This window comes from Oceanobacillus sp. M60 (assembly GCF_053839645.1).
The window spans coordinates 288,128-345,798 of record NZ_JBSSNH010000002.1 but is presented as its reverse complement, the minus strand read 5'-3'; the positions used below and the strand labels follow the sequence as shown (position 1 = coordinate 345,798).

At 40.2% G+C, this 57,671-nt stretch carries 49 protein-coding genes, 1 other RNA gene and 2 other annotated features (2 of these 52 running past the window's edge); of the genes, 43 read left to right on the top strand and 7 right to left on the bottom strand.

The window, feature by feature from the left end:
• Both ACW0TQ_RS05895 and ACW0TQ_RS05890 read right to left on the bottom strand, forming a co-directional pair.
• On the bottom strand, positions 1 to 1,324 hold the 5' portion of the coding sequence (locus tag ACW0TQ_RS05895; protein WP_042534374.1) for a BCCT family transporter. Its footprint begins 299 nt before the window's first position; 1,324 of the gene's 1,623 nt are visible here — the first part of the coding sequence; its start codon is at positions 1,322 to 1,324; the stop codon falls past the left edge of the window.
• A 572-nt stretch (positions 1,325 to 1,896) separates the two neighbouring features.
• The gene (locus ACW0TQ_RS05890) at positions 1,897 to 3,519 is read right to left on the bottom strand and encodes a BCCT family transporter (RefSeq protein WP_368901237.1); all 1,623 of its coding nucleotides are present in this window, start codon (positions 3,517 to 3,519) and stop codon (positions 1,897 to 1,899) included.
• 474 nt (positions 3,520 to 3,993) lie between these two features.
• On the opposite strand from ACW0TQ_RS05890, the gene safA reads away from it, so the two are divergent.
• The 9 genes from safA to yajC all read left to right on the top strand — a co-directional run bounded on the left by safA (position 3,994) and on the right by yajC (position 11,171).
• Positions 3,994 to 5,223: a SafA/ExsA family spore coat assembly protein gene (gene safA / locus ACW0TQ_RS05885; protein ID WP_368901236.1), complete on the top strand. Its 1,230-nt coding sequence runs from the start codon at positions 3,994 to 3,996 to the stop codon at positions 5,221 to 5,223.
• A 69-nt stretch (positions 5,224 to 5,292) separates the two neighbouring features.
• The gene (locus ACW0TQ_RS05880) at positions 5,293 to 5,793 is read left to right on the top strand and encodes a YhcN/YlaJ family sporulation lipoprotein (RefSeq protein ID WP_042534371.1); all 501 of its coding nucleotides are present in this window, start codon (positions 5,293 to 5,295) and stop codon (positions 5,791 to 5,793) included.
• A gap of 84 nt (positions 5,794 to 5,877) precedes the next feature.
• On the top strand, positions 5,878 to 6,609 hold the full coding sequence (locus tag ACW0TQ_RS05875; protein WP_042534369.1) for a YebC/PmpR family DNA-binding transcriptional regulator: 732 nt from the start codon (positions 5,878 to 5,880) through the stop codon (positions 6,607 to 6,609).
• A 192-nt stretch (positions 6,610 to 6,801) separates the two neighbouring features.
• The gene (ruvA, locus tag ACW0TQ_RS05870; RefSeq protein ID WP_042534367.1) at positions 6,802 to 7,413 is read left to right on the top strand and encodes a Holliday junction branch migration protein RuvA; all 612 of its coding nucleotides are present in this window, start codon (positions 6,802 to 6,804) and stop codon (positions 7,411 to 7,413) included.
• An 18-nt stretch (positions 7,414 to 7,431) separates the two neighbouring features.
• A complete protein-coding gene (gene ruvB, locus ACW0TQ_RS05865; protein WP_042534365.1) occupies positions 7,432 to 8,439 on the top strand; it encodes a Holliday junction branch migration DNA helicase RuvB in 1,008 nt (335 codons plus the stop codon).
• Positions 8,439 to 8,630 carry a DUF2905 domain-containing protein gene (locus tag ACW0TQ_RS05860; RefSeq protein WP_042534363.1) on the top strand — a complete coding sequence of 64 codons (192 nt, stop codon included), beginning with the start codon at positions 8,439 to 8,441 and terminating at the stop codon, positions 8,628 to 8,630. Before ruvB ends, ACW0TQ_RS05860 begins: the two co-directional genes overlap by 1 nt.
• A gap of 33 nt (positions 8,631 to 8,663) precedes the next feature.
• A complete protein-coding gene (gene queA, locus ACW0TQ_RS05855) occupies positions 8,664 to 9,692 on the top strand; it encodes a tRNA preQ1(34) S-adenosylmethionine ribosyltransferase-isomerase QueA (protein WP_276540067.1) in 1,029 nt (342 codons plus the stop codon).
• Between the two features lie 59 nt (positions 9,693 to 9,751).
• The gene (gene tgt / locus ACW0TQ_RS05850) at positions 9,752 to 10,891 is read left to right on the top strand and encodes a tRNA guanosine(34) transglycosylase Tgt (RefSeq protein ID WP_455725473.1); all 1,140 of its coding nucleotides are present in this window, start codon (positions 9,752 to 9,754) and stop codon (positions 10,889 to 10,891) included.
• 16 nt (positions 10,892 to 10,907) lie between these two features.
• Positions 10,908 to 11,171, top strand: coding sequence for a preprotein translocase subunit YajC (gene yajC / locus ACW0TQ_RS05845; protein WP_042534357.1), 264 nt, complete (start codon positions 10,908 to 10,910; stop codon positions 11,169 to 11,171).
• Between the two features lie 66 nt (positions 11,172 to 11,237).
• Here the strand turns inward: yajC and ACW0TQ_RS05840 are convergent, their stop codons facing one another.
• Positions 11,238 to 11,621, bottom strand: a complete 384-nt coding sequence (locus tag ACW0TQ_RS05840; protein ID WP_042534355.1) for a TIGR04086 family membrane protein — start codon at positions 11,619 to 11,621, stop codon at positions 11,238 to 11,240.
• Between the two features lie 100 nt (positions 11,622 to 11,721).
• Entirely contained in the window at positions 11,722 to 13,272 is a 1,551-nt protein-coding gene (gene spoVB, locus ACW0TQ_RS05835) for a stage V sporulation protein B (protein WP_455725413.1), read from the bottom strand.
• 130 nt (positions 13,273 to 13,402) lie between these two features.
• Here spoVB and ACW0TQ_RS05830 point away from each other — a divergent pair, with 130 nt between their 5' ends.
• The 12 genes from ACW0TQ_RS05830 to ssrS all read left to right on the top strand — a co-directional run bounded on the left by ACW0TQ_RS05830 (position 13,403) and on the right by ssrS (position 28,165).
• On the top strand, positions 13,403 to 13,726 hold the full coding sequence (locus ACW0TQ_RS05830; RefSeq protein WP_226894692.1) for a post-transcriptional regulator: 324 nt from the start codon (positions 13,403 to 13,405) through the stop codon (positions 13,724 to 13,726).
• A gap of 58 nt (positions 13,727 to 13,784) precedes the next feature.
• Positions 13,785 to 16,037 carry a protein translocase subunit SecDF gene (gene secDF / locus ACW0TQ_RS05825; RefSeq protein ID WP_042534351.1) on the top strand — a complete coding sequence of 751 codons (2,253 nt, stop codon included), beginning with the start codon at positions 13,785 to 13,787 and terminating at the stop codon, positions 16,035 to 16,037.
• 284 nt (positions 16,038 to 16,321) lie between these two features.
• Complete coding sequence (locus ACW0TQ_RS05820) at positions 16,322 to 16,702, top strand: LapA family protein (RefSeq protein ID WP_042534349.1); 381 nt, start codon at positions 16,322 to 16,324, stop codon at positions 16,700 to 16,702.
• An 89-nt stretch (positions 16,703 to 16,791) separates the two neighbouring features.
• On the top strand, positions 16,792 to 19,101 hold the full coding sequence (gene recJ, locus ACW0TQ_RS05815; RefSeq protein WP_212928146.1) for a single-stranded-DNA-specific exonuclease RecJ: 2,310 nt from the start codon (positions 16,792 to 16,794) through the stop codon (positions 19,099 to 19,101).
• A complete protein-coding gene (locus ACW0TQ_RS05810; protein ID WP_042534345.1) occupies positions 19,091 to 19,603 on the top strand; it encodes an adenine phosphoribosyltransferase in 513 nt (170 codons plus the stop codon). Before recJ ends, ACW0TQ_RS05810 begins: the two co-directional genes overlap by 11 nt.
• 264 nt (positions 19,604 to 19,867) lie before the next feature.
• On the top strand, positions 19,868 to 22,063 hold the full coding sequence (locus ACW0TQ_RS05805; RefSeq protein ID WP_042534343.1) for a RelA/SpoT family protein: 2,196 nt from the start codon (positions 19,868 to 19,870) through the stop codon (positions 22,061 to 22,063).
• 16 nt (positions 22,064 to 22,079) lie between these two features.
• Entirely contained in the window at positions 22,080 to 22,526 is a 447-nt protein-coding gene (dtd, locus tag ACW0TQ_RS05800) for a D-aminoacyl-tRNA deacylase (protein ID WP_042534341.1), read from the top strand.
• Positions 22,527 to 22,608: 82 nt separating this feature from the next.
• Complete coding sequence (locus ACW0TQ_RS05795) at positions 22,609 to 22,782, top strand: hypothetical protein (protein ID WP_256704747.1); 174 nt, start codon at positions 22,609 to 22,611, stop codon at positions 22,780 to 22,782.
• Positions 22,783 to 22,934: 152 nt separating this feature from the next.
• Positions 22,935 to 23,156, top strand: a binding site (T-box leader).
• Between the two features lie 136 nt (positions 23,157 to 23,292).
• Positions 23,293 to 24,573: a histidine--tRNA ligase gene (gene hisS, locus ACW0TQ_RS05790; RefSeq protein WP_042534339.1), complete on the top strand. Its 1,281-nt coding sequence runs from the start codon at positions 23,293 to 23,295 to the stop codon at positions 24,571 to 24,573.
• Positions 24,574 to 24,576: 3 nt separating this feature from the next.
• Positions 24,577 to 26,352 (top strand): aspartate--tRNA ligase, encoded by a 1,776-nt coding sequence (gene aspS / locus ACW0TQ_RS05785; protein ID WP_256704746.1) that lies wholly within the window; start codon positions 24,577 to 24,579, stop codon positions 26,350 to 26,352.
• Positions 26,353 to 26,528: 176 nt separating this feature from the next.
• Positions 26,529 to 27,911, top strand: coding sequence for an NADP-specific glutamate dehydrogenase (gene gdhA, locus ACW0TQ_RS05780; RefSeq protein WP_084612980.1), 1,383 nt, complete (start codon positions 26,529 to 26,531; stop codon positions 27,909 to 27,911).
• A gap of 71 nt (positions 27,912 to 27,982) precedes the next feature.
• A non-coding RNA gene (gene ssrS / locus ACW0TQ_RS05775) (6S RNA) lies at positions 27,983 to 28,165 on the top strand.
• Positions 28,166 to 28,260: 95 nt separating this feature from the next.
• On the opposite strand, the gene ACW0TQ_RS05770 is transcribed toward ssrS, so the two are convergent.
• Both ACW0TQ_RS05770 and ACW0TQ_RS05765 read right to left on the bottom strand, forming a co-directional pair.
• Entirely contained in the window at positions 28,261 to 28,935 is a 675-nt protein-coding gene (locus ACW0TQ_RS05770) for an RsfA family transcriptional regulator (RefSeq protein ID WP_042534335.1), read from the bottom strand.
• A gap of 307 nt (positions 28,936 to 29,242) precedes the next feature.
• On the bottom strand, positions 29,243 to 30,511 hold the full coding sequence (locus ACW0TQ_RS05765) for a replication-associated recombination protein A (RefSeq protein ID WP_455725412.1): 1,269 nt from the start codon (positions 30,509 to 30,511) through the stop codon (positions 29,243 to 29,245).
• A gap of 419 nt (positions 30,512 to 30,930) precedes the next feature.
• Here ACW0TQ_RS05765 and cymR point away from each other — a divergent pair, with 419 nt between their 5' ends.
• The 17 genes from cymR (at position 30,931) to mtnN (ending at position 47,726) form a co-directional block, all read left to right on the top strand.
• Positions 30,931 to 31,356, top strand: a complete 426-nt coding sequence (gene cymR / locus ACW0TQ_RS05760) for a cysteine metabolism transcriptional regulator CymR (protein WP_042534331.1) — start codon at positions 30,931 to 30,933, stop codon at positions 31,354 to 31,356.
• Between the two features lie 22 nt (positions 31,357 to 31,378).
• Positions 31,379 to 32,521: a cysteine desulfurase family protein gene (locus ACW0TQ_RS05755; RefSeq protein WP_256704744.1), complete on the top strand. Its 1,143-nt coding sequence runs from the start codon at positions 31,379 to 31,381 to the stop codon at positions 32,519 to 32,521.
• A gap of 13 nt (positions 32,522 to 32,534) precedes the next feature.
• Complete coding sequence (gene mnmA / locus ACW0TQ_RS05750) at positions 32,535 to 33,647, top strand: tRNA 2-thiouridine(34) synthase MnmA (RefSeq protein ID WP_042534327.1); 1,113 nt, start codon at positions 32,535 to 32,537, stop codon at positions 33,645 to 33,647.
• A gap of 16 nt (positions 33,648 to 33,663) precedes the next feature.
• A complete protein-coding gene (locus ACW0TQ_RS05745; protein ID WP_042534326.1) occupies positions 33,664 to 34,335 on the top strand; it encodes a tetratricopeptide repeat protein in 672 nt (223 codons plus the stop codon).
• A gap of 12 nt (positions 34,336 to 34,347) precedes the next feature.
• Positions 34,348 to 36,684 (top strand): SF1B family DNA helicase RecD2, encoded by a 2,337-nt coding sequence (gene recD2 / locus ACW0TQ_RS05740; RefSeq protein WP_042534325.1) that lies wholly within the window; start codon positions 34,348 to 34,350, stop codon positions 36,682 to 36,684.
• Between the two features lie 65 nt (positions 36,685 to 36,749).
• A complete protein-coding gene (locus ACW0TQ_RS05735) occupies positions 36,750 to 36,938 on the top strand; it encodes a hypothetical protein (protein WP_084612979.1) in 189 nt (62 codons plus the stop codon).
• Positions 36,939 to 37,121: 183 nt separating this feature from the next.
• A complete protein-coding gene (locus ACW0TQ_RS05730) occupies positions 37,122 to 38,186 on the top strand; it encodes an AI-2E family transporter (protein ID WP_052485078.1) in 1,065 nt (354 codons plus the stop codon).
• Between the two features lie 130 nt (positions 38,187 to 38,316).
• Positions 38,317 to 38,520 (top strand) — a binding site (T-box leader).
• Between the two features lie 52 nt (positions 38,521 to 38,572).
• Positions 38,573 to 41,215 carry an alanine--tRNA ligase gene (gene alaS / locus ACW0TQ_RS05725; RefSeq protein WP_042534323.1) on the top strand — a complete coding sequence of 881 codons (2,643 nt, stop codon included), beginning with the start codon at positions 38,573 to 38,575 and terminating at the stop codon, positions 41,213 to 41,215.
• A 94-nt stretch (positions 41,216 to 41,309) separates the two neighbouring features.
• Entirely contained in the window at positions 41,310 to 41,579 is a 270-nt protein-coding gene (locus ACW0TQ_RS05720) for an IreB family regulatory phosphoprotein (protein WP_042534321.1), read from the top strand.
• Positions 41,576 to 42,001, top strand: coding sequence for a Holliday junction resolvase RuvX (gene ruvX, locus ACW0TQ_RS05715; protein ID WP_042534319.1), 426 nt, complete (start codon positions 41,576 to 41,578; stop codon positions 41,999 to 42,001). The genes ACW0TQ_RS05720 and ruvX overlap by 4 nt, the downstream gene beginning before the upstream one ends.
• Positions 42,001 to 42,276, top strand: a complete 276-nt coding sequence (locus ACW0TQ_RS05710) for a DUF1292 domain-containing protein (RefSeq protein WP_042534317.1) — start codon at positions 42,001 to 42,003, stop codon at positions 42,274 to 42,276. The genes ruvX and ACW0TQ_RS05710 overlap by 1 nt, the downstream gene beginning before the upstream one ends.
• Positions 42,277 to 42,506: 230 nt before the next feature.
• Entirely contained in the window at positions 42,507 to 43,625 is a 1,119-nt protein-coding gene (gene mltG, locus ACW0TQ_RS05705) for an endolytic transglycosylase MltG (RefSeq protein WP_042534316.1), read from the top strand.
• A 232-nt stretch (positions 43,626 to 43,857) separates the two neighbouring features.
• Positions 43,858 to 44,496, top strand: a complete 639-nt coding sequence (locus ACW0TQ_RS05700; RefSeq protein ID WP_052485077.1) for an O-methyltransferase — start codon at positions 43,858 to 43,860, stop codon at positions 44,494 to 44,496.
• A gap of 21 nt (positions 44,497 to 44,517) precedes the next feature.
• Positions 44,518 to 45,156, top strand: coding sequence for a uridine kinase (udk, locus tag ACW0TQ_RS05695; protein ID WP_042534315.1), 639 nt, complete (start codon positions 44,518 to 44,520; stop codon positions 45,154 to 45,156).
• 206 nt (positions 45,157 to 45,362) lie between these two features.
• A complete protein-coding gene (greA, locus tag ACW0TQ_RS05690) occupies positions 45,363 to 45,839 on the top strand; it encodes a transcription elongation factor GreA (RefSeq protein ID WP_042534313.1) in 477 nt (158 codons plus the stop codon).
• A gap of 450 nt (positions 45,840 to 46,289) precedes the next feature.
• Positions 46,290 to 47,006 carry a YrrS family protein gene (locus ACW0TQ_RS05685; RefSeq protein ID WP_244882404.1) on the top strand — a complete coding sequence of 239 codons (717 nt, stop codon included), beginning with the start codon at positions 46,290 to 46,292 and terminating at the stop codon, positions 47,004 to 47,006.
• 30 nt (positions 47,007 to 47,036) lie between these two features.
• The gene (mtnN, locus tag ACW0TQ_RS05680; RefSeq protein WP_042534310.1) at positions 47,037 to 47,726 is read left to right on the top strand and encodes a 5'-methylthioadenosine/S-adenosylhomocysteine nucleosidase; all 690 of its coding nucleotides are present in this window, start codon (positions 47,037 to 47,039) and stop codon (positions 47,724 to 47,726) included.
• A 109-nt stretch (positions 47,727 to 47,835) separates the two neighbouring features.
• On the opposite strand, the gene gltC is transcribed toward mtnN, so the two are convergent.
• The gene (gltC, locus tag ACW0TQ_RS05675) at positions 47,836 to 48,729 is read right to left on the bottom strand and encodes a glutamate biosynthesis transcriptional regulator GltC (protein WP_042534308.1); all 894 of its coding nucleotides are present in this window, start codon (positions 48,727 to 48,729) and stop codon (positions 47,836 to 47,838) included.
• 167 nt (positions 48,730 to 48,896) lie between these two features.
• Between gltC and gltB the strand changes: the two genes are divergently transcribed.
• The 5 genes from gltB to ACW0TQ_RS05650 form a co-directional block, all read left to right on the top strand.
• Complete coding sequence (gene gltB, locus ACW0TQ_RS05670) at positions 48,897 to 53,471, top strand: glutamate synthase large subunit (RefSeq protein WP_455725411.1); 4,575 nt, start codon at positions 48,897 to 48,899, stop codon at positions 53,469 to 53,471.
• Positions 53,464 to 54,960: a glutamate synthase subunit beta gene (locus ACW0TQ_RS05665; RefSeq protein WP_212928153.1), complete on the top strand. Its 1,497-nt coding sequence runs from the start codon at positions 53,464 to 53,466 to the stop codon at positions 54,958 to 54,960. Before gltB ends, ACW0TQ_RS05665 begins: the two co-directional genes overlap by 8 nt.
• Positions 54,961 to 55,151: 191 nt before the next feature.
• Positions 55,152 to 56,063, top strand: coding sequence for a stage V sporulation protein K (spoVK, locus tag ACW0TQ_RS05660; protein WP_042534302.1), 912 nt, complete (start codon positions 55,152 to 55,154; stop codon positions 56,061 to 56,063).
• Between the two features lie 49 nt (positions 56,064 to 56,112).
• On the top strand, positions 56,113 to 57,354 hold the full coding sequence (gene hflX, locus ACW0TQ_RS05655; protein WP_455725410.1) for a GTPase HflX: 1,242 nt from the start codon (positions 56,113 to 56,115) through the stop codon (positions 57,352 to 57,354).
• Between the two features lie 3 nt (positions 57,355 to 57,357).
• Positions 57,358 to 57,671, top strand: the beginning of a protein-coding gene (locus tag ACW0TQ_RS05650) for a methionine gamma-lyase family protein (protein ID WP_212928155.1). 928 nt of this gene lie beyond the right edge of the window; only the first 314 of its 1,242 coding nucleotides appear in the window; the start codon lies at positions 57,358 to 57,360; the stop codon falls past the right edge of the window.

Genomic DNA, 57,671 nt, shown 5'->3' with positions numbered 1-57,671 from the left:
TTTTCACTCTTCCAGGCGGTGTCAGAGACCCGAAGGAGGTTTGCATTCCTAAAACGAAAGTTGCCGAGTCGGCAGAGGTTATAAAGAATATGGATACAAGCAGAATCGCAATAATTGATAGTATCACGCCCATTGGAAGTTCGTTGAAAATTCCAAACAATTGTGTTTCGGGCGGCATATCAAATATATGTGGAGTACTTTGACCGATAGAGATGCCAGTGACTCCAAATACGCTGAACCATATAATACCTATTACTGTAGGAACCAGCAATACAGCAAGAATAAATTCACGTACTGTACGACCCTTGGAAACACGCGCAATGAAGATTCCCACAAACGGGCTCCAGCTCATCCACCAGCCCCAATAGTAAATCGTCCAGTCGGACATCCAATCACTTTTTTGCTGATTCAGCGGTGCGACATCTAAAGCATTATATACGAAATTTTGCAGATAGCCGCCAGTGCCGGAGGTCATAATATTCAAGATTAAAATAGTCGGTCCGACAATTAATATGATTAGAAATAAAATTCCGGCCAATACCATGTTTGCATTACTTAAATATTGGATTCCTTTGCTTAAACCGCTCCAAGCGCTGATTAAGAACAGCACTGTTACCACAGCTATAATAATTGCTTGTACGAATATGTTATTAGGTATACCGATTAAGTAGTTTAAACCGCCATTAATCTGCAAAGCACCTACACCAAGTGAGACGGCAACACCGATTACGGTTGCAAAAACTGCAAGAACGTCTACCACGGTGCCCAATGGTCCATCAACGCGATCGTGGAATATCGGGCGTAATGCTTTGGATAAAAGTCCAACTTCCCCTCTTCTAAATTGAGAATATGCGAGTGCCAATGCTACAACACCATATATAGCCCATGCATGGAAGCCATAGTGTAAGAAAGTAGAGCGCATCGATTCAAGCATCGCTTCGTTCGTCTCTGGATCCGCTGTTGGCGGAGCAAGATAATGCGAAACAGGCTCAGACGCACCATAGAACACTAACCCAATTCCCATCCCGGCACTAAATAACATAGCAAGCCAAGAAACGGTATTGAATTCTGGTTTATCTTTTGGTTTTCCTAACTTTAACGTTCCGATTGGACTGAAAATAAGAAAAATACAGAAGAAAACGAGGATGGTTGTAAGAATCATGTAATACCAGCCAAAATATTCTGTAATCCAATCTGATAAATTACCTGCAATGTTTCCAAATCCTTCTGGAAAAACTGCTCCAAGTATTACTAAAATGCCAATAACAATAGAGGCGTAAAGAAAAACGTTAGACATTTTTCTTTTTGATGAGTTTTTACTCATAATTTGCTCCTTCCCGTATTTAAAACAATCCTAAATACAAATTTGAATTTTGTATTTTATAGACTTTCATATCCTAACAAGGAACCATCATAAAATCAACTGCAATCTGGATAAAAATAAAGCGAAAGCCTTATTGTACAGCGGTAAGAATGGATTTTAAATTTTATTAAGCTTCTTGTTTCAGGATATCCCCTTATATCTATATACCTCTATAAGATAAAAGAAAACATTTTTATATCAAAATGCGCCTTCAACAGAATAAATGAACTGTCCAATGAAAAAAGAAAACCATTTTTAAGGTGCCTGTATGTTTGCAGGTTCTGTTCAGGCGGACAGCCCGGGATAAAATAAAACGGTACAAGAAAAAGCGCTGAGTTATTTTCTTCCCAGCACTTTTTAAGCATCTAATCAGTGTTCAAAAATCTTTCATAACAGAACCTGTCCCTAAGCATGCAACAGCACAGAGTCTGACGGAGAAGCAAGCTGAGAGGCGTCCACAGAATTTAATTTGTTTGCATACTTATTTACCACGGAGAACCGTCCGTAAAACTCCCGCTGAGTGAAGTTTTATTTTATATTCCTTTGGTATCGTCTTTTTTCTTTTCCCGGTATGTTTCTAAATTCTTTTCGTATTCCTCTGGGGAATTTTCCAGATATGTCTGCATTCTTTTTTTGTTAGGCGTTATAGATAAACCTAAAAATTTCCTTTCCTCGTTAGCAACTTTAAAGAAGGATATCACCAGCAATATAACCACGATGCTGAATGGCAAGGCAGCGGTTATTGCGGCGGACTGCAGTGCATCGAGGCCATTTTCTCCGCCTGCCAAAAGAAGGATATATCCAATGGCTGATAATGCAATCCCCCAAATAATTTTTATCTTCCTACCTGGAGTTAAAGACCCAAAGGATGTTTGCATCCCTAAAACGAAAGTTGCTGAATCCGCAGAAGTTATAAAGAATATGGTTACGAGCAGAATTGTAACAATGGATAAAATGGTGCCCAGCGGCATTTCATTGAAAACTGCAAATAATTGCGTTTCCGGGCCCATATTAAAGATTTGCGGAGCACTTTGGGCAATCGAAATACTTGTAACGCCAAATACACTGAACCATAAAATACTAATGATTGTAGGAACAAGCATTACAGCCAAAACAAATTCTCGAATTGACCGGCCTCTGGAAACACGGGCGATGAAGATGCCGACAAATGGACTCCAGCTCATCCACCAGCCCCAATAATAAAGCGTCCAGTCAGCCATCCATTCACGCTTTTGAGCATTTAGCGGCGCGACGTCTAAAGAATTATACAAAAGATTTTGCAGATAGGAGCCTGCTCCGCTTGTCATCATATTTAAGATTAGAATAGTTGGTCCAACAATTAATATAGTAAGAAAGATGATGCCGGCTAACACCATGTTTGCATTGCTCAAATATTGAAGCCCTTTATTTATTCCGCTCCAGGCGCTGATAAGGAATAGCACCGTTACAATAGCGATAATGATCCCCTGAACGATTGAGTTATTAGGCACACCGAACAGGTAGTTTAACCCGCCATTGATTTGTAAAGCTCCGACACCGAGCGATACGGCAACACCAATTACAGTTGCAAAAACGGCTAATACATCTACGACAGTGCCGAATATACCGTCCACACGATCATGGAATAATGGACGCAGGGCTTTAGATAATAGTCCGACCTCTCCTTTTCGAAACTGGGAATATGCGAGAGAAAGAGCAACTACGCCATATATCGCCCAGGCATGAAACCCATAATGTAAAAAAGTGGAGCGGATCGACTCAAGCATCGCGGCATTGGTTTCTGGATCTTCTGTAGGTGGAGCAATATAATGTGAAATTGGCTCAGAGGCACCATAGAACACTAATCCAATCCCCATCCCGGCACTGAATAACATGGCAAGCCAAGAAATTGTATTGAATTCTGGTTTATCTCTTGGCTTCCCTAATTTTAAAGTTCCTATAGGACTGAAAATAAGAAATAAACAGAAGAAAACAAGAATCGCAGTAAGAATCATGTAATACCAGCCAAAATAGTTCGTGATCCAGGAGGATACGTTTCCGGAAATTTGTCCGAATTGATTTGGAAATACTGCACCAAGTATCACTAAAATACCTACAACAATAGAGGCATAAATGAAAACATCAGATATTTTCCTTTTTTTAGAGGGGTTGCTCATAATTTTCTCCTTCCAGTATTTAAAAAATACCTACAATGATTTTTATTATTTTTTAGAATCCAGTTTCCTAAGCAAAAATAATCTCTGCCATGAACGACTCATCTCAGACGCTATAACATTTACGGCCAGCATGAAAACAGACTCCAGACTAAAACAAAACCTATGATTGGAGCGTGTCCAAATAAATACCCGACACAAGAAACGTTATTTAAACGATGCTTTCTCTGGTTAGTATGTACAAATCAGATTGAAACATTTATGGATATGGACACTATTTTGACAGGTCGTCTCTTCTGTGAGGAATATGAAATAAAAAATTTGGCATATTTCTTTATCAATATAAAATGCTGGATTGAAAGCTTGAAAATGAACAAGCATGTAACCATACATGTGCAACTTTTTTCTGTTTCATGCATATGCTGATATAGAGCATTAGCCCATTTCAATCATGAAAGGGAAAGGAGTTCGTTATTTTTGAAAATACACATTGTGCAGCTTGGAGATACGTTGTGGAAATTGGCTGAGAAGTATAATGCTTCTTTTGAGGAATTAAAAAAGGTAAATTCACATTTGGCTGACCCGGAGAAACTAATGCCTGGAATGAAGATCAAAATACCCGGATCAAAAAAAGCGGTACAAAAAAGTACATCTAAAAAAGAAGAGACAGCACCACTATCTAAGGAAGAAAAGAAATCCAAGAAAGAACAAATGACGCCGGTTTCCAAAGAAGAGACAAAAACAACCAAGAAAGAACAAAAAAAACCGGTGCAAAAAGAAGAAAAGAAAAAAGAAGAGCATCCTTATAAGCATAAAACACCGACACCAATTGCTGTTTTAAAAGAGGATGATCAAAAAGAAAAGAAAAAGGAACAATTTGAAGCAGTGATGCCCAAAATGCCTCAAATGCCACAGGCGCCTGCTATGCCTATTTTAGAAAAGGAAATGAAAACAGAAAAGAAACCAGCTAAAATGCCGAAGCCTAAAGAACATAAGCAAGAAAAAACAGCACCAGCTAAAGAGCAGCAGCCGGCAAGTAAGACCGAACCGCAAACACAAGCGCCAGAACAGCAACATCCTGTATTTGACTTTGATTCTTACCAGCAGCCGGCAGCGATGCCTTGTGAACCTATGCCGTTTTTACCGCAGATGATGCCAGTATTTTATATACCTTGTCCGCCAATGCATCCGCCGGTACATCCGTATCACCCGTATCCTGTTCATCCGGGAATGCAGCATGGATTTTCAATGATGCCGCCGACGGGAGACTGCGGCTGTGGAGGACAGCAACCACTACCGCCGATGCAAGGGAACTTTGCCCCAATCCCGGCTGGTTTTAATGAATCACAGTTTGAAGCAGCTCCTCAGCAGTTTCAAGAAATGATGCCTTATCAGCAGCCGTCTGTAAATGAAGCAAGTCAGCAAACGCCGATGCCTGAGTCTTATCAGTCAGTAACGAACCGAGCATTGCATTCTAAACAACAGTCCGATAATGATAAACCGTTGTCTTCTAATAAAGCTAATCATCTGCCAACATCAGCATCATTTTTGGAGCAGCCACCGGAACAGAGTCCGAAATTCTCTGAAAATCGACACTATTTTCAGCCTCATCAGACGCCGTTATCTAATTCACATGGAAATACATTCTATCCAAAGCCGCCATTTTTTCCGGAACAGCCTGACGATAAACATGATTCCAGCTCGTAAAAGTTTTGATAAAAAAGGTGTAAAAAATCCTTCCTTATCCATACTAAAGTATAAGGGAGGATTTTTATTATGTTTAAAATACAATATATAGTTTATGCAGTGTTCACCATGATAATATTAACAGGCTGTTCAGATACCGATACAGCTACAGAAAAAAATGCAGGCAATGACCAATCTGTTCAGCCAATTCATTATGAGGAAAACAGAAACCGAACAACCTCGGAGAATGATGCTGAAAAGCAAACAAAGGCCCCGTCATTAGAGAATTTTGACCGGGAAGAATCAGCTGCATTTCAAAAATTGGTCAGCGAGCATGTTGATGCAGAAGATGTTCGGATTGTTACAGGAAGAGATCGAGTGGTTGTTGCTGTTCAAATGAAGAAAGGGACAGATCAGCGTGATTTTGAAGAAATAAGTGAGGAAATCGAACAAATTCTGGATACAGATAAACAGCTTTTTATCTATAATGATGTGGCAAAGTGGGAGCAAGTTAAAGATTTTTATGCACGTGATGAAGCAAACCAAATGGGAGAAGATATGGAACGTATGTTTGAAAATCTGTTCGAGTAGCTAAGGAAAAAAGACGGTTTTCCTTTTCTGATGGGACTTTTTTTGATATAGTAAAAAAAGAGTTTCGAGAGAGGAGTATGTCTAATGGCTGGACATTCCAAATGGAAAAATATACAGAAGAGAAAAAATGCACAGGATGCAAAAAAAGGTAAAATTTTTATGAGGCATGCGAAGGATATCTATCTTGCTGCGAAAAGCGGCGGCGGAGATATGGATACCAATGCTGCTTTAAGAACAGCTGTGGATAAAGCAAAGGCTGATAATATGCCTAATGATAATATAGAGCGAAATATAAAAAAAGCAACCGGCACGCTGGATGGCGCCACCTATGAGGAAATTACCTATGAAGGCTACGGCCCCGGCGGTGTTGCGGTTATTGTAAATGTGTTAACAGATAATAAAAACCGTACTGCGGCTGAAATCAGACACGCTTTTAAGAAAAATGGCGGAAATCTTGGTGAAAATGGAAGTGTATCTTTTATGTTTGATCGTAAAGGCTACATTGTCGTTGAAAATGAAGATGATACTATCGATGAAGATACGATGACTTTAGATGCACTGGAAGCCGGTGCAGAAGATGTCAGTATAGAGGATGGAGCTTATGAAATCTATACGAGCCCCGAGGATTACCAGGATGTTGTCTCTTATTTGGAGGAGCAGTCTTATAAGTTAGCTGATGCAGAAGTCACTTTCATTCCGCAAAATTATAATTCTTTATCTCCGGAAGATGAAGAGAAGATGATGAAGTTAGTGGATGCATTAGAAGAAAGTGAAGATGTTCAAGATGTTCATCATAATCTGGAGTCGAATGAATAAACTTCTATTTATCCTAAATAGAAGTTTATTCATTGATTCTGTTTAAAGAGGATGTTCAAAAAGTCCATAAAAAATGACACGGCGGGGAAAAGATTTTTTCCTATGAACACCTACGTTCTGGCACATTATTAGACGACCTGTTCTTATTTATTGGTCTTTATGAACACGCACTTAAAATAAAGGGAGCTCAATATGATTGCATATATAAAAGGAAAGCTTACGACGATAAAAGATAATGCTGTCATTGTGGATGTACATGGGATTGGGTATGAGCTGATTTGCCCCAATCCCTACGTATTTGAACCGGAAATGAATCAGCAAGTCCAAATACATACGCATCATCATGTCAGAGAAGATGCACAAATTTTATTCGGCTTTCGGAATACAGATGAGAAATATTTATTTACGAAGCTTATTTCAGTGTCAGGCATCGGTCCTAAGGGAGCTTTGGCGATTTTAGCCGGCGTGAATATTCAAGGCTTTATTGCGGCTGTTGAAAATGAAGATGAAAAATTTTTAACAACCTTTCCAGGGGTCGGAAAAAAAACAGCGCGCCAGATTATTTTAGACTTAAAAGGAAAGCTGGTTCATGATTTTGCAATAGAAAATACAGAGGAACAGACTTCCGGAGAAGCAGCAGGCACTAGCGGGCGTGAAATTGTGTCTGAAGCATTGGATGCCTTAAAATCATTAGGCTTTACCACAAGTGAGCTGAAAAAAATCACACCGCAGCTGAAATCAGATAAGACGCTCACGAATACAGACGAGGTTATTCGCAAAGCATTTAGTCTGTTAGCAAAATAATAGAAAGGAGTGTTCCTTTTGGATGAACGTATGATTGACGGAAACCTGCATGATGAGGATGTGTCGATAGAGCAAAGTTTAAGGCCGTTACAGCTAGAGGACTACATTGGTCAGCCAAAGGTAAAAGAAAATTTAAGTATTTTTATCCAAGCAGCTAAAATGCGTGAAGAGCCGCTGGATCATGTATTGCTGTTCGGGCCGCCGGGGTTAGGTAAAACGACACTGGCTTCTATTATTGCTAATGAGATGGGTGTGCAATTCAGGTCTACTTCTGGCCCGGCAATAGAGAGAGCCGGAGATTTAGCAGCAATTCTATCTTCTTTGGAGCCTGGAGATGTATTATTTATTGATGAAGTGCATCGTCTCCCGAGATCTGTGGAAGAAGTGCTTTATCCTGCTATGGAAGACTTCTTTATTGATATTGTAATTGGGAGCGGGCCAAGTGCGCGCAGTGTCCGGATTGATTTGCCGCCTTTTACACTGGTAGGAGCAACAACACGATCTGGGCTCTTGAGTGCGCCGCTGCGTGACCGGTTTGGTGTACTCAGCCGTCTGGAATACTATGATGTGGCGGATTTACGTCAAATTGTTATGCGTACAGCCGATATATTCCATATGACGATTTCAGAAGATGCGGCTATAGAGATTGCCCGCAGATCGAGGGGAACGCCGCGTATTGCAAACCGTTTATTAAAAAGAGTACGTGATATTTCACAGGTAAAAGGAGAAACAGAAATTAGCTTTGAAACGACCAGACAGGCTTTAAAAATGCTGCAGGTGGATGACGCCGGTTTGGATCATATTGATCATAAATTGTTAACGGAGATTATAGAAGGCTTTAATGGCGGGCCAGTCGGGCTGGATACCATTGCGGCAACGATTGGTGAAGAATCGCAGACGATTGAAGAAGTATATGAGCCGTATCTGCTTCAATTAGGTTTTATCCAGCGTACACCCAGAGGGAGAAAAGTAACACCCAAAGCCTATGAACATTTTGGAATACCAATGATAAACGGGGAAGAGTAATGGGTAAATTATTTATTATTGCTGGAATCGTGCTAATTATCATCGGCTTGATTTGGACCTTTATCGGGAGGCTGCCGGGTGATTTTACGTTTCAAAAAGGAAATATGACCTTTCATTTTCCGTTAATGACTTCTATTCTTGTTAGTGTCATATTAACGCTGATTTTATTTATTATCAGCAGATTTAGATAGGTTTTAATGATAAGAGGAAAGTAAGGGATGGACATGAATATTGAAGATTTTGATTTTGATCTGCCTGAAGAATTAATTGCGCAGACACCGCTGAAGGATCGGACTGCATCCAGGCTTTGTGTGCTGGATAAACAGACAGGCCGAATACAGCATCAGCATTTTTCAGATATAATAGATTACCTTCAAACTGGAGATTGCCTTGTTTTGAATGATACAAAGGTGTTGCCTGCCCGCCTGTATGGTGTAAAAGAAGATACAGGTGCGAAGCTGGAGGTTCTTTTACTGCATCAGGAAGAAGGCGACAGTTGGGAAGTGTTAGTAAAGCCGGCGAAAAAAGTAAAAAAAGGGACAGTCATTGATTTTGGAGATGGGCTGTTAAAGGCTGTTTGCACAGGCACGAAAGAACATGGCGGACGTACAGTCGAATTTTCTTACCAGGGTATTTTTTATGAAATATTAGATGAACTTGGAGAAATGCCATTGCCGCCATATATTAAGGAGCAGCTTTCTGAAAAAGACCGTTATCAGACGGTTTACGCAAAAGAAAAAGGATCTGCTGCTGCTCCGACTGCCGGTCTTCATTTTACCGATGCATTATTACAGCAGATAAGGGAAAAAGGCGTCCAGATTATTTTTATTACGCTTCATGTTGGTTTGGGGACATTTCGGCCGGTAAGTGTTGATTCTGTTGAAGAGCATACGATGCATAGTGAATTTTACCGTATGTCCGAAGAAGCGGCTGACACTTTGAATCAAGCCAAAGCAGAGGGCAGAAGGATTATTTCAGTAGGAACCACCTCCACTCGGACACTGGAAACAATTGCCCGGGATTATGATGGTTCCTTTGCAGAAACGAGCGGCTGGACAGATATTTTTATTTATCCGCCATATCAATATCAGGCGATTGATGGATTAATTACAAATTTCCACCTTCCCAAATCAACACTTATTATGCTTGTAAGTGCTCTGGCCGGGAAAGATGAGGTGCTTCATGCATATCATGAGGCTGTAAAAGAACGTTATCGTTTCTTCAGTTTTGGAGATGCGATGCTAATTATCTAGCCTAACGAGGTATAAATACGTTATGATATGTTTAGGCTGAAGAAAAGGGAAGATAAATGATGACACCGATAACGTATGAATTAATAAAGACAGATAAACAGACAGGGGCAAGACTTGGCCGTGTCCATACACCGCATGGCTCGTTTGATACGCCTACTTTTATGCCGGTGGGGACACTGGCAACAGTAAAAACAATAAGTCCGGAAGAATTGCATTCGATGCAGGCAAATATTATCTTATCGAATACCTATCATTTATGGCTGCGCCCCGGAGAAGATATTATTGAAGAGGCTGGCGGCCTGCATAAGTTTATGAACTGGGATAAAGCCATTTTAACAGATTCAGGCGGTTTTCAAGTGTTCAGCTTAAGCGATATGCGTCAAATCGAAGAGAAAGGTGTACACTTCCGAAATCATTTAAATGGAGAGAAGCTGTTTCTTTCACCTGAAAAAGCAATGCATATTCAAAATGCATTGGGATCAGATATTATGATGGCATTTGATGAGTGTCCTCCGTATCCGGCGACCTATGATTATATGAAGTCATCTGTTGAACGGACCTCTCGATGGGCAGAGCGCTGCCTGGAGGCGCATAAGCGTCCGGATACCCAAGGTCTTTTTGGTATCGTTCAGGGCGGTGAATATGAAGAATTACGAAAACTAAGCGCTCAAGATTTAGTTTCTCTTGATTTTCCCGGCTATGCAATTGGCGGATTATCTGTTGGGGAGCCAAAAGATGTGATGAATCATGTCTTGGAATTTACTACACCTCTATTGCCGTCGAATAAGCCAAGATATTTAATGGGAGTCGGTTCCCCGGATGCACTGATAGATGGGGCGATTCGTGGCGTAGATATGTTTGATTGTGTTCTGCCGACCCGGATTGCCAGAAATGGAACGTGCATGACTTCAAACGGCCGATTAGTAGTTCGGAATGCGAAATATGCACGTGATTTTTCACCGATAGATGAGCATTGCGACTGTCATGTTTGTAAGAATTATACAAGAGCTTACATCCGACATTTAATAAAATGCAATGAAACATTCGGATTCCGACTTACGACTTATCATAACCTGCATTTTCTGTTAAAATTAATGGAGCAAGTCCGAACTGCTATAAAAGATGATCGACTTGGTGATTTCAAAGAGGAATTCTTTGAACAATATGGATTGAATCAAGAGAATCCAAAGAACTTTTAGGAAGGAGTTGGAACATATGGAAATGGTTACACCTATTTTATGGATCGTACTTATGTTTGCTATTTTTTATTTCTTACTTATTCGTCCGCAGCAAAAGCGTCAGAAGCAAGTAAGAGAAATGCAAGATAGCCTGCAAAAAGGTAATGAAATCATAACAATCGGTGGATTACATGCGAAAATCCATGCGATTGACGAAGGCACCATTGTGTTAATTACTGAAGAAGGTACAAAATTAACATATGACCGTTCAGCAATCAGAGAAGTAAAACAAAACGCATAATCAATGAAAAAAGCTAATGAGTAACATTCATTAGCTTTTTTTTTATGGATTACTATCGTTTACGAATCAATTTTCTTCAGCCGGACTTGAAAAGTTAACCCCGATAATCCCGCCTAATATGGCTGCAATCAGATAAAACCCGTGATACATTGCTTGTGTCCATGTAAAACCCTGCTGGTAGCCGAGAAATTGCACCAGAAAAACAAATCCGGTAAATCCTAAACCAACCAGTACTCCTAAAAGCCAACCCTTTGCTTTTCCTTTTAAACCAGTAATTATTCCGCAGGTGAATAAAATAACCAGACCAATGACAAAGGTTGCCCATGATAAAGTTGATTCTGTCATGTCCACGAATTTTAATAACAAGCCCAATGCAAAGCTCGTGAGAAAAAGTAAAACGAATAATATAATCCAACCGTAGAGTAAGGATGTCCATTGAATTTTTACCATTGATTCATCTCCTCTGAGTTTGTCCCTTAATTAAATTTATGCCCGGACATTTTATTTAGAAGAAATATTTATAGGAGAATGACAGATAAATTCTCTAAATTTATTTCTTTTTAGAGAAAAACGGCAGCTGTCTTAATTCTTCTTTTCGAATAAATCGTAATAGAATCAGCAATATCATATAAATTAGAGCAATAATGATGAGCAGCAGGATAAACGAGATTAAAGTTGTATCGGCTGTGTAAAATTGGTTTTTTATATAAAACGTCAGCAGGAAAGTAGTTCCGCATAAAATAATCATGCGGATAATCTCCTTCCAGGCAGGAAAATAATTTATTTCCTTTTTTAATACCATAATATGGAGAAAAGTAACGAGAACAACATTTGCGCAGATAGCGATTGCTCCTCCTTGGATTCCTAAATTGGAACTGGTTGCCAGCAGTATCATCGCTCCGAATTTTAAAATGACTCCAATCAATGAGTTCCACATTGCCGGCCGGGCTAAATCAAGTGCTTGCAGTGCTGCCTGCAATGGGGCTTGAATATATAAAAATAAGAAAAAAGGTGCCATAATAATCAACAACGGGGCAGCGGAATCCGAACGATACATAAGATTTAGCAGATCAGCAGCGAATAAAGTCATTACAATGGTGGCTAATGCCCCTGAAGCAAAGGAAATTCGGATGGATTGGTGAATACGGCTATGAATCAGTTCCTTTTGGTTCTTGGCAGCAGCTTCCGAAATAGAAGGAACAAGTGCTATTGACAGGGAGCTTGTTATAAAAGTCGGTAAAAATAATAAAGGCATGGTATAGCCCATTAATTCTCCGTATTGTTTCGTTGCAACAGCTGTAGTTACTCCAGCCAGCGCAAGAGATTGGACAATAATGATTGGGTCGAGAAAATTAGAAATCGAACCAATCATTCTGTTCCCCAGGGTAGGCATAGAAATAGATAATAGTTCTTTTGCGGTTTCTTTTCCGGATAAAACTGTTTCTGTAAAGTGTTTGCGTATTTTCAGCTTTCTTTTTTGACGAAATTTTCGAATCATGTATAAGAGAGAAGCGAATTCACCAATAATAATACTGAACATAGCGCCTGCCGCTGCATATTCCACCCCGTAAGGTAAAAGGATATATATGAATATACCGACGAAGGCAATCCGTACAACTTGTTCAAGAACTTGTGCGATACTTTGCGGCTTCATATTCTGTTTTCCCTGGAAATATCCCCTTAATACTGCGGAGACAGCAGCTATAGGGATAATCGGGCTAATCACCACTAGAGGAAGCAGTACACGTTTGTCCGTGAATAAGGTATCCGATAAAATGGGTGCTGCGAGAATCAAGATGACAGTAAACAGGATACTTGCACTTAAAGTTATCGCAAGGGAGACGGCAACGATTTGTTTTATTTTTTTCGAATCATTTTGAGCATCTGCTTCGGCTACACGCTTGGAAATAGCCACAGGAAGACCGAATTGCGTCAGCGTCATTACCAGAAATAAGGTAGGCAAAGCCATCATATAGAGACCGACACCTTCTTCACCCATAAAGCGTGCGACGACCATACGGTTAATGAAGCCCATAAAACGGGTCAGCATCCCGGCGATAATTAGAATCAATGCTCCTTGGATAAAGGATTGTTTTGTCATTTGTGTTGCCCCGCCTTCTCAAAAAAATAAATTTGATATACAATGATATATATGCTGTATAATGGACAAACCATGACAGTTGAATAAAAAAGTCGTACAATAAGAAAGTACTTCATGGTGATTAACAAGGATGCTTAAGAAGAAATGGTGGGATGAAATGGACAGCCGACATGTAGACACATGGAAAGAAATGATTTATCCGGCACTGAAAAGCAAACAAGAAGAATTAGAAATGCTAGGTTATGAACAAGCGACTCCAGAGGGCGTGTGGAAGTGTCTTTGTGTAAAAATCTGGAACGGAGAACCGGAAAAAAGGTTACATGAAATCGTTCAAGATATTTTTCATTTGAAATCATCTGTTTATTTAAGCTATTTAACGATTCAATCCTATGAAAATGATGATTTAGCCGCTTCAATCGAAGCACTTATAGGCAATTCACCAGATAACGGGTAAATAATACTCGTTTGAACACGTATGAAATGGTTGATATATGAAGGAGGAAGTGCAAACGATGAAAAAAAGAGGCAGAATCGTTGCCTTTTTTCTTGTCATCGCAATTTTGGCAGGAGTAATTGGAACAACGTTTAGTAATCTGGCAAGCAATGTGAACCTTGGCTTGGATCTGCAGGGAGGCTTTGAGGTTTTATATGAAGTAGAGCCTGTTGAAGATGGTCAGGAGATTTCAAGTAGTTTACTGGAAGGGACGGTCCAGACGCTGAATGACCGGGTGAACCGACTGGGAATAAGTGAAGCGGTTATCGATATAGAAGGAGATGACCGGATTCGAGTGCAGCTTGCAGGTGTTGACAACCAAGCTGAAGCAAGAGAATTGCTGTCTACATCCGCACAATTGTCTTTCAGGGATGTTGATGATGAAGAGTACCTTGATGGATCTGATATTGTAGAAGGAAGCGCCAGTCAGGATTATAATCCGAATACCAATGCGCCGATTGTTACCTTGCAATTACAAGATGCATCTAAGTTCGGTGAAGTAACCGAAGAAATTAGCCAAATGACAGATAACCGTTTAGTAATCTGGATGGATTATCAGGAAGGTGAGGATTCTTTTTCAGAAGAGGTGACGAAAGAAGATCCTAAATTTGTCTCTGCGCCGGCAGTAAGCGAGCCCATTCATTCTCGTGATGTCATGATTGAAGGAGACTTTACGGTAGAGTCGGCTCAGCAAATGGCAGATATCATTAATTCTGGTTCACTGGATGTACATATGAATGAAATTTTCTCTACATCTGTAGGTGCACAATTCGGCGAACAGGCATTAAATGAGACAGTTATTGCAGGACTGATTGGGATTGCTTTAATCGTTCTTTATCTCTGTGTAGTTTATCGCTTCAGCGGGATTATTGCTTCCATTAATTTGGCTGTATATGTATTCTTAGTTGTATTGATTTTTGAATTACTGAATGGCGTATTGACATTGCCGGGAATAGCAGCCCTGATTCTGGGAGTAGGAATGGCAGTTGATGCGAACGTTATTACGTTTGAACGTATTAAAGAAGAGCTGCGTGCCGGCAAGTCGGTGAAAGCTGCCTTTCAATCTGGAAATAAAAGCTCTTTTGTAACGATTTTAGACGCTAACATAACAACCTTAATTGCAGCTGCTGTGTTATTTATATTTGGGACAAGTTCTGTTAAAGGCTTTGCAACGATGCTGATTATCAGTATTTTAGTCAGCTTTATCACTGCAGTATTTGGCACAAGGGGACTTCTGGCTTTATGGGTCCAAAGCGGCTTCTTGAAAAAAAGAAAGACATGGCTTGGTGTCAATAAGAATCAAATCAAAGATATTGCAGAGGGCGAAGAAGCAGAGCCGACCGTTTTAGGAAAACAGGTTAACTTTACAAATCATCGCAGGAAGTTCTTTGCTGTAAGCTTAATACTTGTAATTATTGGAGCTCTCGTTATTGGCATCTTTCGAATTAATCCGGGTGTTGATTTTACAAGCGGCTCGCGAATAGAAGTAGTAGCTGACCAAAGCTTGACAGAAGAAGAAATAGAATCGGAATTTGCAACGCTTGGTTATGAAGTCAGCTCCGTGAATTTATCAGGTGAAAATAACGATATCGGAGTTGTCCGGTTTGACACGGTTCTTGACGAAGGGGAAGTGGATACCGTACAGCAGCACTTCCTGGAAATCTATGATCATGAGCCTAGTGTGAGTGTTGTATCACCAATTGTCGGTCAGGAGCTTGTGAAAAATGCAATCTATGCAGTTGCTATCGCATCCATATTTATTGTTGCGTACATTGCCATACGTTTTGAATTCTTCTTTGGGGTTACAGCAATTATTGCCCTCTTGCATGATGTCCTGTTTATGCTGATGGCTTTCAGTATCACGCAAATTGAATTTGATGTCACCATTGTAGCGGCAATTCTGACGATTATCGGTTATTCCTTGAATAATACGCTCGTTATTTTTGACCGAATCAGGGAAAACATTCGTCAGGAGAAAAGAGTCAAATCCTTTAAGAAGCTTGCAGAAATTGTGAATAAGAGTATTGTTCAATCATTTATCCGAACAATGAATACATCGATCACTACTATTATTGCTGTTGTTGCGTTCCTAGTACTTGGAGCTGCGTCTATATGGGCTTTTGCTTTCGCTCTCTTAATTGGATTGATTGCCGGAACTTACTCTTCTCTATTCCTTGCTTCCCATATCTGGTTAGTATGGAGAGGCAGAAAAGTGAAGGATAAGCCGGTAGACTTTAGAAAGAAAGAACGAGTGGAAGGACCGCAAGTATAAATACCTTAGAGTGCGTATTCAAAAAGCCCGAAGTACGGACACTCACTATGTCATGTGTATTGGATTTTTTGAATATCCTCTTTAAATAAAATGGATAAGAGCGATGAAAAAGAGAGCTTTCAACATGGTAATATGGTAATGTATTCGAATACGTCTGATCACGGACCTTGCCGGGTACAGTATCATTTGCAATATGGAAGCTCTCTTTTTTCATTAATATGCTTAAAATGATTCCTTATCGGGTAATAAACAGGTAGTAAATATTTTTTAATGGAGGAAGTTTTATGAATGCACAAGTTTATGTCATACTCGCAATTATATTTGTAATTATTATTGCCGTTTTTGCTGTAATCAATGTGGACCCTGTTGCAGTGAACTATTTATTTTGGACACAGGAGTCTCCTTTAATTCTGGTTATTCTTTTTTCTGTATTAATGGGAGGATTGATTACTGCAGCAGTAGGAGCTATCAGACTATACAGAGCACATCACGAAGTGAAAAAACTCCGCACAGAAAATGAGCGTCTTAAAAAGCGCATGGCAGCAAATGGAATGACGGATGAACTGGATAATGAAAATGGCAGAAACGATAAAAAAGATTACCAAGAATCCCGAAAAGAAATGCGTGTGGAAAGAAGAAATGCGAAAAGAACAGATAAAGAATAATCTGTTTAATCAATTTAATTCATAATCAGAGAAATCTATTTGATGCCCCTGGCTTACTTTAGTATAATAACTAGGTCAGGGGTGAATTTATGCTATCAAGTAAAGCGAATTGGAAATATATAGATAATCCTCCTGTAGAGGAGAGAGAGTCGCTCGACATTGCGATGTCACCTATTGTAAAAGATTTATTTTTACAAAGAGGAATTACGACAACAGAAGAAGCAAAACAATTTATGCAGCCCGATCTCAACCATTTGATTGATCCATTTTGTTTAAACGGTATGGAAAAAGCCGTAAAGCGAATCAAAGAAGCGGTAGATAATAACGAAAAAATAGTTGTATACGGAGATTATGATGCGGATGGAGTAAGTTCTACGGTTGTTTTGCTGCACGCATTGAATAAAATTGGTGCAGTTTATGAATATTATATCCCGAATCGGTTTACAGAAGGATATGGTCCCAATGAAGCTGCCTTCAGGCAGCTTCATCAAGCTGGATTTGGATTAATTATAACGGTCGATACCGGGATTGCTTCAATTCGTGAAGCCGAAGTAGCAAAGGAGCTCGGGTTGGATTTAATTATTACAGACCACCATGAGCCCCAAGCGGAGATACCGGATTGTTATACCATTATTCATCCGAAGCTGTCTGAAGCGTATCCGTTTAAAGAACTGGCAGGTGTTGGTGTTTCTTTAAAATTAGCACATGCTCTTCTCGGAGAACTGCCTGTGGAGGTGCTTCCTTATGCAGCGATAGGTACGATAGCTGATCTGGTCCCGCTGGTGTCTGAAAATCGAATTTTAGCTGCATTTGGTCTGAAAGAATTGCAACGCACAAATTATGTTGGCTTGAAAGCATTAAAACAAGTATGTCAGCTGGAAGAAACCATAACCGAAGAAGATGTAGGCTTTCGCATTGGACCGCGTATAAACGCTGTAGGAAGACTGGGTGATGCTGATCTGGCTGTTGATCTTCTGCTGGAAGAGGACGCGGAAATTGCTCTGGAAATGGCGAATGAATTGAATCACATAAATGAACAGCGTAAGAAAATAGTTCAGGATATTGTAGATGAAGCAATGGACATGGTTCAAACAGATAAGCGGATTATTATTGTAGCTAAAGAAGGCTGGAATGAGGGCGTATTAGGGATAGTTGCTTCAAAATTAGTTCAAAAATATGATCGGCCGGCGATTGTGCTTGCGAAAAAGCCGGAACAGGGAATTGTAAAAGGGTCAGCCAGAAGTATTCCTGCATTTGATTTATTCGAGGGCTGTATGACAGTCAGAGATTTGTTCACACACTTTGGCGGACATGCCCAAGCAGCGGGGATGACATTACCTGCTGAAAATCTAGAGCCGTTAGAAACTGCTTTAAATAAGCTGCTTTTTGAAAATTTATCAGAAGAAGATTTTAAGCAGGAATTATATATTAATGCTATATTAGATATGGAAGATATCAATGTTTCTCTTATCGAGGAGATAGGAAAGCTTTCTCCGTTTGGTATGGGCAACTCAAAGCCGTTATTTGAGATAAAGGAGATACCAAAGGAAGTCCGTCAAATCGGAAGCAGAAAGAATCACTTGAAAATGCAATTTGCTTCTTCCAATGCCCAAATAGATACAGTAGGTTTTGGATTTGGAGAGCTGAAAGAAGCTATTTCGCCATACACTAAAGTATCCGTTGCCGGCGAGCTTTCTGTTAATGAGTGGAATGGGAGAAGGAATGCGCAAATAATGCTGGAAGATTTAAAAATTACGGAACGGCAGCTCTTTGACTTTCGCGGAAAAAAAGCAGAGCAATTGCTTTCTGAAACGGTGAAAGAAGTTTTTGTTTGCGGAGAGCCTCTCCGGTTGAGAGAGCATCAGGAGACATTTACCTATAAAGAGGCGCTTTCTAAGAAACTTGATGCTTATCAGACCATTGGTTTTACTGCGTTGCCGGCTTCATTAGATGATATGAAGAAGATTATTCGGCAGGTGAATCCTGAAAATATTGTCATCGCGATACGTCAGGTGCCAAATCAATATCCATTTCAATTCCCTTCCCGGAAAGAATTTGTAGACTATTATAGCTTGATTAAACAGCATAAGAAGTTTCAGATTAAAGAGATGCAGAAAGCGATTGAACAGCACCGGGGCTGGAATGAAGCAAAAGTAATGTTTATGTCGGAAGTTTTTGCAGATTTAGGTTTTGCAGAGAAAAAGGATGGATGGCTCCGTTATGCGGAATCAGGGAATAAAAAGGATTTATCCGAATCCGAAATTTATCAATCCTGCATGAAACAAAAAGAAGCAGAAAATATACTTATCTATTCGAATTATCAAGATTTAAAAAAATGGTTTGAAGCTTGTATGGACACGCCCAACAACCTGAAGGAGGAAGCAGTATATGGATTATAAAGAATATATTGAGATTGTGGAGAACTGGCCGAAAGAAGGTGTCCGGTTTAAAGATATTACGCCTTTGATGGCTAATGGACCAGCTTACAAATCGTCTGTCGATGAAATTGTAGAATATGCAAAAGAAAAAGAAATTGATGTGGTTGTAGGTCCGGAAGCAAGAGGATTTATCGTAGGATGTCCGGTTTCCTATGCCTTAGAAATTGGGTTTGCTCCTGTTCGCAAAGAAGGCAAGCTGCCGCGGGAAGTAATTAAAGTTGATTACGGTCTGGAGTACGGAGAGAATGTATTAACTATTCATAAGGATGCAATTAAGCCTGGACAGCGTGTATTAATTACAGATGATCTTTTAGCTACAGGCGGTACCATCGAAGCAACGATTAATTTAGTTGAACAGCTTGGCGGAATTGTTGCGGGGTGCGCTTTCCTGGTGGAGTTAAGTTATCTGGACGGCAAGGATAAGCTGGAAGGCTACGATGTACTTACCATCATGACCTATTAAAAGCTATGGAAAAAAGAGTCAAAACAGATTCTGATACTGTGTTGACTCTTTTTGTATAGATTAATTTATCCGTATATATTAGGTTTTAGTTGGACAGACATATAAAAAAAGTCTTATAATAGTAATTATTATCGAATAATGTATTTAAATCGAAGAAATGTAAGAGATTTTAATTCAAAAGATGGCTTCAAGCTCTAAAATACTTGTTGCTATTTTTATTTTTATACAATTTATTGAATACTGAAGGTAAATAAAGGTGATTACATGGCAAAAGATGAAAATGTCAACATTACAGATATTGTAGAAAAAGTAAAAGAGTATTTATCTGATGACGATGTTGCTTTAATTGAACATGCATATGAATTTGCAAAAGAAGCTCATAAAGATCAATTTCGCAAATCTGGTGAGCCGTATATCATTCATCCGGTACAGGTCGCAGGGATACTGGCTGAATTATTAATGGATGCAGAAACAATTTCAGCAGGCTTTCTTCATGACGTAATCGAGGATACTGACGTCACATTTGAACAGATGGAAGAAGAATTCAATCATGAGATAGCTGCGCTTGTAGATGGGGTAACGAAGCTTGGGAAAATCCGCTATGAAACAAAAGAGGCCCAGCAAGCAGAAAACCACCGAAAAATGTTCGTGGCGATGGCGAGGGATATTCGTGTTATCATGATTAAGCTTGCCGACAGATTGCATAATATGAGAACGTTAAAGCATCTGCCGCCAGAAAAGCAAAGGCGTATTTCCAATGAAACGCTGGAAATTTTTGCTCCGCTTGCCCACCGCCTGGGAATATCAACAATAAAGTGGGAGCTGGAGGATACGGCATTACGTTATCTTAATCCACAGCAATATTATCGTATTGTTCAGTTAATGAAGCAAAAACGGGAGGAAAGAGAAACTTATATCCAGGAGGTTATTGCTGACCTCTCCCAGGAATTTGAAGCTGTAAATATTAAAGCAGAGATGTCCGGGCGTCCGAAGCATCTATACAGCATTTATCAAAAGATGGTCAATCAGAAAAAGCAATTTAACGAAATATATGATCTTCTTGCTGTCCGTATTTTAGTTGATAATATTAAAGATTGTTATGCTGTTTTAGGTATTATCCATACAAATTGGAAGCCGATGCCCGGAAGATTTAAGGATTATATCGCGATGCCGAAGCAAAATCTGTATCAATCCCTGCATACAACAGTTATTGGACCAAAGGGCGACCCGCTGGAGGTGCAGATTCGTACCAAGGAAATGCATGATATTGCCGAATACGGGATTGCTGCGCACTGGGCCTATAAGGAAGGAAAGCAAGCAAAAGGAAAAAGCTCTTTTGAGGAAAAATTGTCATGGTTCCGGGAGATTCTGGAGTGGCAAAGTGAAACACATGATGCAGAGGAATTTATGGAATCGCTGAAGATTGATTTGTTTTCAGATATGGTTTATGTTTTCACACCAAAAGGCGAGGTAATTGAGCTGCCGTCTGGATCCATCCCAATTGATTTTGCATACAAGATTCATACTGAAATCGGTAATAAAACCATTGGAGCGAAAATCAATGGGAAAATGGAACCTTTGGATTACGAGTTGCAAAATGGAGATATCGTGGATGTGATGACTTCGAAGCATTCCTATGGACCATCGCAGGATTGGCTGAAAATGGTTCAAACCTCACAGGCTAAAAGTAAGATAAAGCAGTTTTTCAAAAAACAGCAGCGTGATGAGAATATTGTCAAAGGAAAAGAAGCTGTGGAAAAAGAAATTCGCGCCTTTGATATTGAGCCTAAAGAAGTATTGACTCCAGATAATCTGCAGCGTGTATTCGATAAGTTTAATTTTACAAACGAAGAAGATATGTATGCTGCTGTCGGCTATCAAGGAATTACCGCAGCGCTGATAGCAACCCGTTTAACAGAACGAATTCGTCATTTGAGAGAAGCAGATCAGGATTTAGAGACAAAAATAGAAGAAGTAAAAACCAATAAAGCAAAACCATCCTCTAAGAAGGATTCGGGTATTGAAGTGGCAGGAGTAAATAATTTACTTGTCCGGATTGCAAAATGCTGTAATCCAGTTCCCGGTGATGATATTTTAGGGTATATTACAAAAGGCAGAGGAGTGTCTGTTCATCGTGCGGATTGTCCGAATGTACAAACCGAAGAAGCGAGGCAGCGCTATATCGATGTAAAATGGAAAACCCAATACGCGGAACGAAAGCAATATCATGTAGACCTGGAAATTACAGGATATGATCGCCGCGGTCTGCTTAATGAAGTATTGCAGGCGGTCAACGAAACAAAAACAAATATCACACATGTGAATGGCAGGTCTGATCGTAATAAAATGGCAGTAATCCAATTAACTATTTTAATCCACAATACGAATCACTTGAAAAAAGTAGTTGATCGAATAAAGCAAATACAGGAAGTATATACCGTAACAAGAACAGTTCAATAAGGAGCGTTTGTTTTTTATGAAGGTAGTATTACAACGGGTGAAAGAAGCTTCTGTCACCGTCCGGGAAGAGAAAATAAGTGAAATACAAAAAGGATTTTTGCTGCTTGTTGGTATTACTCACGAAGACACAGAGGAAGACGTAAAATATCTCGTAAATAAGATTGTTCACCTGCGTGTCTTTGAAGATGAGAATGAAAAAATGAACCGTTCGATTAAAGATGTAGACGGGGGTATATTATCTGTATCGCAATTTACATTGTACGGAGACACTAAAAAAGGCAGACGACCAAGCTTTATCAAAGCAGCAAAGCCGGCCGAAGCAGAAGCATTATATAATACATTTAATCAAGCATTACGTACAGAAGGCGTCATAACAGAAACAGGAGAATTTGGCGCAATGATGGATGTCCAGCTGGTAAATGACGGACCTGTTACATTGATTTTAGACAGCAAAGACAGATAAAAACGATTAAAGAATAAGATTCTTGTTTTGTGGAGATGCTATAAAAACTTAAAGAGGCCGAATCAAAAGGAGAAATGAAGTTATGCATCGACACACAAAACAACGCAATGCCAATAATTATTCTGAATTGATGATGACAGATTTCCATCATTTTATGAAAATGGAAAAATCATCAACCTATTTAGAAATAGCAACGGAGCTTGGAATTTCCATTCAGGAAGTAAAGCAATTGAAAAAAAGCTTAGGTCGTTCTTGACATTGTGAGCAACTAACCTTATTATTATAATCATTCCACTTCCACAAGTGTTTTCAGCGGGACGAGTAATCCCAGTCCCAGGATGTGGTGTGGCTTCTGCGTTGTCCACAGGGCGTGGGCGGTATTAGTAGAAGTTCCTTAAAATTAAATGATAAAAACCATTGAAGGAAAAAGTAATGTAAGTACAGATAGCAAGAGAGTAGTTGTCAACGGCTGGAAGCAACTATCTATACGACTTATATGAAAGACATTCTGGAGGAGTTATATCGAAATAGATGAGTAGATATAAACGTGTTGCAGGCGTTAACTGATAAAGGTGGATATCATTCAGATATCAACTAGGGTGGCAACGCGGGTAAAAACCCGTCCCTTATTTTTTATAAGGGACGGGTTTTTTTGTATTGTCCAATAAAAATATGGGGCAGCCGTCAAACGTTGCTTGTTATCATTTTCGCTAACCAGAAAATTACTTTCATCCGTGTTCTGTATATTCGCAAAGGAGGAAATAAAATGGCTATGAAGGCTCCAAGAGGAACAGTGGATATTTTGCCGGAAGATACGGCGAAATGGCAGTATGTTGAAAACAAAATTAAAGAAATTTGTGAAGCCTATTACTATCACGAAATACGCACGCCGATTTTCGAGCACACAGAAGTATTTCAGCGTGGGGTGGGAGATTCTACGGATATTGTACAAAAGGAAATGTATACTTTTGAAGATCGTGGAGGAAGAAGTCTGACCCTCCGTCCAGAAGGCACAGCTGCTGTAGCCCGTGCTTTTGTAGAAAATAAGTTATTTGGCAGTCCCAATTTACCGGAGAAGCTTTATTATTTCGGCTCGATGTTCCGTTATGAACGGCCGCAAAAAGGAAGAATGCGTCAACTAAATCAATTTGGCGTCGAAGCAATGGGAAGTGAAGATCCTGCAATTGACGCAGAAGTGATTGACCTGGCAATGCATATTTATCGCAGCTTAGGCTTGAAATCTTTGAAGCTGGTGATTAACTCATTAGGCGATAAAGAAAGTCGTCAAGCTCATCGTGACGCACTGGTGACTCATTTTGATCCATATCGTGAGGAACTTTGCTCCGACTGCCAATCACGATTAGATAACAATCCATTACGTGTATTGGATTGCAAGAAGGATCGTGATCATCCAGCAATGAAAACTGCGCCATCCATCTTGACCTATTTAAATGAAAAATCACAGGCTTATTTTGAGCAAGTGAAAGCTTATTTGGATGCAATGGATATTTCTTATACCGTAGACCCTAATTTGGTTCGCGGTCTAGATTACTATAATCACACTGCATTCGAAATCATGAGTGAAGCAGATGGATTTGGGGCAATCACAACACTGGCCGGCGGCGGCAGATATGATGGATTAATCAATGAATTTGGCGGACCTAACACTCCAGGTATCGGTTTTGGGATGGGATTAGAGCGCTTGTTAATGGCTCTTCAGGTAGAAAATATAGAAATCCCCGTAGATACAAAGTTAGACTGCTTTGTAGCAGGTTTTGGCTCTGAAAAGGTACGTACAGAGGCTGTGAAAGCTGTTCATCAGCTACGTATGGCCGGTATCCAGGCAGACACAGATTACCAGCACCGCAAAATGAAAGGCCAGCTTAAAGCAGCAGACCGGTTAAAAGCTAGATTTGTGATTTTCTTAGGCGATGATGAACTTGAAAAACAAATCGTAACCATTAAAAATATGGAATCCGGGGACCAAAAGGAAGTTCCGATGAAGGATATTGTTAGCGAATTTAAAGTGTTATTGGAGGAGAGCTAAAAAATGACAGAACGTGTTTTATCTGGACACTTAACTGAAAAAGAAATTGAAAAGGAGGTCAGGCTGAAAGGCTGGGTCCAAAAACGCCGTGATCTTGGCGGACTTATATTCATTGATTTACGCGATAAATCCGGAATCATCCAAATCGTTTTTAACCCAGATTATTCCGGGGAAGCATTAGAAATAGCTGAAAGCATCCGCTCGGAATATGTAATCGATGTGGTCGGAAAACTGGTTTTACGTGACGAGGCAACCATAAATCCCGCTATTGCAACTGGTAAATTGGAAGTGCTGGCCAGTTCAATCACCGTATTGAATAAGGCAAAAAATCCGCCGTTTATGATTCAGGATGATGTAAATATTGCAGAAGATATCCGTTTGAAATACCGTTATTTAGATCTGCGCCGTCCAGGCTTGCAAGAAACGTTTAAATTACGGCATCAAACAACGCAAAGCATCCGCAACTATTTAAATAAAAATGAATTCTTAGAAATGGAAACTCCGATTTTAACGAAAAGCACGCCGGAAGGAGCCCGTGATTACTTGGTGCCAAGCCGTGTACATCCTGGTGAATTCTATGCGCTGCCGCAATCTCCACAGTTATTTAAACAATTGATTATGATGAGCGGTTTTGAACGTTATTACCAAATCGCACGCTGCTTCCGGGATGAAGATTTGAGGGCGGACCGTCAGCCGGAATTTACACAGGTTGATATTGAAACTTCCTTTTTAACAAGTGATGAAATTATGACAATGACGGAAGAAATGATGAAAGAGGTTGTTAAAGAAGTAAAGGGCGTCGATATTCAATTACCTTTACAGCGGATGCCTTATGATGAAGCAATGGATCGTTATGGCTCGGATAAGCCGGATACCCGCTTTGGGTTAGAGTTAATCCATGTATCTGATATCGTAGCTGATTCTGGGTTTAAAGTATTTAAACAGGCGGTAGAGAATGGCGGTAAAGTAGCCTTATTAAATGTGGAAGGTGCTGCTGCCGGCTACTCTAGAAAGGATATTGATAAATTAACAGAGTTTGTCAATATTTATGGTGCAAAAGGCTTAGCTTGGCTGAAAGTAGAGGAAGAAGAAGTGAAAGGCCCAATCAGCAAATTCTTGTCAGATGATGAAAAAGCAGCGATTGTGGATAAAGCCAATGCAAGCAGTGGAGATTTGCTGTTATTTGTAGCTGATAAATCAGCTGTTGTCTATGATAGTTTAGGCGCTTTACGCTTAAAGCTTGGAAAAGACTTAGGGTTAATTGATGAAGAAGCGTTTCATTTCTTATGGGTAACAGATTGGCCATTATTTGAATATGATGAGGAACTGGGCCGTTATTTTGCAGCACACCATCCATTTACATCGCCAATTGAAGCGGATAAGGAAAAATTATTGACTGATCCAATCAATGTTCGGGCAAATGCATATGACTTGGTATTAAATGGATATGAGCTTGGCGGCGGGTCCATTCGTATTCACCAAACGGAACTTCAAAACCAGATGTTTAAAGCGCTGGGATTCACAGAAGAAGAAGCAAGAGAACAGTTTGGTTTCTTGCTGGATGCACTGGAATATGGTGCGCCTCCTCATGGAGGAGTTGCGCTTGGTCTGGACCGTATCATTATGCTTCTGGCAGGACGCTCGAATCTGCGTGATACGATTCTATTCCCTAAAACAGCGTCTGCATCTGACTTGATGACAGAAGCTCCGAGTGAAGTGAGCGGAGATCAATTGCAGGAATTGTCAATTGCATTGTCAAATCATGAAATGAAAGAATAGAAATAGTAGAATATGCACGGTATTTAAAATATCGTGCATATCATTTCAGGAATATTTGCTGAAAAATGTGAATTAAAAGCAACAAATCCTCAAGAATCTTGTGTTTATTTGGTTTTTCATATAAAATATAAAAACCTTCTAGTTGAGGAATCGGTTGAAATAAATAAAGGAGATGAATGATAGAAGCCATGGAAAATAAATTACAATATCAAAACAGAACAGCAAAAGAGTACGTGCAGGGAGTCTATGAGGAACTAAAGAATAGAAACAGCCACGAGACAGAATTTTTGCAAGCAGTAGAAGAAATTGTCGAATCTTTAGAAGGCGTTTTTGAGAAGCATCCTAAATATATGGAATTAGGCATTTTAGAGAGAATTGTAGAACCAGAGCGCTTGATTGCCTTCCGTGTACCCTGGGTGGATGATGAAGGCCGGGTTCAGGTAAACCGCGGATATCGTGTTCAATTCAGCAGTGCAATCGGACCTTATAAAGGCGGGCTTCGTTTTCATCCAACAGTAAACACAAGTATTATTAAATTTTTAGGCTTTGAACAAATCTTTAAAAATTCTTTGACCGGGCAGCCTATAGGCGGAGGAAAAGGTGGATCAGATTTTGATCCAAAAGGAAAATCAGACTTAGAAATTATGCGATTTTGTCAGAGTTTTATGTCAGAATTAGCTAGACATATCGGACAGGATACAGACGTGCCTGCAGGAGATATTGGTGTGGGCGCCAGAGAGATTGGCTACCTTTACGGGCAATATAAGAAAATCAAAGGCGCTGTAGAACCAGGCGTTCTAACAGGAAAAAGCTTAGGTTTTGGAGGCAGCTTGGCACGTAAGGAAGCAACTGGTTACGGTACAGTTTACTTTGTACAGGAAATGCTTAAAGATAATGGGCAGGACTTTTCTGGCAAAACAGTTATTGTATCCGGGTCAGGAAATGTATCGATTTATGCCATGGAGAAGGCAGCTGAATTTGGGGCAAAAGTTGTTGCCTGCAGTGACTCTAATGGATATGTCTATGATAAGAACGGCATCGATGTGGAACTTGTAAAGAAAATCAAAGAGGTAGACAGAGAGCGTATTAATGTATACTTAGAAACTTATCCAAATGCAGAATACGTTGCCGGCGGATCCGTTTGGGAGATTCCATGTGAGATTGCTTTACCTTGTGCGACACAAAATGAAATCGACGAAACTGCAGCAAAAACATTAATCAAAAATGGTGTTATTGCAGTAGGTGAAGGTGCTAACATGCCATCATCCTTAGATGCAATTAACCAATTCCAGGGAAATAATGTTTTATTCGCCCCAGCGAAAGCTGCAAACGCAGGCGGTGTAGCAGTATCAGCTCTGGAAATGGCGCAAAATAGCAGCCGCGTTTCCTGGAGCTTTGAAAAAGTCGATGAAAAGCTGCAAGGCATTATGCATGATATTTATCATAATAGCATCCAAGCCGCAAATGAATATGGTAAATCAGGAAATCTTGTTGCAGGGGCTAATATTGCAGGCTTCTTGAAAGTAGCAGATGCTATGGCAGAACAAGGAATTATTTAAATAAAAAATAGGCTTTCATATATTTGAACTTTGAATCAATGTATGCTAAGATTAATTCAAATAAAACGTTAATCATCCTGATGTGTACGTTAACAATTGGTATTTTGACCGAACACCTATAAGTTAGGGAGTCCGATTGGTCTTTAAAGTGCATGCATGCCTCAAGCAGGAAGCATAAAACCTTTAAAGCAGGACACCCACCTGCCAAAAGCGGGATCAAAACTTTATTGTTTGACGGCACTATCGGGATTACGCAAAAATACTGCACATTTTTTGTGCAGTATTTTTGTATATTGAAAAAAGGAATTCCGACTCCCTCCATCATTCCAATATATATGTCTGATTCAAACTAGTTAGAGCCTTGTGCAATCTGTTCAAGATTTCCGTTTTTATCCATACGGAAGGAAGGAGAATTCACAAGATTGGTATCCTCAAAAACTGTCATCTTGCGGGCACGATCCATAATCTGGATAAATGTCTGATAATCTTCTTTCATCGCTTGCAGCTGTTGTTCCGTATCTGCTAATTTCTTTTTTAATTCTTCGACTTTTGTCTGCAAGGATTGATTCTCACTCTCTAACGATTGCATCGACGATCTCGATTGATTGGAAGTATATAATTCTTTTTTTAGTGATTTTAAATACTTAATAACAGTATCTAAATTAAATGCTGCAACCGGTTCAGCACTTGTTTGTACGGCCGGCACCTCCACGGAAGTCTCCAGTGGCGGGATATTTTCTGTGCTTTCAACAGGCTCTGCTTTGGGAACAGCCTGAATGGTTTTGTTTAAAGCTCTTTTTCTTTCTTTTCTTTGTCTTTTTGCTAAATCAATTGCATTTTCGTATTTATTACGCACTTCTGCATTCCATCTGAATCCACAAGCTGCTGAAGTACGGTTTAAATGATCTCCCACTTCTTCAAAAGCGTTCAATTGGGTGCTGCCCTCACGAATATGCCGCAAGACAGTTTCTGCCAACAGCAAATCATCTTCATGAGACCAAGCGTCTTGTCTTACTTTTACCATGTTATTCACTCCTCATAATTATAAAAATACGTAGAAAATCTGTCATCCTTTATCGTTTAATGAATATACAGTTTTTCTTACACCTGCACGTTAAAAAGTGAGATTTCCTAACGTACTAGAAAGATTATAGTAATCTCTATTCTTTCCAGAGGAGTTTAAAATTATACATTGCTTTAAAATTATAGTGTGAGTTCAAAAGTTTGATAAAATGAAGCCTCCTGTTCTTTAAAGAGAGTGAAGAGTGCAAAAAAGCCCATACACATCAGGTCTAGAATGGATGTGTATGGGCGGAAAAAGGTCACTTTATCTAATTTTTGTTAATTCGTTCATATACTTGTTTTAATGCAGTCTCAAATTTTCCTGTGTCTTTGGGTGTATAGTAGTTTCGATTTTTAATGGTGTCAGGTAAATATTGCTGTTTGATCCATGCCCCTGGGTAATTATGCGGGTATTTATAATCTGCTCCTCTGCCAAGCTTAGTTGCCCCTGAATAATGTGCATCCTTTAAATGTGCTGGAATATCACCGCTGTTGCCTTTGCGAATATCCTCCAAGGCTGCGTCCAAAGCTTTATAGGCTGTATTTGATTTGGGAGAAAGGGCTAATTCCACAATAATATTAGCTAAAGGAATCCGCGCTTCCGGAAAGCCGATCCGTTCAGCTGCTTGAACAGCAGCAATGACGCGCGGGCCAGCCTGCGGACTTGCCAGACCTACGTCTTCATATGCAATGACAATCAGCCTTCTGGCAATACTGTCTAAGTCGCCGGCTTCAATCAGACGTCCTAAATAATGAAGCGCTGCATCCACGTCGCTTCCGCGGATTGATTTTTGAAAAGCACTTAAAACATCGTAATGAGCATCTCCGTCTTTATCGTGAGAAAAGCTTTTTTTCTGCATACATTCTTCCGCAATTTCCAGTGTTATCTCGATTTGCCCCTCTGAGTCCGGCGGGGTAGAGCTGACCGCCAGTTCCAGGCCATTTAAAGCTGATCTCAAGTCCCCATTTGCTGAGATGGCAAAATGTTCTATAGCATCTTCATGGATATGAATCGCTTTATCTCCGTATCCGTTCGATGTATCCCGGACAGCGCGCTGCAGTGCCGTTTTAACATTGTCCAGCGTTAACCCGCGTAATTCAAATAAATGACAGCGGCTCCGGATTGCCGGGTTGATGGAATGGTACGGATTGCTGGTTGTACAGCCTATCAAGGTCAGTAAATTATTCTCTAAATGCGGCAGTAAAAAATCCTGTTTTGCTTTATCCAGACGATGTACTTCATCTAAGATAAGAACTGTTTGACCTTGCATTTTAGCCTGCTCGACAACAATTTCCATATCCTTCTTTTTATCTGTAACGGCATTTAAGGTTTTGGAGGGAAGTCCGATTGTTTCTGCAAGGGCAAATGCCATGGATGTTTTTCCTGTTCCGGGAGGGCCGAATAAAATCATGGAAGAAAGCTGGTTAGCTTTTATCATCCGATCAATTATTTTCGCTTGACCTACCAGGTGTTCTTGTCCTATAATATCATCTATGTTTTTTGGTCGCATTCGAAATGCGAGTGGCTGTTTATACATGACATAACTTCCTTCATCTGTTTAGGTATCGTATTCTATTAGCTTAAAGCGAATATAGAAGAAATGCAAGAGGTTAGCAGTCATGCTATAATAGGTATTGATAATATAAATAATCAAATTTGTATAGGTGGAATTAAAAGTTGGTATAATGAAAGAATAGGTTTGAATAGAATCTTTCAGCTATTATTCGTCCGCTTGAAGACCTTTATACTTCAGGGATTAAAAAGGAAGTTTGAGTACGTTTCATAACTTGATGGAACTTTACTTGCTAAAGTTTTTCAGCGGGGCGGGCAGCTGCAGTCCCGTTTATTAGAAAAGGTAAAGTGAAGCCGGACTGTATGAGGTTTCCCTTTGTAACAACTTATTATAGTACATTATATAAATGACAGAAGATAGTTAAAAAAATTGAGGTGTAAATGATGAAAATTTCAACTAAAGGAAGATACGGACTGACAATAATGATAGATTTGGCAAAAAACGAAGGGAACGGGCCGATTTCCCTAAAGGTTATTGCAAAGGATAATGATCTGTCAGAACATTATTTAGAGCAGCTAGCTTCTCCATTAAGAAATGCTGGATTAATTAAAAGTATACGCGGTGCATATGGAGGATACCAGCTTGCTAAAAAACCGGAGGAAATTAAAGCCGGTGATGTGATTCGGGTGTTGGAAGGTCCGTTAACCATTGTGGAAGGCATGGAAAATGAGAAGCCGGCACAGGCATCCTTATGGCTGCAAATCAGAGATGCGGTAAAAGATGTATTAGAAAAAACGACTCTGGAAGATTTGGCAAATTATGATGAAAGTGATGAAGGACCTGCAGAGGCATATATGTTTTATATTTAAGGGCTGGAAAGGATTTTGACTCATGGAAGCAATATATTTAGACCATGCCGCTACTTCTCCTATGGCAAGAGGAGTTGCGGAGGCAATGATTCCTGTATATGAAGAAATCATTGGCAATGCATCAAGCGTTCATTCTTTTGGACGGAAGGCAAGGCAGCAGCTGGATGCTTCAAGGCAGGCTCTGGCAGCATCTATTGGTGCAAATGAAAAGGAACTTATATTTACAAGCGGCGGAACAGAGGCGGATAATATGGCGCTCACAGGCGTTGCAGAAGCAAACCGGAATAAAGGGAACCATATTATCACTTCCATTCAGGAACATCATGCTGCTTTGCATACAGCTGAAAAGTTAGAGAAACAAGGCTTCCGTGTAACCTATTTACCTGTTGATGAAAAAGGGCTGGTCTCGACGCAAGATGTTGAAGCAGCTTTAACGGATGATACGATTTTAGTTTCTATTATGTATGTAAACAATGAGACAGGTGTTATTCAGCCTATCAGTGAGATTGGAGAATTGCTAAAGGAGCATCAGGCTTATTTTCATACGGATGCTGTGCAGGCTTACGGTTTGCTGGATATTGATGTGCATGCACAAAACATTGATTTACTGACAGCAACTGCACATAAAATCGGCGGTCCTAAAGGGATTGGCTTTTTATATGCAAATGAAAAAGTAGCTATGAGTCCGATTCAATTTGGCGGGGAACAGGAGCGGAAACGCCGCCCCGGTACAGAAAACATTCCGGCGGCAGTCGGTTTTGAACTGGCATCGAATATTGTAATGGAAACGAAAGCTGCAAGAAATCAACAATATGAGAAATATAAACAAATTTTAATAGATACTTTTACAGAAGCCGGCATTGATTTTGGTATCAATGGAGATCCGGAGAAGACTGTCTCCACGATAATCAATGTCCGTTTTCCAGGGGCGAATGTAGAAGCACTGCTTGCCAATTTTGATTTGAGCGGTGTTGCGGCTTCAAGTGGAAGCGCGTGTACAGCAGGAAGTGTTGAGCCTTCTCATGTATTGTCAGCCATGTTTGGTTCAGAAAGTCCGGTTACGACAAATTCAATTCGATTCAGTTTTGGACTGGCAAATACAGAAGAGAATGTAAAGGAAGCGGCAGAAAGAATTGCCGGAATCGTAAAACGATTAACAAGCTAAAGGAGGGGCGGAAATGAAAGAGAATAAAAATACACGTGTTGTTGTTGGTATGAGCGGCGGTGTCGACTCTTCCGTTGCAGCACTACTATTAAAAGAACAAGGATATGATGTTGTAGGGATCTTTATGAAAAACTGGGATGATACAGATGAATTTGGAGTCTGTACCGCGACAGAAGACTTTGATGATGTTGTCCGGGTCTGTAATCAATTAGATATACCCTATTACTCAGTCAATTTTGAAAAACAATACTGGGACAAGGTATTCACCTATTTTCTGGATGAATATAAAGCGGGAAGAACGCCAAATCCGGATGTGATGTGTAATAAAGAAATCAAGTTCAAAGCATTTCTTGACCATGCGCTTTCTTTAGGGGCAGATTATCTAGCTACCGGACATTATGCGCAGGTGGCAAGAGATGAAAATGGCAGTATTCAAATGCTGCGCGGGGCGGATGACAATAAGGATCAAACTTATTTCTTAAATCAACTCAGCTCAGATGTATTAGAAAAAGTCATGTTTCCGTTAGGGCATCTGCCAAAGCCGGAGGTCCGCAAAATTGCAGCTGATTATGGTTTGGTAACGGCAGCGAAGAAAGACTCTACCGGCATCTGCTTTATTGGAGAACGAAATTTTAAAACCTTTTTAAGTGAATATTTGCCGGCACAGCCAGGAAAAATGATGACGTTGGATGGGATTGAAAAAGGAAATCATGATGGGTTAATGTACTATACAATCGGTCAGCGTCAAGGGCTTGGCATCGGCGGTTCTGGTGACCCTTGGTTTGTTGTGGGCAAAAATTTAGAAGATAATTATTTATATGTTGCACAGGGCTATCATAATGATTATCTATATTCGGACTCGCTCGTAGCAACGGATATTAATTGGGTACAGCCGGATCAAATTGAAGAAACATTTACTTGCACAGCGAAATTCCGCTATCGTCAGAAAGATTCAGAAGTAACGGTGACAGTGAAAGACGATAAAGCCTATGTCGCATTTAAAGAAAGCCAGCGGGCAATTACGCCTGGCCAAGCCGTGGTATTTTATCAAGGCGATATTTGTCTCGGCGGCGGAACGATTGATGAAATTATTAAAGATAATAAAGCATTACAATATGTTGGTTAGTAGGATGGTTTGATAAATGGATAAAAATCAGCAGGCAATTGCATTATTAAATGAAAAAAAGTATGAAGAAGCAGCACAGCTGTTTAACGACGTTATTGAAGAGTCACCCAACGATCCGCTCGGTTATATTAATTTCGGCAACCTTTTAATGCAGCTGAATGAGACAGAAAGGGCAGAGCGCTTTTTTGAGCGTGCTGTTGAACTGGATGAAAAAGCAGCAACAGCTTATTATGGTTTAGGTAATTTATATTTTGAGAAGGAAGATTACCAGAAAGCTTCGCAAAAATTTCTAAAGGCAATTGAGCAGGGGCTGGAGGAAGCGGATGCTTACTTTATGCTCGGGATGTGCTTCCGGAATCAAGAACAGTGGAAGCTGTCTTTACCTTATTTACTGCGGGCAACCGAACTAGATTCTCAGGATGAGAGCTTTCTGTTTCAATATGGTTTGTCCTTGGCTCAGGTTGAATTGTTAGATGAAGCGCAAAAAACATTTGAAAAAGTGCTTGAATTGGATGAAGCGCATAGCGATGCTTATTATAATCTGGGTGTGATTTCTTTATTCCATGAGAAAATAGAGGAAGCTTTGCGTTATTTTGAAAAAGCACTGGAATTGCAGTCAGATCATGTCTTAGCTGCAAACGGAAAGAAAATTGCATTACAGTATATGGAGCAATTTGAGGATAAATAAGGGGTAATCATCATGGGAAACCAGATAGAAACAAAGGAAGCACTGCCTTTTGTAACAGGGAGCGTCATCAATACAATTTTTCGCAATGAGGCAGAACATTTCTCTATCGTCCGAATTAAAATAACAAAAACAAACCTTGATTATCAAGATAAAGAAATCATTGTAAAGGGGTATTTTGATCAGCTTCAGGATCAGACTGCCTATTGTTTTTATGGAGTGATGGAGAAGCATCCCCGCTATGGTTCACAATTAAAAGTACAATCCTATGAGACCATTCTGCCGACCACAAAGGATGGGCTTGTCCAATATTTATCCAGTGATTTATTTTACGGTGTCGGAAAAAAGAGTGCCTTAAAAATTGTAGAGAAGCTTGGAGAGAATGCTGTGTCTAAAATTATGGATGATCCCTCTGTTTTAGACGGCGTTTCCGGCGTATCCAAGGAAACAGGAAAAAAGCTGGCTGAGCGTCTCCGGGAAAATCAAGGATTTGAACGGGTTGCTGTTAAATTATCAGAGTACGGAATTGGTCTGAAAATGGCTCAGGTCATTTATCAGACTTATCGAGATGAAGCATTAGAGGTTCTGAAAAAAGATCCGTATCAATATGTTTTTGATATTGAAGGCTTCGGGTTCAAAATGGCAGATCAAATAGCTTCCGGACAAGGGATTTCACATACACATGAAAGCCGTATTGGTGCAGGTGTCATTTATATTCTACAGCAAAGCATTCAGGCAGGTCATGTGTATCTTCCGTTTGAAAAATGTATGCAGGAGGTTATTTATTTACTTCATCTGCCTAATCCAGACCAAGGCTCTGTTTCTGATGTAATTATGCAGTTAAATACAGAGAAAAAAGTTATTGTCATTGATGAACGTGTTTACCTGCCCTCGTTATATTATGCAGAGGATAACTTTACTGCCAGCTTGAAAAAAATTCTTACCAAACCGATAGAGGATGAAGTGCCTTTGGCGGAGCTTTTGAAGATAACGGGTGAGATTGAGGAAGAAGAGTCATTGAGCTATGGAAAAGAACAATTTGATGCCATTGTTCAGGCAATCCACTCAAAAATTATGATTTTAACAGGCGGACCGGGAACGGGGAAAACAACGGTAATCACCGGAATTATTCAAGCATTTGCCCAAATCCACGAGCTTTCTTTAAATCTATCGGATTATCAAAAGAAAGATAATTTTCCGTTTATATTAACAGCTCCTACCGGGCGGGCAGCAAAACGGATGTCTGAGTCAACTGGCTTGCCGGCTGTGACCATCCATCGATTACTTGGCTGGAACGGTATGGGCAGCTTTGAAAAAGATGAGCATGAACCATTATCCGGAAAGCTGCTGATTGTTGATGAATTTTCCATGGTTGATACCTGGTTAGCCAATCACTTATTTAAAGCTATTCCCGATACAATGCAGATTATTCTGGTTGGTGATGAAGACCAGCTTCCATCGGTGGGGCCGGGTCAAGTTTTAACTGATTTGATGAAAAGTGAGGTATTGCCGGTTATTTCATTAACGGATGTATATCGTCAAAAAGAGGGCTCTAAAATTATTCAGCTTGCCCACCAAATTAAAAACACCGATTGTGATAAAAATTCGTTGGAGAATGCGCGTGATTTCAGTTTTATTTCCTGTCATGATTATCAGATGACAGATGTGTTGACATCTATTATTGATAAAGCGCAAAAAAAAGGAATTGATTCTTCTTCTATTCAGGTGCTGTCTCCCATGTATCGTTCGCAAGCTGGCATTCATGCAATCAATGAAGCATTGCAGCAATTGATTAATCCTCCCGGCGAGAAAAAACGGGAGATTGCATTTCAGGATGTGGTTTATCGTGTCGGCGATCGTGTAATACAGTTAATCAATCAGCCTGAGGATGGCATATACAATGGGGACATTGGAGAGATTGTCGCCATGTTTAAACCGGAAGAAAATGCAGAGAATGAAGAACAGATTGTAATTGCATTTGAAGATAAAGAAGTTGTTTTCATTCGAAAAGATTATAATAACTTTACTCATGCGTTTTGTATTTCCATTCATAAATCACAGGGAAGTGAATTTCCAATTGTGATTCTTCCGGTGGTTTATTCACACCACCGCATGTTGCGAAAAAATCTTTTGTATACAGCAATTACAAGAGGAAAAGAGTCATTGATTATTTGCGGTGAAAAAGAGGCCTTTATTAAAGGTGTGCAAACGGAAGATACGAATCGCAGATATACTTCATTACAGGAAATGCTGCACATTCAATTAGCGAATCAAAAAGCGGAGAAGAAGGAATATGAAACGGTAGAGGACATCCCGGAGGAAGAACTGTCTCCCTACGATTTTATGGATTAAATGTATAAATATTTTTATTTGGGGCAATACTTGGACTGATAGAAGCAGAAAAAGGATGAAGATGTATGCTAGTATGTCCAAATTGCCGGGAAAAACAAATAGGAAAATTAAGCCCCACAAGTTATTATTGCTGGGTGTGTTCGATTGAATTAACAGTGTCTGGAAAGGAAGTACACATCCACCAGGTAGAAGCGGACGGGACACTCAGTTCATTAGACGATCTATTTTCAAAAGAAGAAAGAAGATTATTATAATATGGGTTTCTAAATCGGGCAATGGTTTTCGGCGGGGCGAGTAACCGCAGTCCTAGCCCCATCGGAAAAACCACGTCAGCTAAAAAGAAAAAGTTCGCCGATTATCATTTAGTAACTTTTTGAACATCCTATTATAAACTCCCAGTCTGTTGGTTACACTACCATGGACTGGGAGTGATTATTATGTGGAAAAAAATAAAGGCAAAGCAAGTCATCTATTTCCTTGTGATTGCTATCCTTTCTTTTATTCTTTTATATTTTTTAGCTATCACCAAACCATATTATGCGGCATTTTTTTCCTTTGTCTTTAAGCTGGTGCTTCCATTTTTGATTGCCGGAATTTTGGCTTTCTTGCTGCACCCATTGATTGAGTGGCTGCATCGATACCGGATTCATCGCGGGATCGCAATATTAGTGATATATCTGCTTTTTTTTGGAGGTGCCGGCTACGCAATATATCGCGCGTATCCATTAATTGTTGAACAGGTGAAGGAAATGAGCCGTAACTTTCCAGAATTTATCGCGCTGTACCAAGACGGGTTAAATAAGGTATATACCTCTACTGCTTTTTTACCGGAGACCGTACATGACAGGATGGATATGTTTATTCAATCCCTAGAGAATGCGATGAACAACTTTTCAGGGAAAATCATCGGCGGTTTTAATGGAATGATGGATGCGGTTATTCTCTTAACGATTATCCCGGTCCTTGTCTTTTATTTCTTAAAGGATTATCCATTTATCAAATCCTTTCTGTTTCGACTTATCCCGTATAAATATCGAAGCGACACAGGAAATGTATGCAAAGAAATAGGGAAAGGACTCGGCGGTTATATTCGTGGACAGTTTATTATCAGCGCAGCAGTCGGCGTTATTTCCACCTTGAGCTGGATGTGGTTAGATTTACCTTATGCTTTATTGCTGGGAATCATTTTGGCAATCGTCAACATCATTCCTTATTTTGGTCCGATCCTTGGTGCTATCCCGGTAGTAACCGTTGCTTATATGGTTGAACCGGAAAAAGCATTATTCGTTATCGTGATCATCTTTGTCATTCAATTGATTGAGAGTAATCTGTTATCGCCATATATAATGGGAAAAACAGTAAAGATTCATCCGATCGGCATTATTTTCGCCTTGTTATTAGGCGGACAACTGGCCGGCGTCATTGGTATGGTTATTTCAGTCCCTGTTTTTACCATGTTGAAAGTATTGATTCAGCAGTATCAGGTTTCAAAAGCCGGCTAAATTAGAAATAAGTATTTCATTATGTATTTTCTAAAGGCGAAAAATTGACATACAGCGGAAAAATCACTATAATAACGCTATAATCATACAAACAACAGGAAATGATAAAAAACTGTCATTTTTAATCATGTAGAACACGTTGAAGGTATTAAGTACATGACATGATATTTCAAGAGAGGGACTCCCCCGGCTGAAAGGAATCCTAATTATACTGTTATGGAAAGCTACACTGGAGTACGGCTAATCCCCGTCGGTATCATACCGTTATAATGATGAAAGTGATGAACATGGATTGTTCATAATAAGGGTGGTACCGCGAAATCTCGTCCCTGCAATGATGCAGAGAGGAGATTTTTTGTTTGATAAAAAAAGGAGGGAAAATGATAATGAAATTTTTAAGTTCCGCAGAAATTCGGCAAATGTTTATTGATTTTTTTAAAGAGAAAGGGCATCAGGTTGAACCAAGTGCTTCTTTAGTACCGCATGAAGACCCTACGCTTCTTTGGATTAATAGCGGGGTGGCAACATTAAAAAAATATTTTGACGGCCGGATTATCCCGGATAATCCTAGGATTGTGAATGCACAAAAAGCAATACGTACAAATGATATTGAAAACGTCGGTTTTACAGCGCGTCACCATACGTTTTTTGAGATGCTAGGAAACTTCTCCATTGGTGATTATTTTAAAGAAGAAGCGATTGAATGGGCATGGGAGTTTTTGACAGATGAGAAATGGATAGGTTTTGATCCGGAAAAATTATCTGTCACGGTTCACCCGGAAGATGATGAAGCGTATGATCTTTGGCTGCAAAAAATTGGTCTGCCAAAAGAGCGGATCATCCGATTGGAAGAAAACTTCTGGGATATTGGAGAAGGCCCAAGCGGACCGAATACCGAGATTTTTTATGATAGAGGCGAAAGCTATGGAAATGACCCGGCTGATCCAGAACTTTATCCGGGGGGAGAAAACAGCAGGTATTTAGAGGTTTGGAATCTCGTGTTTTCGCAATTTAACCATAATCCAGACGATACGTATACACCGCTGCCAAAGAAAAACATTGATACAGGAATGGGATTAGAACGGTTAACCTCCATTATTCAAGAGGTACCTACAAACTATGAAACAGATTTATTTATGCCGATTATCCAGGCAACGGAAATGATTGCAAACAGCAAATATGGGGAGGATGATGCAGCGGATACGGCATTTAAAGTAATTGCTGATCATATTCGAACAGTCAGCTTTGCCATTGGTGATGGGGCCATGCCGTCGAATGAAGGCAGAGGTTATGTCCTGCGCCGGCTGCTTCGCCGTGCTATCCGTTTTGCGAAGGACCTTAATATCCATGAAGCCTTTATGTACCGTCTTGTTCCGGTAGTAGCTGAAATTATGAAAGATTTCTATCCGGAGGTTGTAAAGGAAACAGACTACATTCAAAAAATAATTAAAGTGGAGGAGGATCGCTTCCATGAAACGTTAAATGATGGATTAGAAATCTTAACCAAACTTATGGAAGCAGAAAAAGAAAAAGGAAGCACGATATTTCCTGGGGAAGAAGTATTCCGCTTATATGATACGTACGGTTTTCCAAAGGAATTAACAGAAGAATATGTAGAAAAACTTGGTTTTACTGTGAATCAAGAAGGCTTTGAAAATGAAATGAAGCTGCAGCGTGAAAGAGCAAGAAATGCACGGCAAAAAGTGGATTCCATGCAGGTTCAAGACACTGTTTTTTCAACGATAGATGTAGAAAGTGAATTTGTAGGATATTCTTTATTAGAAAAAGAAACGGTCATTCAAGCAATCATTCAGGGCAAAGAAACAACAGAATCTGCAGAAGCAGGACAAGAAGCATATATTCTGCTGAAGGAAACGCCATTTTATGCGGAAAGCGGTGGGCAGGTTGCTGATATTGGTTTCATTCAAACAGATCATGCCTATGCGGTCGTTACGGATGTGCAAAAGTCTCCAAATGGCCAGCATATACACCGTGTAGAAGTAAAAGAGGGCGTATTACAGGTTGGGGAGCAAGCAGAAGCGGTTGTTGACCGTGCATTTCGGAATGATGTCATTAAAAACCATACGGCGACGCATTTACTTCATCAGGCATTAAAAGATGTACTGGGTTCTCATGTTAATCAGGCAGGTTCATTGAACGGGACCAATCGTCTCCGCTTTGATTTTTCTCATTTCAGCAGTGTAACGGATGAAGAACTGGATGAAATCGAAAAAATAGTAAATCAAAAAATATGGGAATCGATTCCGGTTGTGATTGAAACAAAAGGAATTGAAGAAGCAAAAGCGATGGGGGCAATGGCCTTATTCGGTGAAAAATATGGCGATGTTGTCCGGGTTGTTCAAATCAATGATTACAGTATTGAGCTGTGCGGCGGATGCCATGTGAGCAATACAGCTGAAATAGGCTTGTTTAAAATCGTATCAGAAAGCGGCATAGGTGCAGGTACAAGAAGGATTGAAGCTGTTACAAGCAAAGAAGCTTACAGCTATTTAAATAATAAAATCGAATTGTTGAAGCAGTCAGGTACATTATTAAAAGCTAAAGACGAGCAGATTCCGCAAAAAGTGACTGCTTTACAATCGGAATTAAAAGAAACACAAAAACAGGTAGATTCACTGCAGGCTAAACTATCTAATCTCGAAGCATCTTCTATTTTAGATGAAATAAAAGAGGTAAATAATGTAAAAGTTCTGGCTAAACAAGTCGATGTAAAAGATATGAATCAGTTACGTTCGATGGTAGATGAATTAAAACAAAAAATAGAATCAGGTGTAATTCTTCTCGCAGCTGTCAATAATAATAAAGTACAGCTTATTGCAGGAGTGACAAAAGACCTGATGAAACAAAATCTCCATGCCGGAAACTTGGTGAAGCAGGCAGCTGCAATTTGCGGCGGCGGTGGTGGTGGCCGTCCGGATATGGCACAGGCTGGGGGAAAAGACCCATCTAAAGTTACAGAAGCATTACAAAGTGCTTTAACTTATGTAACAGACGTGACAAATGCTTAATCCTTGGTTGTATGTTTTCTCGTTAATAAGTATAATGATAGAGATAAACATGTTAAAATAGAAGTAGAAGGTTAATGAAGGACGAGGTGTCATTATGAGTTCAATTGATAAAACAATGAAATTCAACTTTTCCGAAGAACCATTTGACCAGGATATTAAAAAGATTTTAATGACTGTTCATGAATCATTACAGGAAAAAGGATATAATCCGATCAATCAGATTGTCGGATACCTATTGTCAGGTGATCCTGCATACATTCCTAGATATAATGATGCGCGTAATTTGATACGTAAAGTTGAACGGGATGAAGTTATTGAAGAACTTGTAAAGTTTTATCTAGAACAGAATAAGGAGAATTCATGAAAGCGATAGGTTTAGACGTGGGTTCAAAAACAATAGGTGTTGCCGTAAGTGATGCCCTTGGCTGGACAGCGCAAGGGCTAACCACTATTTATTGGGATGAGAATGAATTTGAATCTGCAGATGAAGAACTAAAGGGTCTGATTGAGGAAAATGAAGCATCTCTGATTGTAATCGGACTCCCTAAAAATATGAACGGCACGATTGGTGAAAGAGGCGAGGCGTCCGAGCGCTATGCTGCGTATGTAAAGGAAAAGTATGAATTGCCTGTGGTATTATGGGACGAGCGTTTAACCACGATGGCAGCGGAACGTGTACTGCTGGAAGCGGACATGAGCCGTAAGAAAAGGAAAAAAGTAATTGATAAGATGGCAGCTACAATGATTTTGCAGGGTTATCTAGATTCAAAAGGAGGCATTATGTAATGACATTAGAAGAAAAAGAACGCATTATTATCCCCGACGAAAATGGGGACGAGCATTTGTTTGAAGTGCTATTCACCTTTGATGTGGATGAAACAGAACAATCTTATATTGCTGTCGTGCCTGCTGAACAAGCAGAGGATGAAGAGGTAGAGGTATACGCATTCCGTTACGAAGAACAGGAGAATGAAGATTTTACCCTGTACCCGATTGATTCCGATGAAGAGTGGAGCATGGTAGAGGAAATGTTAAACACATTAGCTGAAGAAGAAGAGTAAAGAGATAAAAGAAAGCTGACATTCACATTTTGTGACATCAGCTTTCTTTTCCCGTGTAATTGCTGCTTTCTATCCCTTTTCATACCTGCTGAAATATATATTTTTTTCAAAATTCCTGTTGAAAATGAATCTTTTTGTTTAAGATGTAGAAGGATGAAATAAAATAACAGGAATATTGGATAATTTTATATGAATTTAGTATAATGAAGCGGATGAAAGGGGGACACAGAGTGTCAAAAGATGACAAGCATAACGGATTCCAAAAGAATCTTATACAAAGAGCAAAAGATGCTTCTAAAGTAAGAAAGATTGTCGCAATTATTATTGTTTGTTTTACGCTCATCTTAATAATCGGCGGAATTTCAGGTTATTTATATATTCATTCTGCACTACAGCCTATTGATGAAGAAAATTCAACTCCTGTAGAAGTGGAAATCCCGATTGGGTCTTCCAGCTCAACGATAGCCGGGATACTTGAAGAAAACGGAATTATCAAGGATGCCCGTGTATTTCGTTTTTATACAAAATTTAATAATGTGAACGAATTTCAAGCTGGAAATTATACATTCAATACAGCCATGAGCATGGATGAAATTATTGAATCGCTGCAGCATGGAAGAATTATTGTCGATGCGGTCCATACTATTACAATCCCTGAAGGATTGACTGTAGACCAAATTGCTGAAATATATAGTGAGCAGCTTTCTTTTTCGGAGGAAGATTTCCTGGAGGTTGCCAATGATCCAGATTTTATTGAGGAATTAATGGAGGAATATCCTTCCTTACTGACGGAGGATATTCTGGATGAAGATATTCGTACCCCTTTAGAAGGTTATATGTTTGCTTCCACTTATGAGTTTTATGAAGAAGAACCATCCATTGAATCGATAATAGATCGTATGGTAGAACAAACAAATTCTATCTTCCAGCAATATGAAGGAGAGATTGCAGATCGAGGTTTTACTCCACACGAAGCGATAACCTTTGCATCCGTAGTGGAAAAAGAAACTGCTCATGAAGAGGAGCGCGCACAAATTGCCGGCGTATTCCAGAATCGTTTGGATGAGGATATCCAGCTGCAGACAGATCCAACGGTATTGTATGCAAAAGGAGAACATCAAGCAGTGGTCACCTTTGATGATTTAGAAACCGAGTCACCTTACAATACCTATTTGGTGGATGGACTGCCGGTAGGCCCGATATCGAATTTTGCGGAAAACTCCTTGAAAGCAGTAATCTCACCGGAAGATTCCGATTATCTGTATTTCTTACATGATGAAGATGGTAATATTCATTTTGCTGAAACATTTGATGAACATGTAGAAAACCGGGAAAAATATATCAATTAAAGTGTGTTCCAAAAGTGCTCACTCTTAAACGGACTAATGGAGAGCTTCTCCATTTTCCGTTTTCTTTTTTAGCCGTCAGGAAAGGGTCGTGTTTTTCTAAGAATTGGTTGCGATTGCTCAACCCGTCATGCCCTCACAGCGGTTGTTAATATTAAAAATAAAGCTGCATTGTCACCCATCGATTTTGGTGAAGAACCAATTATAATGGTTGAATGTAAAAGGAAATGATGAAATGGAAAAAGATATCGAGAGCTACTTGGAAAATCTGCTTCCTGCTTCTTCAGGAGCTGCAGACGTTCTTGAAAAATATGCCGAAATCAATCATGTGCCGATTATCAACCGGAGCAGCATGCATATGATTAATCTTATTTTAAAGATGAAGCAGCCGGAAAAGATTTTAGAAGTAGGCACAGCGATTGGTTATTCCGCATTGCGTATGCTGGAAGGAGCGTCAAAAGCAAATATCGTTACCATTGAAAAAGATGCCAATCGTTATCAGGAAGCAATCACAAATATCAAGGAACAGAAACGTGATAATCAAATCGAAGTTATTTTTGGAGACGCCGCAGAAGTCATGCAGGAATTAGCTGAAAAAAAATTACAGTATGATGTTATTTTTATTGATGCAGCAAAAGGGCAATATCAAGTTTATTTTGATTTAGCAGATAAAATGCTGATGCCCGGAGGTGTATTGATTACCGATAATGTATTATTTCGGGGCATGGTCTTCTCGAATGAAGAGGTGCCTAAAAAATATAAAACACTGGTACGGAAATTAAGATCGTACAATGAGATGCTAGTGAATCATCCGGATTATCATACATCGATTATACCGATGGATGATGGTGTCTCCATTAGCTATAAAAAGTAAGGTGTGTAAGGAGTTAGCAGCATGGAAAAAAATAAACCCGTTGTAATCGGTGTTGCCGGGGGAAGCGGCAGTGGAAAAACCTCCGTTACAAGAGCTATCTATGAGCGTTTTAAGGAAACGTCCATCCTGGTAATTGAGCAGGATGCATATTATAAGGATCAGTCGCATCTTCCTTTTGAGGAAAGATTAAAAACAAATTATGACCATCCCTTGGCATTTGATAACGATTTATTAGTAGAGCATCTTCAACAATTACTTGAATATAAATCAATTGAAAAGCCTATATATGATTATAAGGTGCATAACCGTTCAACAGAAACAATCCATGTTGAGCCCAAAGAAGTCATTATCGTTGAAGGAATTCTGATTTTAGAGGATGCTAACCTCGTTGATTTAATGGATATAAAAGTATTTGTCGATACCGATGCAGATTTGAGAATTATCCGCCGGCTATTAAGAGACATTAAAGATCGCGGGAGAACATTGGATTCAGTCATTGACCAGTACATTCAAGTGGTCCGGCCGGCACATATGCAATTTATTGAACCGTCAAAACGATATGCAGATTTGATTATTCCAGAGGGCGGAGAAAATCATGTTGCAGTGGATATTATGGCATCTAAAATTGAAAATATCTTAGTAAAGAATTCAAATTTATAATTATTTTTCTTGATATTTTAGGTAATATCTGCCATAGTATTGATTAGTATATTTTGAAGAGTTAGCACATAAGCTATATAGCCAATTTTATTAATTAAATTATATATACTAGGAATAGGCAGCTGTGTTCTTTTGGATAAACCAGGTTTGAGAATAAGCTGCGATTATTACCAGATAGAAAAGAAATTAGAAGGAGTGTTTAGAAGATGGCTGCAGAAAAAAGCTTTTACATGACACAAGAAGGGAAAGACAAGTTAGAGGAAGAATTGCATTATTTAAAAACGGACCGTCGCCAAGAGGTCGTTGAAAGAATAAAAGTAGCTCGTGATTTCGGAGATTTGTCCGAGAACTCGGAGTACGATGCGGCAAAAGATGAGCAGGCGTTTGTGGAACAGCGTATTACCCAAGTAGAAAACATGATTCGCAATGCCGTAATTATTGAGAATGATAATGAAGATCCTAATGTAGTCGGAATGGGAAAATCAGTTACATTTGTGGAATTACCTGATGGGGATGAAGAAACATATACTATCGTCGGCAGTGCAGAAGCTGATCCCTTTGAAGGGAAAATTTCCAATGATTCTCCAATGGCAAAAAGCCTGTTAGGACAAGAAATTGGACAGGAAGTTTCCGTAGCTACACCAGCTGGAGACATTGAAGTCCGCATAACCAATGTTGAATAAAAATTGGAAAGCGTTTGCGTAAACTTTTATCTCATTGAAGCTGCTGAGAAAAAGGTATTATCTTTGACCAGTAGAAAGGTTATCCAAACGTATATTTTTGAAGTACGAAAACTTACAGTTAAACACAACTGTAAGTTTTCGTACTTCTATATATTTCTATATTGTTTGAAAATATAAACCTGTTTGCTGTATTAATGCGGCGATGTTGTAAAACAGGAACCGCAATAGTTTTCTAATTAAAACGTTAAAAACCAAACAATATGTACGAATAGTATTACATACCCGAATTTTTAAGGATTTAAATAAGGTGTCTATCTTCATCACATTCTCTTAATCCTTTAAGTTTAAACAAGAAATAAACAGTAATTTTGTGCTAAAATAGAATAGACAAAAATCGCTGGATTCGATAGGATAGTATAAAGTAAATAGTGTAGCGAGGGGGAATCTCTGGTGAGTCAGACAAGATCAAACAAATTTGAAAAAAGAAGAAAAAATACAAACGCAATTACCATTCTATCTATTGCTGCAGGAATCGTCTTAGTTATTTTTCTTGCGATATGGGTGTTTGGCGGCGGAGATGATACAACGGAGGAAGGTACTGAATCGGATGCATCCGAAAATACGTCAGAGGAAGATAATGGGGAGGCCGGCGGAGAAGATGATAATGGCTTCTTAATAACCGATCCGGAATCTAATGAAGATGAAGAAAATAACAATGAATCTGACAATGAGGACGCAAATCGAGAAGAAGACAATGCAGATGAAGACGAGGATGCTGATGAAGATGCAGCCAATGAAGAAGATGAGAATGAGGAAGAAAATGAAGAAGATAATTCCTACGAAGACAGAGAGTCTGCAGAACCTTCCGGTGATGACGTTGCGGAGGCCTATACCGGTGACTGGGATCCGATCGGTACAGAACAGGAAGGCGACCATAATACAGATTTTAGTGATGGATCTTCAGACCGTGTTGAAATTAAGAGAGCAGTCTCTAAAGTTACTGGTTTAAGTGAAGATGGTATGATAGAGCACTGGGTTGGAAATAATGGACCTGACAAAGTAATTGCTACCGTTTCCGATTCAAGCAATTCAGAGAATTATCGTGTATTCCTAGACTGGGTTGACGGTGAAGGCTGGCAGCCGACTCAGGTAGAAGAATTGAATTAAATTGACGCGGGACAATAATGGAGGATTAGAATGACTATCGGAATTATTGGAGCAATGGATGAAGAAATTGAATTACTGAAACAAAGCATGACTGATGTACGAGAAATTGAAATAGCAAAGACTCATTTTTATCAAGGTTACCTGGAAGGGAAAAAAGTTGTCCTCATGCTATCCGGTATCGGGAAAGTAAATGCAGCCATGTCTGCAACCATCTTACATGAACGGTTTAATCCGGATAAAATTATTAATACTGGGTCTGCAGGAGGTTTTGCTGAAAACCTGGAGGTTGGAGATGTTGTTATTTCCACCGAGGTATTGCATCATGATGTGGATGCGACAGCATTTAATTATGTCTATGGACAAGTTCCGGGGATGCCTGCAGTCTATACAGCTTCGCCTGATTTGATAGATTTGGCAGGTAAGGTAGTATTAGAATCAGGTATTCAGGCAGAAACAGGTATTATTGCAACTGGTGATTCATTTATGCAGCGTGAGGATCAGACAGCTGTTGTCCGTGGACGTTTTCCTGAAATGCTTGCTTTAGAAATGGAAGCTGCTGCAATTGCGCAGGTATGCTATCAATATCAAACGCCATTTGTCATTATTCGAGCATTATCAGATATTGCCGGAAAGAAATCATCGGTTTCATTTGATGCATTTTTAGAAAAAGCAGCAAAAAATGCAGCGGATGTGATTATAAAAATGGTTCGTGAATTATAAGTTGTTTAGTTAGAAAAACTCGTATTTGCTAATGAGCGAATACGAGTTTTTTAATGCATTGGTATTTCTTTGTGAAATATCATCCTTGAAGACCTGGACGGGTATCCTTTTACTCCCCAACATCAAAATAATCCTGAATAAAATTATAAAAAACTCGTTCAGATGGAGCCAGGTTACGGTTTTTCGGAATGATAATACCGACTGCCCGCTTGAGAGGCGGATTATCAATAGCTACCTTGGCGCTATAAGCGGTATTTAAATCATTAAAGGCACTTTCAGGAAGTAACGTAATCCCCATCCCGGCCGCAACTAATCCTTTAATGGCATCTAAGTCCTCTCCTTGGGATTGAATATTCGGTGTAAACCCGGAACGGATACAAGCATCAATAACTAGCTGATGAAGCACATACCCCTCAGGAAACAATACAAAATTCTCCGCTTCTAACTCTGCGACAGAAATTTTTTCTTCGTTTGATTTAGCGTGAGAACTGGGAATAAGAGCATAAAAATTTTCCATAAATAGAACCTTGCCAATGATGTCCGGCTGATTATCGGGAACAGGGCCAAGGAATGCTAAATCAATTTCTCTATTCCGGACAGATTCAATTAGAAAATTATAAGATCCCTGTCTTAATTGAAAACGGATATTAGGATAGCTTTTCTTAAATGCGGATAAAACGGTCGGCAAGAGATTACTGGCTAAGCTTGTCGGAAAGCCGATTTTTATTGAACCGCCTTCCGGGTCTAAGTATTCATCGACCTGTTTCTTAGCATAATCCACTCCCCTTAAAGCGGATTTTATATGAGTTAAAAATATTTTTCCAATAGGTGTTAAATGTACATTTCTCCCAGCTCTTTCAAAAAGCTGAACCCCTAATTCACTTTCTAAATTTGAAATTTGCCGGCTGACTGCAGATTGGGCAACATGCAGTTCGAAGGCAGCCTCTGATACATGTTCTCTTTCTGCTACAGCAACAAAATATCTTAATTGGCGCAGTTCCATATTTCCACCTCATATCAAAATTAGATTATTCCTATGTTTATTATATATTGTTTCGATAAATAAAAAAACATAAAATATATTTTACCCACTTTTATTGCAGTGTGAGATGAAAAGAGCATCCCGCTGAATGAAACAGATATTAATGGATACGGAATGGAGGAACAAAGATGATATTTCAAGATTTGCCAAAAGCACAAGGTCTATATCAACCGGATTTTGAGCATGATGCTTGCGGCATTGGCTTATATGCACATATTAAAGGGAAGCAGACGCATGACACAGTTACAAAAGGGCTGGATATGCTTTGTAAGCTGGAGCACCGCGGCGGACAGGGAAGTGATCCGATGACGGGCGACGGTTCTGGTTTAATGGTGCAGATTCCCGATCAATATTTCAGAAGAGTCTGCCCGGAATTTCAACTGCCGTCTGCAGGAGAATATGCTGTTGGTATGATCTTTCTTTCTCAAGATAAACAAGAGCAAACAGCAGTCATAAACCAAGTCAATCAGCTGATTGCGGGGGAGAGACAGCAGTTGATTGGATGGAGAGATGTGCCTGTAGACACTGCTTGTATCGGTAAAGGTGCAGTAGAAACGCTCCCGGAAGTTAAGCAGGTATTTATCCGGTCGACCATGGCGTCAGACGAAATGGCTTTTGAAAGAAAGCTGTATGTGATTCGTAAGCAAGCAGAGCATTGGGCTGAGGAAAAGAATATTCGCTTCTATGTTCCGAGTCTTTCTGCCAGAACCATTGTATATAAAGGCCTGCTGACTCCAGAGCAGGTAAATGGATTTTATTTAGATTTACAGGAAACGGATTTTGTTTCAGCTTTTTCACTCGTTCATTCCCGATTCAGCACAAACACATTTCCATCCTGGGAACGGGCGCATCCGAACCGCTATTTAATCCATAATGGCGAAATTAATACATTACGTGGAAATGTCAATTGGATGCGAGCGAGAGAAAAACAATTTGTTTCTGATGCATTTGGCGATGATTTAGAAAAGCTGCTTCCCATTATCCGCAGTGACGGAAGTGATTCAGCAACATTAGATAATGCACTGGAATTTTTAACACTTGCAGGGAGAGAGCCTGCTCATGCGGCGATGATGCTGATACCAGAACCATGGGATAAGAATAGCCATATGAATCAGGAAAGACGTGCTTTTTATCAATATCACAGTCTGATGATGGAGCCTTGGGATGGGCCGACATCAATTACCTTTACGAATGGAAAGCAAATCGGAGCAATATTAGATCGAAATGGGCTGCGTCCGGCAAGGTATTATGTGACGAAGGATGATTACATTATCTATTCCTCTGAAGTAGGTGTCGTTGACGTAGAGGAAAGCAATGTTTTATTAAAGGAACGATTAAGTCCTGGGAAAATGCTGTTAATAGATATCGAGAAAGGAAGAATTATTTCCGATGAAGAGATAAAATCTGCTATTACAACAGAATACCCCTATCAAGATTGGGTAAAGGAGCAAACCGACGTCTTAGCTCCAGAAGTTGATGAAAGCACGGAAATGGATCCGCAATTGTATCATAAACAGAAAGCATTCGGTTATACGATGGAGGATATTGAAAAGTATTTGATTCCGCTTGTACAGGATGGAAAGGACCCGATCGGTGCAATGGGGAATGATGCTCCGTTAGCTGTTCTATCCGAACGTCCGCAAAGCCTGTTCAATTATTTTAAACAGCTCTTTGCTCAAGTGACAAATCCGCCGATTGATGCTTATCGGGAGCAGTTAGTGACATCCATGCTGACCTGGCTTGGAAGCGAGGGGGATATGCTTCACCCGGAAACTGAAAAGAAAAGACGAATCCGTCTGGATTCACCAATTTTATCGAATGTGCAGATGGAAAAAATTGAAAATAATGAAATAGACGGTTTAAAAGCGGAAGTCATTGAAGCATTATTTACAGATGATTTGGAAGCTGCGCTGAAACAAGTGTTTGAGCAGGCGAAAGCAGCAATCTATAAAGGGAAAAATATATTGGTGTTGCGGGATACAGAAATGAATCAAATGCAGAAAGCAATCCCGGCACTGCTTGCAGTCAGCGGGCTGCATCAATTTTTAATTCGTGAGGGTATCCGTACAAAAGCGAGTATTCTTATCCAGTCAGGGGAAGCGCGTGAGGTGCATCATTTTGCAGCCATGCTTGGTTATGGAGTCGATGCGATTTACCCATATCTCGTGTATCAAACCTACCATCAGGCATTTGATACGGGTAAATTAGCATTAAATCCAAAAGAAGCACAGGCAAAATATATTGCCGTGGCGACAGAAGGCATTATCAAAGTAATGTCTAAAATCGGAATTTCAACTGTACAGAGCTATCGCGGTGCTCAGATTTTTGAGGCGGTCGGCATCAGCAAGCAGGTCATTGAAGATTATTTTACCGGAACGGCTTCGCAAATAGACGGAATTGATTTGGGTGTGATTCAGCTTGAAACAGAGAAACGTCATCAGGAAGGGTACCAGGAAGCATTTGATCAGCTTCTGGATTCAGGAAGTGAGTTTCAATGGCGAAAAACAGGTGAACATCACGCATTTAATCCGTCAACGATTTATAAGCTGCAATGGTCCTGCCGGCGCGGGGACTATAAGCTGTTCAAGCAATTTTCTAAAGAATCAAATGAAGCGCGTATCGGCTTTTTACGAAATCTATTTGACTTTAAAAAGACAAACTCGATTTCTATCGATGAGGTAGAATCTGTGGACACGATTGTAAAACGGTTTAAAACAGGAGCGATGTCGTTCGGATCTATTAGTAAAGAGGCACATGAGACATTGGCGATTGCCATGAATCGCCTCGGCGGTAAAAGCAACAGCGGAGAAGGCGGCGAGGATACAGCACGCTTCACCCCGGATGCGAATGGGGATTTACGATCCAGCGCAATTAAGCAGGTAGCATCCGGCCGCTTTGGAGTGACCAGTAATTATTTGATAAATGCGAAAGAACTGCAAATAAAAGTTGCGCAGGGAGCGAAGCCTGGAGAAGGCGGTCAGCTGCCGGCGGAAAAAGTATATCCATGGGTTGCTGATGTGCGCAGGTCCACACCTGGAGTCGATTTAATTTCTCCGCCTCCGCATCACGATATCTACTCCATTGAAGATTTGGCACAGTTGATCCATGATTTAAAAAATGCGAATAGCAACGCAAGAGTGAGTGTTAAACTTGTTGCTAAATCAGGTGTCGGAACAATTGCTGCCGGTGTGGCTAAAGGAAATGCCGATGTTATTTCTGTAGTCGGTTATGATGGCGGAACAGGAGCATCGCCGAAAACAAGTATTAAGCATACAGGTCTGCCGTGGGAACTGGGGCTGGCAGAAGCACATCAGACATTAATGCTAAACGGACTGAGAGACCGTGTTATTTTAGAAACGGACGGCAAGCTGTTAACTGGAAAAGACGTGGTAACAGCAGCCTTGCTGGGAGCAGAGGAATATGGGTTTGCTACAGCACCGCTCGTTGTGGTCGGCTGTGTGATGATGCGCGTCTGTCACAAGGATACCTGCCCAGTCGGTGTCGCTACCCAAAATCCGGAGCTTCGTAAAAAGTTTGCAGGAGACCCGGACCATGTTGTGAACTATATGCGGTTTATTGCGGAAGAGGTTCGGGAAATTATGGCAGAGCTCGGCTTCCGGACAATGGATGAGATGATCGGGCGTACAGAATATCTGGAAAGGTCAGCGCGTGCTGACGGACATTGGAAAGCGAAGCATCTCGATTTATCAACGCTTGTTTATCAGGTGGAAGGAACCAAAAGAAACACTACACAGCAGGATCATAAATTAGATCAATCCTTAGATATAAAAGAAATTCTGCCTGCTGTTCAAGAATCATTGGAAACAGGCGAAGCAATGGAAGACAGCTTCTCTATAAAAAATACGGATCGTGTTGCCGGTACGATTGTCGGCAGTGAGATAACAGCTAAATATGGGGAGGAAGGTCTGCCGGAGGATACCATCAATCTACATTTTACCGGCTCAGCCGGTCAAAGCTTTGGTGCGTTTATTCCAGCAGGTATGACCATGACAGTAACTGGAGATGCCAATGACTATGTAGGCAAAGGGCTTTCAGGCGGAAAAGTGATTGTGCGTGCGCCGGAAGAAACAACCATTGACGCAAGCCATAATGTCATCGCAGGAAATGTTTCCTTCTACGGTGCGACAAGCGGGGAAGCATATATTCACGGCTATGCTGGAGAGCGTTTTGCAGTCAGAAACAGCGGTGCCAAAATTGTTGTAGAAGGCGTCGGAGATCATGGCTGCGAGTATATGACAGGCGGCAAAGTGGTTATCCTTGGCAACGTCGGTAAAAACTTCGCAGCTGGAATGTCTGGCGGAATTGTTTATGTAAGGCCGGATGATGTTCCTGCCTTCCGTGCTTTAACGAATGCGACGCTGATTCAATTTGAAGAAATAACAGATTTGGAAGAGCAGGAAGAAGTAAAAGATTTGATTATCAACCATTTAGATTATACCAACAGTGAGAAAGCAGCATTTATCTTAAAGCACTGGAAGGAAGAAGTAAAGAAATTTGTCAAAGTAATCCCGACAGACTATAAATTAATGCTTCAGCAGATTCAATGGTTTAAAGAACAGGGCTTAGGTACAGAGGATGCGCGTTATGAAGCGTTTATGGCAAAGAAAAATAACGAAATGACCGTAAAGTTAGATGAGGAATCCTTGATGAAGGAAGAGAAAGGAGCCAGAGTAAATGGGTAAAGCAACTGGATTTATGGAAATAAAAAGAAAAAAAGCAACGGAGCGTGACCCGCTTGAAAGAATAAAAGATTGGAAAGAATACGCTGGCACCTTCTCTGATGATGCAGCAAGCCAGCAGGGTGCGCGCTGCATGGATTGCAGTATTCCGTTTTGTCATATCGGCATGGAAATCGAGGGGGCAACCTCAGGCTGCCCTGTCTATAATTTGATTCCGGAGTGGAATGACCTTGTTTATAAAGGCAGATGGAGAGAAGCGTTAGACAGGTTAATGAAAACTAATAATTTTCCTGAATTCACTGGGAGAGTTTGTCCTGCCCCATGTGAAGGCTCTTGTACCGTAGCGATTAATGACCCGGCTGTATCGATCAAGAATATTGAGCAGAAAATTATTGATAAAGGCTTTGAAGAAGGCTGGATTGAACCGCGAATTCCAGAAGTGCGTACTGGCAAAAAAATCGCTGTGATTGGTTCGGGGCCGGCTGGATTAGCGGCAGCAGATCAATTAAACCAGGCGGGGCATGAAGTAACTATTTACGAACGTGCAGACCGTGCCGGCGGATTATTGACCTATGGTATTCCAAACATGAAGCTGGATAAGGGAGTCGTTGAACGGCGTATTCAATTGCTACGGCAGGAAGGGATTCATTTTGTATTGAACACCGAGGTAGGAAAGGATATTTCAGCCGAGGATATGAAAGCAAGCTTTGATTCGGTGATTATTTGTACTGGTGCCCAGAAGCATCGTGATCTGCCTTTAGAAGGAAGAGATGGAAAAGGAATCCGTTTTGCGATGGATTACTTGACGCGTTCAACGAAAAAGCTGCTTGATGCAGATATCGAGTTGGAAGAGGAGTTAAATGCAGAAGGAAAAGATGTGATTGTTATCGGCGGCGGAGATACTGGCGCGGATTGCATCGCCACAGCCCTTCGTCAGGGCGCTAAAAGTATTGTCCAATTCGGAAAGCATCCGCAGCTGCCGGTGAAACGGGCTGACTCCAACCAATGGCCGGCTTATCCGCAGGTATTCAGTCTGGAATATGCGCATAAGGAAGCGAAAGAAAAATTCAGGAAGGATATTCGTGAATATTCTATCCAGACACAAAAATTTGTAACAGATGCGCAGGGGAATTTAAAAGAGCTGCATACGATTCAAATGGAGAAAAAACAGGATGAAAATGGTGTCTTCTTTTTTGAGGAAATACCGGGAACTGAAAAAGTGTGGCCGGCACAGCTTGTGTTAATTGCTATCGGTTTTGAAGGTGCTGAGGAAACAGCTGTCAAAGCATTTGAGGTGAAAACGATGCGAAACCGCGTGCTTGCAGCTTATGGAAAGTTTTTAACAACAGAAGAAAATGTATTTACAGCAGGAGATGCCCGCCGGGGTCAGAGCTTAATTGTCTGGGCAATTAATGAAGGGAGAGAAGCGGCTTACCAGGTTGATGAATATTTAATGGGAACCACTTCCTTGCCGACTGTTGCGAATATGTAATAGCAACGTGATAAATAAGCGAGTTACCTGTCTAAGCATAGATGGGTAGCTCGCTTGTTGTATGAATATACTTTTTTTAATGAAGGTAAAAGCATTATGCTTTGATAAGCCTATGGCGAATCTTTATAGGCATCTGTCACCTCTTTTTAGGTATTTGCGTATATTGTTAGGGAATAAGGGGTGATGGAGAATTGGCACAGGCAGAAGGGTATAAAAATGGCCGTATTAATATTATATTAAGTGAGAATACACCGCAATCCAGCGCGAATCTCCGTGTAAAAAAACAAAAGCATTCGCCGCTTGAAATCGTCGATAAAGAATTTGCGTCGTTTGTCGGATTAAATGACTTAAAAACGTCCATTAAAGAGATTTATGCGAGTATTCTTATCAATGAAAAGAGAAAGGAAGAAGGGTTAAAAAGTTCGAAACAGGTTCTTCATATGCTGTTTAAGGGGAATCCGGGAACGGGAAAGACAACGGTAGCCCGAAAATTAGCAAAGCTTTATCATGATATGAATATCCTTTCGAAAGGACATTTTATAGAGGCAGAGCGTGCCGATTTAGTCGGAGAATATATCGGCCAGACAGCGCAGAAAACAAGAGCGGTTATCCAGAAGGCGATGGGCGGTATTCTGTTTATTGATGAAGCTTATTCTTTATCTCGGGGCGGAGAAAAAGATTTTGGTAAAGAGGCGATTGATCTGCTTGTAAAACATATGGAAGACGGACGGGAAGATATGGTGCTTATCCTTGCTGGTTATCCGCGCGAAATGGATCGTTTTCTTTCGATGAATCCCGGCCTCGAATCCCGATTTCCATTTATTTTAGATTTTGATGATTACTCTGTGGATGAATTATTAAATATAGGAAACCGTATGCTGAGCGAAAGACAGTATCAATTATCAAAACAGGCGGAATGGAAGTTTCGCAATCATTTGGCCAAAAAATTGCGGGAAGATAACTATAATTTTTCGAATGCGAGATATGTGCGGAATGTAATTGAAAAAGCAATCCGGCTGCAAGCGGTCCGGTTGCTTAACTCTGACAAAATGGTATCCAGAGATTTAATTGTTTTAACAGACCAGGATTTGTTGCTAGAATAGAAATAATGGGTATGATAGTATAAGAACTATTTTAAGAAAGAGGTAGGCTATGACAGTAGAAAATGTATTAGTAATTGCGGTTAACCAATCTGAAAGATCTGAACGTCAATTCGAGTCTTCTTTAGATGAGCTTGTTTCTCTATGTAAAACTGCAGGAGGGCAGGTTCAGGACGTTATCACACAAAATCGGGAACGTATCCATCCGGCTACCTATATCGGAGAAGGAAAGCTTCAGGAAGTAGCTCAAATCGTTCGCGCAGAGGGAATTGATTTGGTAGTAGCTAATAATGAGTTATCGGCTGGCCAGGTTCGCAATTTAGCCGATACACTGGATGTTCGTGTCCTTGATCGAAGTCAATTGATATTGGATATTTTTGCGATGCGCGCGCAAACGAAGGAAGGAAAGCTCCAGGTCGAGCTGGCTCAGTTGGAGTATTTGCTTCCCCGTTTGCATGGACAAGGTGCTAATTTATCCAGACTTGGCGGCGGAATCGGGACAAGAGGTCCGGGGGAAACAAAATTGGAGACAGACCGCCGGCATATCGAAAGAAGAATCTATGATATCAAACGCCGCTTACAGCTGGTTGTGAAGCAGCGTGACCAATATCGGAAGCGCAGACGGTCAAATGATGTTTTCCAAATAGCGATTGTCGGTTATACGAATGCAGGGAAATCGACGATATTTAACAGATTGACAAATAGTCATTCATTAGAAGAGGACCAACTATTTGCGACGCTGGATCCGCTCACACGCCGTATTCAATTCCCCAGCGGTTTGAAAAGCTTAATAACAGATACAGTCGGGTTTATCCAGGATCTCCCGACGGCCCTGATTGCTGCATTTAAATCAACACTGGAGGAAGTGACAGAAGCAGATTTTCTTCTGCATGTGGTCGATATCTCAGATCCTGATTTATTACAGCAGCAGGAAACCGTTCGCAAGCTTTTGCAGGAATTAGACGCCGGCCATATCTCGGTACTGACCGTGTATAATAAAAAGGATCAGCTGGAAGCCGATTTCTTTTTGGCAAACCAATTCCCTAATATTCAAATCAGTGCGTTAGAGGAAGAAGACTTACATGCATTATTAATCAAAATGGAAGAAGTATTAAAAGAAGAATGGGATTTATTTGACATTGTGTTAGATTCAAGTGAAGGAGATTTGTTGTACCAGCTTCAATCAGCAGCGTTAGTTGTCAAAAAAGAACTGCTGGAGGAAACGAACCAATTTCATGTGCAGGGCTATGTCAGAAAAAATCATCCATTTCACCGATTTGTAGAGGAGAAGTAAACGATGCAAGCAGAATCACTTATGATAGAAGCAGAAAAAGATTGTTTAGAAGGTCACCAGTATATACAAGAAATTGTAGAGAAAAATCAAAGACGTGTTCTGGAGGCCTTCCGAAATCATCGGATTAGTGACGCACACCTGCAAGGGACGACAGGCTATGGGTACGATGATTTAGGCCGGGAAGGCTTAGAAGCAGTATATGCGCAGGTTTTCGGCGGAGAGGATGCCGTTGTGCGTCCGCAGATTGTTTCGGGCACACATGCTATTACAACAGCTTTATTCGGTATGCTCCGCCCGCAGGATGAGCTTGTTTATAT

What these genes read in the sequence shown, in the direction of transcription:
- ACW0TQ_RS05890 (WP_368901237.1), bottom strand. Translation starts at nt 3,519, where the DNA reads ATGAGCAACCCCTCTAAAAAAAGGAAAATATCTGATGTTTTCATTTAT.
- ACW0TQ_RS05880 (WP_042534371.1), top strand. Translation starts at nt 5,293, where the DNA reads ATGTTTAAAATACAATATATAGTTTATGCAGTGTTCACCATGATAATA.
- ACW0TQ_RS05875 (WP_042534369.1), top strand. Translation starts at nt 5,878, where the DNA reads ATGGCTGGACATTCCAAATGGAAAAATATACAGAAGAGAAAAAATGCA.
- ruvA (WP_042534367.1), top strand. Translation starts at nt 6,802, where the DNA reads ATGATTGCATATATAAAAGGAAAGCTTACGACGATAAAAGATAATGCT.
- ACW0TQ_RS05860 (WP_042534363.1), top strand. Translation starts at nt 8,439, where the DNA reads ATGGGTAAATTATTTATTATTGCTGGAATCGTGCTAATTATCATCGGC.
- queA (WP_276540067.1), top strand. Translation starts at nt 8,664, where the DNA reads ATGAATATTGAAGATTTTGATTTTGATCTGCCTGAAGAATTAATTGCG.
- tgt (WP_455725473.1), top strand. Translation starts at nt 9,752, where the DNA reads ATGACACCGATAACGTATGAATTAATAAAGACAGATAAACAGACAGGG.
- yajC (WP_042534357.1), top strand. Translation starts at nt 10,908, where the DNA reads ATGGAAATGGTTACACCTATTTTATGGATCGTACTTATGTTTGCTATT.
- ACW0TQ_RS05840 (WP_042534355.1), bottom strand. Translation starts at nt 11,621, where the DNA reads ATGGTAAAAATTCAATGGACATCCTTACTCTACGGTTGGATTATATTA.
- spoVB (WP_455725413.1), bottom strand. Translation starts at nt 13,272, where the DNA reads ATGACAAAACAATCCTTTATCCAAGGAGCATTGATTCTAATTATCGCC.
- ACW0TQ_RS05830 (WP_226894692.1), top strand. Translation starts at nt 13,403, where the DNA reads ATGCTTAAGAAGAAATGGTGGGATGAAATGGACAGCCGACATGTAGAC.
- secDF (WP_042534351.1), top strand. Translation starts at nt 13,785, where the DNA reads ATGAAAAAAAGAGGCAGAATCGTTGCCTTTTTTCTTGTCATCGCAATT.
- ACW0TQ_RS05820 (WP_042534349.1), top strand. Translation starts at nt 16,322, where the DNA reads ATGAATGCACAAGTTTATGTCATACTCGCAATTATATTTGTAATTATT.
- recJ (WP_212928146.1), top strand. Translation starts at nt 16,792, where the DNA reads ATGCTATCAAGTAAAGCGAATTGGAAATATATAGATAATCCTCCTGTA.
- ACW0TQ_RS05810 (WP_042534345.1), top strand. Translation starts at nt 19,091, where the DNA reads ATGGATTATAAAGAATATATTGAGATTGTGGAGAACTGGCCGAAAGAA.
- ACW0TQ_RS05805 (WP_042534343.1), top strand. Translation starts at nt 19,868, where the DNA reads ATGGCAAAAGATGAAAATGTCAACATTACAGATATTGTAGAAAAAGTA.
- dtd (WP_042534341.1), top strand. Translation starts at nt 22,080, where the DNA reads ATGAAGGTAGTATTACAACGGGTGAAAGAAGCTTCTGTCACCGTCCGG.
- ACW0TQ_RS05795 (WP_256704747.1), top strand. Translation starts at nt 22,609, where the DNA reads ATGCATCGACACACAAAACAACGCAATGCCAATAATTATTCTGAATTG.
- hisS (WP_042534339.1), top strand. Translation starts at nt 23,293, where the DNA reads ATGGCTATGAAGGCTCCAAGAGGAACAGTGGATATTTTGCCGGAAGAT.
- aspS (WP_256704746.1), top strand. Translation starts at nt 24,577, where the DNA reads ATGACAGAACGTGTTTTATCTGGACACTTAACTGAAAAAGAAATTGAA.
- gdhA (WP_084612980.1), top strand. Translation starts at nt 26,529, where the DNA reads ATGATAGAAGCCATGGAAAATAAATTACAATATCAAAACAGAACAGCA.
- ACW0TQ_RS05770 (WP_042534335.1), bottom strand. Translation starts at nt 28,935, where the DNA reads ATGGTAAAAGTAAGACAAGACGCTTGGTCTCATGAAGATGATTTGCTG.
- ACW0TQ_RS05765 (WP_455725412.1), bottom strand. Translation starts at nt 30,511, where the DNA reads ATGTATAAACAGCCACTCGCATTTCGAATGCGACCAAAAAACATAGAT.
- cymR (WP_042534331.1), top strand. Translation starts at nt 30,931, where the DNA reads ATGAAAATTTCAACTAAAGGAAGATACGGACTGACAATAATGATAGAT.
- ACW0TQ_RS05755 (WP_256704744.1), top strand. Translation starts at nt 31,379, where the DNA reads ATGGAAGCAATATATTTAGACCATGCCGCTACTTCTCCTATGGCAAGA.
- mnmA (WP_042534327.1), top strand. Translation starts at nt 32,535, where the DNA reads ATGAAAGAGAATAAAAATACACGTGTTGTTGTTGGTATGAGCGGCGGT.
- ACW0TQ_RS05745 (WP_042534326.1), top strand. Translation starts at nt 33,664, where the DNA reads ATGGATAAAAATCAGCAGGCAATTGCATTATTAAATGAAAAAAAGTAT.
- recD2 (WP_042534325.1), top strand. Translation starts at nt 34,348, where the DNA reads ATGGGAAACCAGATAGAAACAAAGGAAGCACTGCCTTTTGTAACAGGG.
- ACW0TQ_RS05735 (WP_084612979.1), top strand. Translation starts at nt 36,750, where the DNA reads ATGCTAGTATGTCCAAATTGCCGGGAAAAACAAATAGGAAAATTAAGC.
- ACW0TQ_RS05730 (WP_052485078.1), top strand. Translation starts at nt 37,122, where the DNA reads ATGTGGAAAAAAATAAAGGCAAAGCAAGTCATCTATTTCCTTGTGATT.
- alaS (WP_042534323.1), top strand. Translation starts at nt 38,573, where the DNA reads ATGAAATTTTTAAGTTCCGCAGAAATTCGGCAAATGTTTATTGATTTT.
- ACW0TQ_RS05720 (WP_042534321.1), top strand. Translation starts at nt 41,310, where the DNA reads ATGAGTTCAATTGATAAAACAATGAAATTCAACTTTTCCGAAGAACCA.
- ruvX (WP_042534319.1), top strand. Translation starts at nt 41,576, where the DNA reads ATGAAAGCGATAGGTTTAGACGTGGGTTCAAAAACAATAGGTGTTGCC.
- ACW0TQ_RS05710 (WP_042534317.1), top strand. Translation starts at nt 42,001, where the DNA reads ATGACATTAGAAGAAAAAGAACGCATTATTATCCCCGACGAAAATGGG.
- ACW0TQ_RS05700 (WP_052485077.1), top strand. Translation starts at nt 43,858, where the DNA reads ATGGAAAAAGATATCGAGAGCTACTTGGAAAATCTGCTTCCTGCTTCT.
- udk (WP_042534315.1), top strand. Translation starts at nt 44,518, where the DNA reads ATGGAAAAAAATAAACCCGTTGTAATCGGTGTTGCCGGGGGAAGCGGC.
- greA (WP_042534313.1), top strand. Translation starts at nt 45,363, where the DNA reads ATGGCTGCAGAAAAAAGCTTTTACATGACACAAGAAGGGAAAGACAAG.
- mtnN (WP_042534310.1), top strand. Translation starts at nt 47,037, where the DNA reads ATGACTATCGGAATTATTGGAGCAATGGATGAAGAAATTGAATTACTG.
- gltC (WP_042534308.1), bottom strand. Translation starts at nt 48,729, where the DNA reads ATGGAACTGCGCCAATTAAGATATTTTGTTGCTGTAGCAGAAAGAGAA.
- gltB (WP_455725411.1), top strand. Translation starts at nt 48,897, where the DNA reads ATGATATTTCAAGATTTGCCAAAAGCACAAGGTCTATATCAACCGGAT.
- ACW0TQ_RS05665 (WP_212928153.1), top strand. Translation starts at nt 53,464, where the DNA reads ATGGGTAAAGCAACTGGATTTATGGAAATAAAAAGAAAAAAAGCAACG.
- hflX (WP_455725410.1), top strand. Translation starts at nt 56,113, where the DNA reads ATGACAGTAGAAAATGTATTAGTAATTGCGGTTAACCAATCTGAAAGA.